Below are 56424 nucleotides of genomic sequence, written 5' to 3' on the forward strand. Positions count from 1 at the left end.
AATTGGTAGAGCAACTGACTTGTAATCAGTAGGTTGGGGGTTCAAGTCCTCTTGCCGGCACCACTTTTATATGATATAATACTCAAGTCTCTTGTAGAAGAGCCATTAGCTCAGTTGGTAGAGCATCTGACTTTTAATCAGAGGGTCGAAGGTTCGAGTCCTTCATGGCTCACCATTTTACGCGGGTGTGGCGGAATTGGCAGACGCGCTAGACTTAGGATCTAGTGTCTTTATGACGTGGGGGTTCAAGTCCCTTCACCCGCATTATATAGGATAACAGTTAGAAAAACTGGACATCCTGTCTGCGGAAGTAGTTCAGTGGTAGAACACCACCTTGCCAAGGTGGGGGTCGCGGGTTCGAATCCCGTCTTCCGCTCCAACTATACCATCCACGCCGGGGTGGTGGAATTGGCAGACACACAGGACTTAAAATCCTGCGGTAGGTGACTACCGTGCCGGTTCAAGTCCGGCCCTCGGCATTATGTTTTGCGCCCGTAGCTCAATTGGATAGAGCGTTTGACTACGGATCAAAAGGTTAGGGGTTCGACTCCTCTCGGGCGCGCCATATCTTTTAATAGAATAGATGGGAAATCGGGAAGTAGCTCAGCTTGGTAGAGCACATGGTTTGGGACCATGGGGTCGCAGGTTCGAATCCTGTCTTCCCGACCATTTTTTATGGGGCCTTAGCTCAGCTGGGAGAGCGCCTGCTTTGCACGCAGGAGGTCAGCGGTTCGATCCCGCTAGGCTCCACCAAAAGTTTTTAAAAAAGTTGTTGACTTTGAAGAAGTGACATTGTATACTAATAAAGTTGCTTTAACAAAGCGGACAAACAAAATGATCTTTGAAAACTAAACAAGACAAAACGTACCTGTTAATTCAGTTTTTAAAAATCGCACAGCAATGTGCGTAGTCAGTCAAACTACTTTATCGGAGAGTTTGATCCTGGCTCAGGACGAACGCTGGCGGCGTGCCTAATACATGCAAGTCGAGCGGACAGATGGGAGCTTGCTCCCTGATGTTAGCGGCGGACGGGTGAGTAACACGTGGGTAACCTGCCTGTAAGACTGGGATAACTCCGGGAAACCGGGGCTAATACCGGATGGTTGTTTGAACCGCATGGTTCAAACATAAAAGGTGGCTTCGGCTACCACTTACAGATGGACCCGCGGCGCATTAGCTAGTTGGTGAGGTAATGGCTCACCAAGGCGACGATGCGTAGCCGACCTGAGAGGGTGATCGGCCACACTGGGACTGAGACACGGCCCAGACTCCTACGGGAGGCAGCAGTAGGGAATCTTCCGCAATGGACGAAAGTCTGACGGAGCAACGCCGCGTGAGTGATGAAGGTTTTCGGATCGTAAAGCTCTGTTGTTAGGGAAGAACAAGTACCGTTCGAATAGGGCGGTACCTTGACGGTACCTAACCAGAAAGCCACGGCTAACTACGTGCCAGCAGCCGCGGTAATACGTAGGTGGCAAGCGTTGTCCGGAATTATTGGGCGTAAAGGGCTCGCAGGCGGTTTCTTAAGTCTGATGTGAAAGCCCCCGGCTCAACCGGGGAGGGTCATTGGAAACTGGGGAACTTGAGTGCAGAAGAGGAGAGTGGAATTCCACGTGTAGCGGTGAAATGCGTAGAGATGTGGAGGAACACCAGTGGCGAAGGCGACTCTCTGGTCTGTAACTGACGCTGAGGAGCGAAAGCGTGGGGAGCGAACAGGATTAGATACCCTGGTAGTCCACGCCGTAAACGATGAGTGCTAAGTGTTAGGGGGTTTCCGCCCCTTAGTGCTGCAGCTAACGCATTAAGCACTCCGCCTGGGGAGTACGGTCGCAAGACTGAAACTCAAAGGAATTGACGGGGGCCCGCACAAGCGGTGGAGCATGTGGTTTAATTCGAAGCAACGCGAAGAACCTTACCAGGTCTTGACATCCTCTGACAATCCTAGAGATAGGACGTCCCCTTCGGGGGCAGAGTGACAGGTGGTGCATGGTTGTCGTCAGCTCGTGTCGTGAGATGTTGGGTTAAGTCCCGCAACGAGCGCAACCCTTGATCTTAGTTGCCAGCATTCAGTTGGGCACTCTAAGGTGACTGCCGGTGACAAACCGGAGGAAGGTGGGGATGACGTCAAATCATCATGCCCCTTATGACCTGGGCTACACACGTGCTACAATGGACAGAACAAAGGGCAGCGAAACCGCGAGGTTAAGCCAATCCCACAAATCTGTTCTCAGTTCGGATCGCAGTCTGCAACTCGACTGCGTGAAGCTGGAATCGCTAGTAATCGCGGATCAGCATGCCGCGGTGAATACGTTCCCGGGCCTTGTACACACCGCCCGTCACACCACGAGAGTTTGTAACACCCGAAGTCGGTGAGGTAACCTTTTAGGAGCCAGCCGCCGAAGGTGGGACAGATGATTGGGGTGAAGTCGTAACAAGGTAGCCGTATCGGAAGGTGCGGCTGGATCACCTCCTTTCTAAGGATATTATACGGAATATAAGACCTTGGGTCTTATAAACAGAACGTTCCCTGTCTTGTTTAGTTTTGAAGGATCATTCCTTCGAAACGTGTTCTTTGAAAACTAGATAACAGTAGACATCACATTCAATTAGTAATACAAGATATCACATAGTGATTCTTTTTAACGGTTAAGTTAGAAAGGGCGCACGGTGGATGCCTTGGCACTAGGAGCCGATGAAGGACGGGACGAACACCGATATGCTTCGGGGAGCTGTAAGCAAGCTTTGATCCGGAGATTTCCGAATGGGGAAACCCACCACTCGTAATGGAGTGGTATCCATATCTGAATTCATAGGATATGAGAAGGCAGACCCGGGGAACTGAAACATCTAAGTACCCGGAGGAAGAGAAAGCAAATGCGATTCCCTGAGTAGCGGCGAGCGAAACGGGATCAGCCCAAACCAAGAGGCTTGCCTCTTGGGGTTGTAGGACACTCTGTACGGAGTTACAAAGGAACGAGGTAGATGAAGAGGTCTGGAAAGGCCCGCCATAGGAGGTAACAGCCCTGTAGTCAAAACTTCGTTCTCTCCTGAGTGGATCCTGAGTACGGCGGAACACGTGAAATTCCGTCGGAATCCGGGAGGACCATCTCCCAAGGCTAAATACTCCCTAGTGACCGATAGTGAACCAGTACCGTGAGGGAAAGGTGAAAAGCACCCCGGAAGGGGAGTGAAAGAGATCCTGAAACCGTGTGCCTACAAGTAGTCAGAGCCCGTTAACGGGTGATGGCGTGCCTTTTGTAGAATGAACCGGCGAGTTACGATCCCGTGCAAGGTTAAGCAGAAGATGCGGAGCCGCAGCGAAAGCGAGTCTGAATAGGGCGCATGAGTACGTGGTCGTAGACCCGAAACCAGGTGATCTACCCATGTCCAGGGTGAAGTTCAGGTAACACTGAATGGAGGCCCGAACCCACGCACGTTGAAAAGTGCGGGGATGAGGTGTGGGTAGGGGTGAAATGCCAATCGAACCTGGAGATAGCTGGTTCTCTCCGAAATAGCTTTAGGGCTAGCCTCAAGGTAAGAGTCTTGGAGGTAGAGCACTGATTGGACTAGGGGCCCCTACCGGGTTACCGAATTCAGTCAAACTCCGAATGCCAATGACTTATCCTTGGGAGTCAGACTGCGAGTGATAAGATCCGTAGTCGAAAGGGAAACAGCCCAGACCGCCAGCTAAGGTCCCAAAGTATACGTTAAGTGGAAAAGGATGTGGAGTTGCTTAGACAACCAGGATGTTGGCTTAGAAGCAGCCACCATTTAAAGAGTGCGTAATAGCTCACTGGTCGAGTGACTCTGCGCCGAAAATGTACCGGGGCTAAACGTATCACCGAAGCTGCGGACTGTTCTTCGAACAGTGGTAGGAGAGCGTTCTAAGGGCTGTGAAGCCAGACCGGAAGGACTGGTGGAGCGCTTAGAAGTGAGAATGCCGGTATGAGTAGCGAAAGAGGGGTGAGAATCCCCTCCACCGAATGCCTAAGGTTTCCTGAGGAAGGCTCGTCCGCTCAGGGTTAGTCGGGACCTAAGCCGAGGCCGAAAGGCGTAGGCGATGGACAACAGGTTGATATTCCTGTACCACCTCCTCACCATTTGAGCAATGGGGGGACGCAGGAGGATAGGGTAAGCGCGGTATTGGATATCCGCGTCCAAGCAGTTAGGCTGGGAAATAGGCAAATCCGTTTCCCATAAGGCTGAGCTGTGATGGCGAGCGAAATATAGTAGCGAAGTTCCTGATTCCACACTGCCAAGAAAAGCCTCTAGCGAGGTGAGAGGTGCCCGTACCGCAAACCGACACAGGTAGGCGAGGAGAGAATCCTAAGGTGATCGAGAGAACTCTCGTTAAGGAACTCGGCAAAATGACCCCGTAACTTCGGGAGAAGGGGTGCTCTGTTAGGGTGCAAGCCCGAGAGAGCCGCAGTGAATAGGCCCAGGCGACTGTTTAGCAAAAACACAGGTCTCTGCGAAGCCGTAAGGCGAAGTATAGGGGCTGACGCCTGCCCGGTGCTGGAAGGTTAAGAGGAGCGCTTAGCGTAAGCGAAGGTGCGAATTGAAGCCCCAGTAAACGGCGGCCGTAACTATAACGGTCCTAAGGTAGCGAAATTCCTTGTCGGGTAAGTTCCGACCCGCACGAAAGGCGCAACGATCTGGGCACTGTCTCAACGAGAGACTCGGTGAAATTATAGTACCTGTGAAGATGCAGGTTACCCGCGACAGGACGGAAAGACCCCGTGGAGCTTTACTGCAGCCTGATATTGAATGTTGGTACAGCTTGTACAGGATAGGTAGGAGCCTTGGAAACCGGAGCGCCAGCTTCGGTGGAGGCATCGGTGGGATACTACCCTGGCTGTATTGACCTTCTAACCCGCCGCCCTTATCGGGCGGGGAGACAGTGTCAGGTGGGCAGTTTGACTGGGGCGGTCGCCTCCTAAAAGGTAACGGAGGCGCCCAAAGGTTCCCTCAGAATGGTTGGAAATCATTCGCAGAGTGTAAAGGCACAAGGGAGCTTGACTGCGAGACCTACAAGTCGAGCAGGGACGAAAGTCGGGCTTAGTGATCCGGTGGTTCCGCATGGAAGGGCCATCGCTCAACGGATAAAAGCTACCCCGGGGATAACAGGCTTATCTCCCCCAAGAGTCCACATCGACGGGGAGGTTTGGCACCTCGATGTCGGCTCATCGCATCCTGGGGCTGTAGTCGGTCCCAAGGGTTGGGCTGTTCGCCCATTAAAGCGGTACGCGAGCTGGGTTCAGAACGTCGTGAGACAGTTCGGTCCCTATCCGTCGCGGGCGCAGGAAATTTGAGAGGAGCTGTCCTTAGTACGAGAGGACCGGGATGGACGCACCGCTGGTGTACCAGTTGTTCTGCCAAGGGCATCGCTGGGTAGCTATGTGCGGACGGGATAAGTGCTGAAAGCATCTAAGCATGAAGCCCCCCTCAAGATGAGATTTCCCATTCCGCAAGGAAGTAAGATCCCTGAAAGATGATCAGGTTGATAGGTCTGAGGTGGAAGTGTGGCGACACATGGAGCTGACAGATACTAATCGATCGAGGACTTAACCATATTTTTGAATGATGTCACATCTGTTATCTAGTTTTGAGAGAACACTCTCAATTTGTTTGGTGGCGATAGCGAAGAGGTCACACCCGTTCCCATACCGAACACGGAAGTTAAGCTCTTCAGCGCCGATGGTAGTCGGGGGTTTCCCCCTGTGAGAGTAGGACGCCGCCAAGCAAGCTTAAACCCAGCTCATTGAGCTGGGTTTTTTGTATTTTGGTTTATTGGTATCATAAAATTCCACTTAACTGTATAATATAATAACTTTATACCGAATTTTAAATCAGCAATCAGGTTTTGTGGACCGGGAAAATGGAAATAATAAAGGATAGAGCGAGAAAGTTGAAAATTCTCGAGAAACGGCTTATAGTAAGATTAAAGTCAAATATAGTCAAAGTCAGTAAAGGAGGGGGTTGAGTGGGACATAATATTTCTGACATCATTGAACAATATTTAAAACGAGTGTTAGATCAAAATGGCAAGGAAATTTTAGAGATTAAACGAAGTGAAATTGCAGATAAATTTCAATGCGTTCCTTCCCAAATAAATTATGTCATCAACACCAGATTTACAAGCGAAAGAGGATATATTGTTGAGAGCAAACGCGGGGGCGGCGGTTACATCAGAATCATTAAAATTAAAATGAACAATGAAGTTGTCCTAATCAATAATATTATTTCTCAAATTAATACCCATTTGTCTCAAGCAGCCTCTGATGACATTATTTTAAGGCTATTAGAAGACAAGGTAATTTCAGAAAGAGAAGCAAAAATGATGGTCAGCGTAATGGACCGCTCAGTTTTACACATTGACTTGCCTGAACGTGATGAATTAAGAGCGAGAATGATGAAGGCAATGCTGACTTCTTTAAAATTAAAATAAGCGGGTGAAAAGATTGATTTGTCAAGAGTGCCACGAGAGACCAGCCACTTTTCACTTTACAAAGGTTGTTAACGGAGAAAAAATAGAAGTTCATATTTGTGAACAATGTGCCAAAGAAAATAGTGATTCATATGGTATAAGTGCAAATCAGGGTTTCTCTATTCATAATTTACTTTCGGGTTTACTGAACATGGATTCTTCATTTCAAAATGCAGGAACTCAAATGTTCAGTCACTCGGAGCAAATATCTGCTTGTCCGAAATGCGGAATGACTTTTCAGCAATTCAGAAAAATTGGCCGTTTTGGATGTTCTGAATGTTACAAAACATTTCATAGCAACATTACACCAATCCTACGTAAAGTGCACAGCGGAAACACTGTGCATGCAGGTAAGATACCGAAACGAATAGGCGGCAATCTTCATGTCAGACGGCAGATTGATATGCTAAAAAAGGAATTAGAATCCTTAATCCATCAAGAAGAATTTGAAAATGCAGCTCATGTAAGAGATCAAATTCGTTCATTAGAACAATCACTCAAAAGTACAGATAGTGAGGAGGAACAGGAGTAATGTCGCTAAAGCATTTTATTCAGGATGCACTAAGCAGTTGGATGAAGCAGAAAGGACCTGAAAGTGACATTGTACTCAGCAGCCGCATACGTTTAGCAAGGAACTTTGAGCATATTCGGTTCCCTACGCGGTATTCCAATGAAGAAGCCTCATCCATCATACAGCAATTTGAAGATCAGTTTTCAGAGCAAGAAATTCCCGGAATCGGCAAATTTGTTTTGATTAGAATGAATGATGCACAGCCTTTAGAGAAGCGTGTACTTGTTGAAAAACATCTAATCAGTCCGAATCTGACAGAGTCTCCTTTTGGCGGCTGTTTGCTTTCTCAAAATGAGGAAGTAAGCGTCATGCTAAATGAAGAGGACCATATTAGAATTCAGTGTCTTTTCCCTGGATTTCAGCTTTTAGAAGCAATGAAAGCCGCAAACCAGGTCGACGACTGGATTGAAGAAAAAGTTGATTATGCATTCAATGAGCAAAGAGGTTACTTAACCAGCTGTCCTACAAACGTAGGTACAGGTTTAAGGGCTTCGGTCATGATGCATCTGCCGGCACTGGTTTTAACTAGGCAAATAAATCGAATTATACCGGCAATTAATCAATTAGGCTTAGTTGTTAGAGGAATTTATGGGGAAGGCAGCGAAGCAGTAGGGAATATCTTTCAAATTTCAAATCAGATCACGCTTGGTAAGTCAGAGCAGGATATTGTAGAGGATCTTAACAGTGTTGCTGCTCAGTTGATTGAACAAGAACGATCTGCCCGAGAAGCGATTTATCAAACTTCTAAAATCGAACTTGAGGATCGGGTATATCGGTCTTATGGGGTCTTGTCTAATTGCCGGATGATAGAATCGAAAGAAACTGCAAAGTGCCTTTCAGATGTTCGGTTAGGCATAGACCTAGGCATTATAAAAGGACTTTCAAGCAACATACTTAACGAACTTATGATTTTGACGCAGCCAGGGTTTTTACAGCAATACTCGGGAGGCGCTTTGCGTCCGAACGAAAGGGACATTCGAAGAGCGGCTCTCATCAGAGAACGGCTTCACTTAGAAATGAATGGGAAAAGACAGGAGGATGAATCGATATGATGTTTGGAAGATTTACAGAACGAGCTCAAAAAGTACTGGCGCTAGCACAGGAAGAAGCACTTCGGTTAGGTCATAATAACATTGGCACTGAGCATATTTTATTAGGACTGGTAAGAGAAGGAGAGGGCATTGCTGCTAAAGCTCTTCAAGCGCTTGGACTCGGTTCAGATAAAATTCAGAAAGAAGTAGAAAGTTTGATCGGGCGCGGGCAGGAAATGTCTCAAACGATTCATTATACTCCTAGAGCTAAAAAAGTCATTGAGCTTTCAATGGATGAGGCAAGAAAACTCGGTCATTCTTATGTTGGAACAGAACATATTCTTCTTGGTCTGATTCGTGAAGGAGAAGGTGTTGCTGCGAGAGTTCTGAATAATCTCGGTGTCAGCTTAAATAAAGCAAGACAGCAGGTGCTCCAGCTTCTAGGAAGTAATGAAACAGGATCATCAGCGGCAGGAACAAACAGCAATGCGAATACGCCTACGCTTGACAGCTTGGCAAGAGACTTAACTGCTATTGCGAAGGAAGACAGCCTTGACCCTGTAATCGGCAGAAGCAAGGAGATCCAGCGTGTCATTGAAGTGTTAAGCCGCAGAACGAAAAACAACCCTGTTCTCATTGGGGAACCAGGTGTAGGTAAAACGGCAATCGCAGAAGGTTTGGCACAGCAAATTATCAATAATGAAGTACCCGAAATTTTGCGTGATAAACGTGTGATGACATTAGACATGGGAACAGTTGTTGCCGGCACAAAATACCGCGGAGAATTTGAGGATCGCCTGAAGAAGGTCATGGATGAAATTCGCCAGGCAGGAAATATCATTCTATTCATCGATGAACTCCATACATTAATCGGGGCAGGCGGAGCAGAAGGTGCTATTGATGCATCTAATATTTTAAAACCTTCACTTGCTCGCGGCGAACTCCAATGTATTGGTGCAACGACTCTTGATGAGTACCGTAAATATATTGAAAAAGATGCAGCACTGGAACGCCGTTTTCAGCCGATTCAGGTTGATCAGCCATCTGTAGATGAAAGTATTCAAATTTTACAAGGTCTGCGTGACAGATACGAAGCCCACCACCGCGTTTCTATCACTGATGATGCCATTGAAGCTGCGGTTAAGCTTTCTGACAGATATATTTCTGACCGCTTCCTTCCGGATAAAGCAATTGACTTGATCGATGAAGCAGGTTCAAAGGTGAGACTGCGCTCATTTACAACACCTCCTAACTTAAAAGAGCTTGAGCAGAAGCTTGATGAGGTTCGTAAAGAGAAGGATGCAGCAGTGCAAAGCCAAGAGTTTGAAAAAGCTGCTTCCTTGCGTGATACTGAACAACGCCTGCGCGAGCAAGTAGAGGATACGAAGAAATCATGGAAAGAGAAGCAAGGGCAGGAAAACTCAGAGGTTACTGTAGATGATATTGCGATGGTTGTATCCAGCTGGACCGGTGTGCCTGTATCTAAAATCGCCCAAACTGAAACTGATAAGCTTCTCAATATGGAAAACATTCTTCATTCCCGGGTCATCGGCCAGGATGAAGCAGTTGTAGCTGTTGCAAAAGCCGTCAGACGTGCGAGAGCAGGATTGAAAGATCCTAAACGCCCAATTGGCTCATTCATTTTCTTAGGCCCTACAGGTGTAGGTAAAACAGAGCTTGCACGAGCACTCGCTGAATCCATTTTTGGTGATGAAGAATCCATGATCAGAATTGATATGTCTGAATACATGGAAAAACACTCAACTTCAAGACTTGTTGGTTCACCTCCGGGATATGTGGGATATGATGAAGGCGGTCAATTGACAGAGAAAGTCAGAAGAAAACCTTACTCTGTCGTGCTTCTTGATGAGATCGAGAAAGCGCACCCTGATGTCTTCAATATCCTTCTGCAAGTTCTTGAAGACGGACGATTGACTGATTCTAAAGGACGCACAGTCGATTTCCGCAATACCATTCTGATCATGACATCAAACGTCGGAGCAAGTGAGCTGAAACGCAATAAATATGTCGGCTTTAACGTTCAGGATGAAACTCAAAATCATAAAGACATGAAAGATAAAGTGATGGGTGAATTGAAACGAGCGTTCAGACCTGAGTTCATCAACCGTATTGATGAAATCATTGTCTTCCATTCACTTGAGAAAAAACATCTTACTGAAATTGTGTCATTAATGTCTGATCAATTAACGAAACGCCTGAAAGAACAAGATCTTTCTATCGAATTGACAGATGCAGCAAAAGCGAAAGTCGCGGAAGAGGGCGTTGACCTGGAATACGGTGCCCGTCCGTTAAGAAGAGCGATCCAAAAACATGTCGAGGATCGTTTATCTGAAGAACTCCTCAGAGGAAATATTCATAAAGGACAGCATATTGTTCTTGATGTAGAAGATGGCGAATTTGTCGTAAAAACGACTGCTAAAACGAATTAATATAGAAGACGGAAATGAGGCATACAGCATGTAAGTGTATGCCTCACTTTCATATCAAGAAATAGAACAAGGGAGAGGTCTTACACTATATATGGCTAAAACAAAATCGAAATTCATCTGCCAATCCTGCGGCTACGAGTCTCCAAAATGGATGGGGAAATGTCCGGGCTGCGGTGCTTGGAATACAATGGTGGAAGAAATGATTAAAAAAGCACCGGCCAATCGGAGAGCGGCTTTTTCTCATTCTGTTCAAACTGTACAGAAACCTTCACCTATTACATCAATCGAAACATCAGAAGAACCCCGCGTCAAAACCCAGCTTGGCGAGTTTAACAGAGTACTCGGCGGAGGTGTCGTTAAAGGCTCCCTCGTTTTAATTGGCGGTGATCCTGGTATCGGAAAGTCAACGCTATTACTGCAGGTTTCCGCTCAATTATCAGGCTCATCAAACAGTGTCCTGTATATTTCGGGAGAAGAATCTGTAAAGCAAACGAAGCTGCGGGCAGACCGTCTCGGCATTAATAATCCGTCACTGCATGTTTTATCTGAAACCGATATGGAGTATATTTCGTCTGCTATACAAGAGATGAATCCAGCGTTTGTCGTTGTTGACTCTATTCAAACGGTTTACCAAAGCGATATTACATCGGCTCCAGGCAGTGTGTCACAGGTCAGAGAATGTACCGCTGAGCTGATGAAAATTGCAAAAACAAAAGGTATTCCGATTTTTATCGTAGGGCACGTGACGAAAGAAGGGTCTATTGCAGGTCCGAGACTGTTGGAGCATATGGTTGACACTGTTTTATATTTTGAAGGAGAACGCCACCATACTTTCCGTATTTTGCGGGCTGTAAAAAACCGTTTCGGATCTACAAACGAAATGGGCATTTTCGAAATGCGGGAAGAGGGGCTCACTGAGGTTTTGAATCCTTCGGAAATTTTCTTAGAAGAACGCTCTGCTGGTTCCGCAGGCTCGAGTATCACTGCCTCTATGGAGGGCACTAGACCGATTCTCGTTGAAATTCAGGCGCTCATCTCGCCAACAAGCTTTGGCAACCCAAGGCGTATGGCAACGGGAATAGACCATAACAGGGTTTCTCTGTTAATGGCTGTGTTAGAAAAAAGAGTAGGGCTGCTGCTGCAAAATCAGGATGCTTATTTGAAAGTGGCTGGCGGCGTTAAGCTTGATGAACCGGCAATTGATCTTGCGATTGTGATTAGTATCGCATCAAGCTTTAGAGACACACCTCCAAATCCTGCAGATTGTTTTATTGGAGAAGTGGGATTAACCGGAGAAGTCCGGCGGGTTTCAAGAATTGAACAGCGTGTGAAAGAAGCGGCAAAGCTTGGTTTTAAACGCATGATCATACCCGCGGCAAATCTGGACGGATGGACAAAACCAAAAGGGATTGAGGTTATCGGAGTAGCAAATGTTGCAGAAGCGCTTCGTACTTCATTAGGAGGATAATAGATGGAAAAAGAGAAAAAAGGGGCGAAACACGAGTTAGACCTGTCATCTATATTGCAGTTTGTTGCTCCGGGTACACCGCTCAGAGCGGGGATGGAAAACGTCTTGAGAGCAAATACAGGCGGTCTGATTGTTGTTGGATATAATGATAAAGTAAAAGAAGTGGTGGACGGCGGCTTTCACATAAACACGGCTTTTTCTCCGGCGCATTTATATGAGTTGGCTAAAATGGATGGAGCGATCATTTTAAGTGATTCGGGTCAAAAGATCCTCTACGCGAATACTCAGCTGATGCCGGATGCCACAATTTCTTCATCAGAAACAGGAATGCGGCACAGAACTGCCGAAAGAGTAGCTAAGCAAACTGGCTGTCTTGTGATCGCTATTTCTGAAAGAAGAAATGTCATAACGTTATATCAGGAAAACATGAAGTATACACTAAAAGACATAGGATTTATTTTAACCAAGGCGAACCAAGCCATTCAAACACTTGAAAAATATAAGACAATCCTCGATAAAACGATTAATGCACTGAACGCGTTAGAGTTTGAGGAACTTGTCACCTTCAGTGATGTCTTGTCTGTCATGCATCGTTATGAAATGGTACTGAGAATCAAAAACGAAATTAATATGTACATCAAAGAGCTGGGGACAGAAGGGCATCTGATCAAACTGCAAGTCATTGAACTGATTACGGATATGGAAGAAGAGGCCGCTTTATTTATTAAGGACTATGTAAAAGAAAAGATTAAAGATCCGTTTGTTCTCTTGAAGGAGCTGCAGGATATGTCCAGTTATGATCTGCTGGATGATTCCATTGTGTATAAGCTTCTCGGTTACCCTGCTTCTACTAATCTTGATGATTATGTATTGCCGAGAGGATACAGGCTGTTAAATAAGATACCGCGTCTTCCGATGCCGATTGTTGAAAATGTTGTAGAAGCATTTGGAGTCCTACCAAGGATTATTGAGGCGAGTGCAGAAGAATTAGATGAAGTAGAGGGAATCGGTGAAGTACGAGCCCAAAAAATCAAAAAAGGATTAAAACGCCTGCAAGAGAAGCATTATTTAGACAGACAACTGTGATTTCGGTTAAAACCTTATGAATACGGGTATATTAATGTTGGTTTTTGTTTATTCTGATATTCGTAGGATGCATAAGACTTTGTGAAATTAAAATGTTAAAAAAGGAGGTGGGGGTATGTTAAAACGAATAGTTCAGGCGTTCTTCATTATTTTTGGCGGCGTTGTTGGTATATTTTTGATACCTGAATTGTTTGTACTGTTAAATATACAGGACATACCTTTAATAACAAACGCATATACGTCTGCGGCAATAGGAGCAATTATCTTTTTTCTCATCAGTATATGGGGTACAGAATACGTTGTGAACTGGGTGAAGTGGATAGAGGATTCATTGTTAAAAGCGCCGGTTCCAGATTTGTTATTTGGAAGTCTTGGCTTAGTTTTTGGACTTATAATTGCTTATCTTATCGTAAATGTTATTCCTTTAGACAATATACCTTACCGCATATTCAGCACAATAATTCCTGTATTTTTGGCTTTCTTCCTCGGTTATCTGGGCTTCCAGGTGGGCTTTAAGAAAAAGGATGAATTGATCAGCCTGTTTTCCATTTCCGCCAGAATGCAAAAGAAAAAAGGAACAGCTGATGAAGAACATGAGGTTCAAGACAAGAAGCTGAAAATTTTGGACACTAGTGTTATTATTGATGGGAGAATAGCAGATATTTGTCAGACTGGTTTTTTAGAGGGAGTTATCGTGATTCCGCAGTTTGTCCTTGAGGAATTGCAGCATATTGCAGACTCTTCAGATGTTTTAAAACGAAACAGAGGACGCCGCGGTCTTGATATCCTGAACCGCATTCAGAAAGAATTAGACATTGAAGTTGAAATTTACGAAGGCGACTTTGAAGATATTCAGGAGGTTGACAGCAAGCTCGTCAAACTTGCTAAGCTGACATCCGGGGTCGTTGTGACGAATGATTTTAATTTAAATAAAGTGTGCGAGCTTCAGAAGGTAGCAGTATTAAACATTAATGACCTTGCCAATGCGGTCAAGCCTGTTGTGCTTCCTGGCGAGGAAATGAATGTTCAGGTCATTAAGGACGGGAAAGAGCATAATCAGGGAGTTGCCTACTTGGATGACGGTACGATGATTGTCGTTGAAGAAGGACGAAATTATATCGGCAAGCATATTGATGTACTCGTCACAAGTGTGCTGCAGACAGCAGCGGGACGAATGATTTTTGCGAAGCCTAAGCTGTTGGAGAAGGCGCTCTAAAGGGAGAAGAAACAATGAGTTATGATGTGGTGATTCCTGCAGCCGGACAGGGAAAGCGGATGAAGGCAGGGAGAAATAAACTGTTCATTGAGCTGAAAGGAGACCCGGTGATCATACACACGTTAAGAGTGTTTGACAGCCACCGGCAGTGCGATAAAATCATTTTGGTGATTAACGAGCAGGAGCGGGAGCACTTTCAGCAATTGCTGTGCGATTACCCGTTTCAAACTTCGATTGAGCTTGTTGCAGGCGGAGATGAGCGTCAGCACAGTGTGTATAAGGGGCTGAAAGCCGTAAAGCAGGAAAAAATTGTCCTTGTACATGACGGTGCCCGCCCATTTATAAAACATGAACAAATTGACGAACTGATCGCAGAGGCGGAACAGACAGGAGCGGCCATCCTTGCTGTTCCGGTAAAAGATACGATTAAACGCGTTCAAGATTTACAAGTCAGTGAGACGATTGAACGTTCAAGCTTGTGGGCTGTCCAAACGCCACAAGCTTTTCGTCTTTCTTTATTGATGAAGGCTCACGCTGAGGCCGAGCGCAAGGGATTTTTAGGGACGGATGACGCCAGCCTCGTTGAACAGATGGAGGGCGGTTCGGTCCGTGTTGTAGAAGGCAGCTATACAAATATTAAGCTGACGACGCCAGACGATTTGACGTCAGCTGAAGCTATCATGGAATCAGAAAGTGGGAATAAACATGTTTAGAATAGGACAAGGATTTGATGTGCATCAATTAGTGGAGGACCGTCCTCTCATTATTGGCGGAATTGAAATCCCGTACGAAAAAGGGCTGCTTGGCCATTCTGATGCAGACGTATTGCTGCATACTGTCGCTGACGCCTGCCTGGGAGCTGTGGGTGAAGGAGACATCGGCAAGCATTTTCCTGACACAGATCCCGAGTTCAAGGACGCAGATTCTTTCAAATTACTTCAGCATGTCTGGGGAATCGTGAAACAGAAAGGGTATGTCCTTGGGAACATTGATTGCACCATCATAGCGCAAAAGCCGAAGATGCTGCCGTACATAGAAGATATGAGAAAAAGAATTGCTGAAGGCCTTGAGGCAGATGTTTCTCAAGTAAATGTAAAAGCAACAACGACAGAAAAGCTTGGATTTACAGGCCGGGCGGAAGGAATAGCGGCTCAGGCGACAGTACTGATACAAAAAGGCTAACTTGTTTTGATGCCGGGTCTATTTGGTGGTAGAATAGATTCATACATTTTTGCCTGAGGCCATACATGACATGAAAGGAAGTATTTGAAAATGGGAAACGAAGTACGCGTCCGTTATGCACCGAGTCCAACCGGACATTTGCATATTGGAAATGCCAGAACGGCGCTTTTTAATTATTTATTTGCCCGCAATCAAGGCGGTAAGTTTATCATTCGAGTTGAGGATACAGATAAAAAGCGCAATATTGAGGGCGGAGAACAAAGCCAGCTGAATTATCTGAAGTGGCTAGGTATTGACTGGGATGAGAGTGTGGATGTCGGAGGAGAGTACGGCCCATACCGTCAGTCAGAGCGTAACGATATCTATAAAGTGTACTATGAAGAGCTTCTTGAAAAAGGGCTTGCTTATAAATGTTACTGTACGGAAGAAGAGCTTGAAAAAGAGCGTGAAGAACAGATTGCCCGCGGAGAAATGCCTCGTTATTCCGGAAAACACAGAGACCTGACTCAGGAAGAACAGGAGAAATTTATCGCTGAAGGCAGAAAACCGAGTATTCGTTTCCGCGTGCCGGAAGGAAAAATCATCGCCTTCAATGATATCGTAAAAGGCGAAATTTCTTTTGAATCAGATGGCATCGGCGACTTTGTTATTGTGAAAAAGGACGGAACGCCGACTTACAACTTCGCGGTAGCGATTGATGATTACTTAATGAAAATGACACACGTGCTGCGCGGTGAGGATCATATTTCTAACACACCGAAACAGATTATGATTTATCAAGCATTCGGATGGGATATTCCTCAGTTCGGACACATGACGCTGATCGTAAACGAAAGCCGTAAAAAGCTCAGTAAACGTGATGAATCCATTATTCAATTCATCGAGCAGTACAAAGAGCTTGGCTACCTGCCAGAAGCACTGTTCAACTTTATCGGCCTGTTAGGCTGGTCACCGGTTGGAGAAGAAGAGCTTTTCACAAAAGAGCAGTTTATTGAAATTTTTGATGTAAATCGTTTATCTAAATCACCAGCTTTGTTTGATATGCATAAGCTAAAATGGGTTAACAACCAATATGTGAAGAAGCTGGATCTTGATCAGGTTGTTGAATTGACGCTTCCGCATTTGCAAAAAGCCGGCAAAGTTGGCACTGAGCTTTCTGCTGAAGAACAAGAATGGGTTCGTAAACTGATTTCCCTGTATCATGAGCAATTAAGCTACGGTGCGGAAATTGTTGAGCTGACTGATTTGTTCTTTACGGATGAGATCGAGTATAATCAAGAAGCGAAAGCTGTTCTGGAAGAAGAACAGGTTCCTGAAGTGCTCAGCACATTCGCAGCGAAGCTTGAAGAGCTTGAGGAGTTCACTCCGGATAACATCAAAGCATCGATCAAAGCAGTGCAGAAAGAAACTGGCCATAAAGGGAAAAAACTGTTTATGCCGATTCGTGTTGCTGTAACAGGGCAAACTCACGGTCCGGAACTGCCGCAATCAATTGAATTGATCGGTAAAGAGACTGCAATTCAGCGTTTGAAAAATATCTAAATAAATGATTGTTGATAGGGAAGAGTATAAAGCTTTAGGCCATTACAGAAAGGATCTCCATTGGCTGAGAGAGATCCATGAGCCGGGTTTTAGAAGTGCGCCCTTAAGACCTTTGAAGAACGTTTTTTGAAACCAGTATTCAAAGGCGGCCGCCGCCGTTACAGGCTGAAGTTGGGAGAGCAGAAGTCTGCTTTTCAAACAGAGTGGAACCGCGCGGTTAAAGCGTCTCTGTCATGTTTACATGCAGAGACGCTTTTTTTATTGGGTAGTAGAGGAAATCAGATAGAGAAACGGGGGGGAAGCATGTGTTTTTTAGAATGCTCAAAGAAGACATTGATACTGTGTTCGATCAAGATCCCGCAGCAAGAAGCTATTTTGAAGTGATTTTAACTTATTCCGGTTTACATGCTATATGGGCGCATCGGATTGCACATGCTTTATATAAACGAAAATTTTATTTCCTTGCACGCCTTATATCTCAAGTAAGCCGATTTTTTACCGGGATAGAAATCCACCCCGGCGCTACAATCGGGAGAAGATTTTTCATAGACCACGGCATGGGGGTTGTCATTGGGGAGACATGTGAAATCGGCAATAACGTAACCGTTTTTCAGGGGGTTACCCTCGGGGGAACGGGGAAAGAAAAGGGAAAAAGGCACCCAACGATTAAAGATGACGCATTGATAGCCACAGGTGCTAAAGTGCTCGGTTCTATTACGGTCGGTGAAGGCTCAAAGATTGGGGCTGGTTCAGTAGTGCTGCATGATGTTCCTGATTTTTCAACAGTTGTCGGTATCCCTGGACGGGTCGTTGTACAAAATGGCAAGAAAGTAAGACGCGATTTAAACCATCAGGATTTGCCCGATCCAGTTGCTGACCGCTTTAAGTCTTTGGAACAGCAGATTTTAGAGCTGAAGGCAGAACTTGAAGACAGAAAAGAAAGGATCAATCAAAAATGACAATCACACTTTATAATACATTGACTAGACAGAAGGAAACATTTGTTCCTCTTGAAGAGGGAAAAGTGAAAATGTATGTATGCGGACCCACGGTTTACAATTACATTCATATCGGGAACGCGCGTCCGGCAATCGTTTACGATACGGTTCGAAACTATTTAGAGTATAAAGGCTATGATGTGCAGTATGTCTCTAACTTCACAGACGTAGACGATAAATTAATTAAAGCGGCAAATGAACTCGGTGAGGATGTACCCACCATTTCAGAGCGTTTTATTAAAGCATATTTTGAAGATGTAGGTGCACTCGGATGCCGAAAAGCCGACCTTCATCCGCGAGTGATGGAAAACATGGATGCCATTATCGAATTCGTAGATCAGCTCGTGAAAAAGGGCTACGCTTATGAATCAGAAGGTGACGTTTATTTCAAAACAAGAGCGTTTGAAGGATACGGAAAGCTTTCTCAGCAATCAATCGATGAGCTAAGATCAGGTGCACGCATCCGGGTCGGCGAGAAAAAAGAAGATGCTCTTGATTTCGCACTGTGGAAAGCGGCAAAAGAAGGAGAAATCTCTTGGGATAGCCCTTGGGGGAAAGGACGTCCGGGCTGGCACATTGAATGCTCAGCAATGGTGAAAAAGTATCTCGGTGACCAGATTGATATCCATGCGGGCGGACAGGATTTAACATTCCCTCACCATGAAAACGAAATTGCGCAATCTGAGGCGCTAACAGGCAAAACGTTTGCGAAGTACTGGCTTCATAATGGTTATATCAATATTGATAATGAAAAAATGTCAAAATCACTAGGCAACTTTGTGCTTGTGCATGACATCATTAAACAGCATGATCCGCAGCTTTTGAGATTCTTTATGCTATCTGTTCATTATCGCCATCCGATTAACTATTCAGAAGAGCTTCTGGAGAATACGAAAAGCGCGTTCAACCGTTTAAAAACAGCGTACAGCAATCTTCAGCACCGTCTGAACAGCAGTACGAATTTAACCGAAGATGACGATCAATGGCTTGAAAAAGTTGAAGAACACCGCAAAGCATTCGAAGAAGCGATGGACGATGATTTTAATACGGCGAATGCCATTTCAGTCTTGTTTGACTTAGCGAAACACGCCAATTATTATCTTCAGAAAGATCATACGGCTGATCATGTGATTACGGCGTTTATTGAGATGTTTGACCGCATTGTTTCTGTCCTCGGTTTTTCGTTGGGTGAGCAGGAACTTCTCGATCAAGAGATTGAAGACTTAATCGAAAAGCGAAATGAAGCGCGCCGGAATCGCGATTTTGCATTGTCAGACCAGATCCGCGACCAGCTGAAAAGCATGAATATCATTCTTGAAGATACGGCTCAAGGCACTCGCTGGAAACGGGGAGAATAACAGATGCTTGAATTTGATACGATAAAAGATTCTAAGCAGCTTAACGGTCTTGCGCTTGCTTATATAGGTGATGCCATTTTTGAAGTGTATGTCAGGCATCACCTGCTTAAGCAGGGCTTTACCAAACCAAATGATCTTCATAAGAAATCAAGCCGGATTGTTTCAGCAAAGTCACAGGCTGAGATCCTATTTTTTCTGCAGAATCAATCATTTTTTACGGAAGAAGAGGAAGCGGTGCTGAAAAGAGGCAGAAATGCCAAGTCAGGGACAACACCTAAAAATACAGATGTTCAGACGTACCGCTACAGTACAGCATTTGAAGCGCTTCTGGGCTACCTTTTTCTAGAGAAAAAAGAGGAACGACTTAGTCAGCTCGTAGCCGAAGCTATACAATTCGGGACGTCAGGGAGGAAAACAAATGAGTCAGCAACATGATTACGTCATAGGGAAAAATGCAGTGATCGAGACGTTAAAATCTGATCGGAAGCTGTATAAGCTGTGGATGGCGGAAAACACCGTAAAGGGACAAGCGCAGCAAGTGATTGAGCTTGCCAAAAAGCAGGGAATCACGATTCAATACGTCCCGAGAAAAAAACTCGATCAAATGGTGACAGGACAGCATCAGGGCGTAGTGGCACAGGTTGCAGCGTATGAATATGCAGAACTGGACGATTTATATAAAGCAGCCGAAGAAAAAAATGAACAGCCTTTCTTCCTCATTCTGGACGAGCTTGAAGACCCTCATAATCTTGGTTCCATTATGAGGACAGCAGATGCGGTCGGCGCTCATGGCATCGTTATTCCAAAACGGAGAGCTGTCGGGCTGACAACAACAGTGGCAAAAGCTTCAACAGGAGCAATTGAGCACATTCCTGTAGCAAGAGTCACCAATTTGGCACGGACGTTAGAGGAGATGAAAGAGCGGGGAATCTGGGTTGTCGGAACGGATGCGTCCGCGCGTGAGGATTACCGCAATATGGACGGCAATATGCCTTTGGCTCTAGTCATCGGAAGTGAAGGAAAAGGGATGGGCCGCCTTGTGAAGGAAAAGTGCGATTTTCTCATTAAACTCCCGATGGCCGGAAAGGTAACTTCACTAAATGCATCTGTCGCGGCTGGTCTTTTGATGTATGAAGTCTACCGGAAACGAAACCCTCTGGGAGAATAAAGACCCATGGATATCCTGTTAGTAGACGGGTACAACATGATTGGAGCCTGGCCGCAGCTGAAGGATTTAAAAGCGAACAGTTTTGAAGAGGCGAGAGACGTACTGATTCAGAAAATGGCGGAATATCAATCGTATACAGGAAACAGGGTTATTGTTGTTTTTGACGCGCATCTCGTAAAAGGGCTTGAGAAAAAACAGACCAACCATAGAGTTGAAGTAATTTTTACAAAAGAAAATGAGACGGCTGATGAGCGGATAGAAAAGCTCGCTCAGGCTTTGAATAATATTGCGACTCAAATTCACGTTGCGACCTCTGACTATACTGAGCAGTGGGCGATTTTCGGACAGGGGGCATTGCGGAAATCGGCCCGGGAGCTTTTGAGAGAGGTAGAAACAATTGAAAGGCGAATAGAGAGACGGGTAAGAAAAATCACTTCCGAAAAGCCGGCGGGTAAAATTGCTTTATCGGAAGAGGTTTTGAAAACGTTTGAAAAGTGGAGGCGGGGAGACTTAGATTAAGTTGACGCTTTTTTGCCCAATACTGTATAATATTTCTATCTACGTGCGCCGGGGGGATCGGAGTGAATCTACAGAACAACAAGGGAAAATTCAACAAAGAGCAGTTTTGCCAGTTGGAGGACGAGCAGGTCATTGAAAAGGTTCATGTTGGGGACAGTGATGCGTTAGATTACTTGATTACGAAGTACCGAAACTTTGTTCGGGCAAAAGCAAGATCCTATTTCTTAATAGGGGCGGACAGAGAGGATATTGTTCAGGAAGGCATGATAGGCCTCTATAAGTCTATTCGTGACTTCAAAGAGGACAAGCTTACCTCATTCAAAGCTTTCGCAGAATTATGTATTACCCGCCAAATTATTACCGCAATAAAGACAGCTACTCGCCAGAAACACATTCCTTTGAATTCCTACGTCTCATTAGATAAACCGATTTTTGATGAAGAATCAGACCGAACGCTGCTGGATGTCATTTCAGGAGCGAAAACCTTAAATCCTGAGGAAATGATCATTAATCAGGAAGAATTTGATGATATTGAAATGAAAATGGGAGAACTATTAAGTGATTTAGAGAGAAAAGTACTCGTCTTATATCTCGACGGGAGAAGTTACCAAGAGATTTCTGATGAACTGAACCGACATGTGAAATCGATCGACAATGCCCTTCAGCGTGTGAAACGCAAGCTGGAGAAGTACTTGGAAATTCGTGAAATCAGTTTGTAATAGGAATTTATGCTATATTGACAGTATTTTTCTGACTATGATATGTTACTAAAGATAAGAACTAATGTCTATTTAGAAAAAGGTGTAATGACATGAGAAAAAAGATTACGTTAGCATGCAAGACATGCGGAAACCGTAATTATACGACAATGAAGAGCTCTGCATCAGCGGCTGAGCGATTAGAAGTAAAGAAATACTGCAGTACTTGCAATTCACATACAGCTCATCTTGAAACAAAATAGTTTTTGCGCTTTTAAATTGTGGAGGTCTTTTACATGCGTATTATGAAATTCTTTAAAGATGTTGGGAAAGAAATGAAAAAGGTAAGCTGGCCTAAAGGAAAAGAGTTAACGCGTTATACCATTACGGTAATTTCAACAGTTATCTTTTTTGTTATCTTTTTTGCCCTCCTTGACACAGGAATTTCTCAATTAATTCGTTTAATAGTTGAATAATGATCAGCAATACGTGCTATAATAGATCATAATATTACTTGCCAAAACCCGTTCAGCGGGTTTTTTATTGTGGCTTAAAATGAAAGTTATCATAGGCTTGCCGCCTATTTTTTGAAGCGTTATGGTAATTCACTAAAACCAAATGCGGGGAGGGAAGGACTGGACAGTCCTGAATAGAATGGAAAAGAATTGGTATGTTGTTCACACGTACTCTGGTTATGAGAATAAAGTAAAAGCCAACTTGGAAAAACGTGTTGAATCAATGGGGATGCAGGATAAAATTTTCCGTGTAGTCGTACCCGAAGAAGAAGAAACAGATATCAAAAACGGCAAGAAAAAAGTCGTGAAAAAGAAAGTATTCCCTGGTTATGTGCTTGTTGAAATTGTAATGACAGACGACTCTTGGTATGTTGTCCGCAACACGCCGGGCGTTACTGGATTCGTAGGATCTGCCGGGTCAGGTTCAAAACCGACGCCGCTTCTTCCGGGCGAAGCAGAAACCATTCTGAAGAGAATGGGCATGGATGAACGAAAAACTGATATTGACTTTGAACTGAAAGAGACAGTGAAAGTAATAGACGGACCTTTTGCTAACTTTACAGGATCAATTGAAGAGATTGATTATGATAAAAGCAAGGTCAAAGTTTTCGTTAATATGTTTGGCCGTGAAACGCCGGTTGAGCTGGAATTTACCCAAATCGATAAATTGTAATGTGAAAAAACTTGAAATTGCTATATATAAATGATAATATAGCAAAGGTACGTCTTGGACTTATCCAAGGCAACTAGCATGATATTTCGTCATTCATATAAAGAATGAAACCTTGAGTGGGAGGGTTTACCCTATTACCACATCACGGACTTAAGGAGGTGTGTCTCGTGGCTAAAAAAGTAGTTAAAGTTGTAAAATTGCAAATTCCTGCTGGAAAAGCTAACCCAGCACCACCAGTTGGACCTGCACTTGGTCAAGCCGGTGTTAACATCATGGGATTCTGTAAGGAGTTTAACGCTCGTACAGCTGACCAAGCTGGTTTAATCATTCCTGTTGAAATTTCGGTTTACGAAGACCGTTCATTTACATTTATTACAAAAACTCCACCTGCTGCAGTATTGCTTAAAAAAGCAGCTGGAATTGAGTCTGGTTCTGGTGAACCAAACCGTAATAAAGTGGCAACCGTTAAGCGCGATAAAGTACGCGAAATCGCTGAAACGAAAATGCCTGACTTAAACGCAGCAGACGTTGAAGCGGCAATGCGCATGGTTGAAGGTACTGCCCGCAGTATGGGTATTGTAATCGAGGATTAATTTGTTTCTTGTCGGGTTGCGAGTTTTAACAAGTTCGCAACCCTTATTCGTGGGAGGTTATTCCGCTATAACCACATAAGGAGGAAATTTTAAAATGGCTAAAAAAGGTAAAAAGTACGTTGAAGCTGCTAAGCTTGTAGACCGTTCTAAAGCTTACGACGTCTCTGAAGCAGTAGCTCTCGTTAAAAAAACAAACACAGCTAAATTCGACGCTACAGTTGAAGTGGCTTTCCGTTTAGGGGTTGACCCTCGTAAAAACGACCAGCAAATCCGTGGAGCAGTTGTGCTTCCAAACGGAACTGGTAAAACTCAGCGCGTTCTCGTTTTCGCAAAAGGCGAAAAAGCGAAAGAAGCTGAAGCTGCTGGTGCAGATTTCGTAGGCGACACTGACTACATCAACAAAATTCAACAAGGCTGGTTCGATTTCGATGTTATCGTAGCTACACCTGACATGATGGGTGAAGTTGGTAAAATCGGTCGTGTACTTGGACCAAAAGGTTTAATGCCAAACCCTAAAACTGGTACAGTTACTTTCGAAGTTGAAAAAGCGATCGGCGAAATCAAAGCTGGTAAAGTTGAATACCGCGTTGATAAAGCTGGAAACATTCATGTTCCTATCGGTAAAGTTTCTTTCGAGGATGAAAAACTTGTTGAGAACTTCACAACAATGTACGATACAATCCTTAAAGCTAAACCTGCTGCAGCTAAAGGCGTTTACGTGAAAAACGTTGCTGTTACTTCTACTATGGGACCTGGTGTCAAAGTAGACTCTTCAACTTTTAACGTAAAATAATATTGACATGACATCAACATTCTGATATTATTCAAAATGTTGTAAAATAGAATATCATTTATACCGTAGACAGTAGGGGCCTAACCGCTTAATTATCCTACCGAGGTGTATATTATCACAGCTATTACGTTACGTATGCTTGTATATACAGCCTCCATGTCTCATGGAGGCTTTTTATATGGAATCCGTCGTCTCAGTCGTGATCACCTAACGGTATAAGTGTTACACAAGAATCTACAGGAGGTGTAACCATGAGCAGCGCAATTGAAACAAAAAAAGTTGTTGTTGAAGAAATTGCTTCTAAACTGAAAGAAAGTAAATCAACGATCATCGTTGACTATCGCGGACTTAACGTTTCTGAAGTAACTGAACTTCGTAAACAGCTTCGCGAAGCTAACGTTGAGTTCAAAGTTTACAAAAATACGATGACTCGCCGTGCGGTTGAACAAGCTGAGCTTAATGGTTTGAATGATTTCTTAACTGGACCGAACGCGATCGCATTCAGCACTGAAGATGTTGTCGCTCCGGCTAAAGTTCTTAATGACTTCGCTAAAAATCACGAAGCTCTTGAAATCAAAGCTGGCGTTATCGAAGGTAAAGTTTCTACTGTTGAAGAAGTGAAAGCTCTTGCTGAACTTCCATCACGCGAAGGCTTGCTTTCTATGTTGCTTAGCGTACTTCAAGCTCCAGTTCGCAACCTTGCTCTTGCTGCAAAAGCTGTGGCAGAACAAAAGGAAGAACAAGGCGCTTAATCTAATCAGTTTTTCATAAATTAAAACAAAATGGAGGAATTACAAATGGCTTTAAATATCGAAGAAATCATTGCTTCCGTTAAAGAAGCAACTGTACTTGAATTGAACGACCTAGTAAAAGCAATCGAAGAAGAATTTGGCGTAACTGCTGCTGCTCCTGTAGCTGTAGCTGGCGGAGCTGCTGCAGGCGGAGCTGCTGAAGAGCAAAGCGAATTCGATCTTATCCTTGCTGGTGCAGGATCTCAAAAAATCAAAGTTATCAAAGTTGTACGTGAAATCACTGGTCTTGGCTTGAAAGAAGCTAAAGAACTTGTTGACAACACTCCAAAACCACTTAAAGAAGGTATTGCTAAAGAAGAAGCTGAAGAGCTTAAAGCTAAACTTGAAGAAGTTGGCGCTTCTGTAGAAGTTAAGTAATCTTCACTTACCTGTAGGGGAAGCTCGCTTTTATGAGGCGAGCTTTTTCTTTGCCATTCTTTAAGCCATGAAAAAAGGAGGTTCTAATAATGAGTGAGCACTATTATTCAGAAAAACCTTCAGTGAAAAGCAACAAGCAAACCTGGTCTTTTAGGCTTCGGAATAAAGATTTCACGTTTACCAGCGACAGCGGGGTTTTTTCTAAAAAAGAAGTTGATTTCGGCTCCCGCCTGCTGATTGATTCTTTTGAAGAGCCTGAGGTTGAGGGCGGCATTTTGGATGTAGGCTGCGGGTACGGCCCGATTGGTTTATCGCTGGCCAGCGACTTTAAAGACCGGACTATCCACATGATTGACGTTAATGAGAGAGCCGTAGAACTATCAAATGAAAATGCGGAACATAACGGAATAACAAACGTTAAGATTTATCAAAGTGATTTGTTTTCAAACGTTGATTCTGCTCAAACATTTGCTTCTATTCTTACAAATCCCCCAATCCGAGCCGGAAAAAAAGTTGTCCATGCTATCTTTGAGAAAAGCGCTGAACACTTAAAAGCTTCAGGTGAGTTGTGGATCGTCATACAGAAAAAGCAGGGCGCGCCTTCTGCCATTGAAAAGCTCGAGGAACTGTTCGATGAAGTTTCCGTCGTTCAAAAAAAGAAAGGCTATTATATCATAAAAGCAAAAAAAGTTTGACTCGGTATTTTAACTATGTTAATATTGTAAAATGCCAATGTATATATTTTGCTTGATATGATGAATTGTCAATATCTATGTATAAATTATACAAGTATGGAAATGCTAATAAAATCGGTATTTGTTTTTGGATGTGGTTTTCTTAATTAGAAACCCTTTTTTCTTTTGTCTTGTAAAAGTATTTTCTTTCTTTGGAAGAAATGCTTATTACACATATAATACGCATGATTTGAGGGGTGAATCAGTTGACAGGTCAACTAGTTCAGTATGGACGACACCGCCAGCGCAGAAGCTATGCTCGCATTAGCGAAGTGTTAGAATTACCAAATCTCATTGAAATTCAAACCTCTTCTTATCAGTGGTTTCTTGATGAGGGTCTTAGAGAGATGTTTCAAGACATATCACCAATTGAGGATTTCACTGGTAACCTCTCTCTTGAGTTCATTGATTATAGTTTAGGTGAGCCTAAATATCCTGTAGAGGAATCAAAAGAACGTGATGTGACTTACTCAGCTCCGCTAAGAGTGAAGGTTCGTTTAATTAACAAAGAAACTGGAGAGGTAAAAGACCAAGATGTCTTCATGGGTGATTTCCCTATTATGACAGATACAGGTACTTTTATCATTAACGGTGCGGAACGTGTTATCGTTTCCCAGCTTGTTCGGTCTCCAAGTGTATATTTCAGTGGTAAAGTAGACAAAAACGGTAAAAAAGGTTTTACCGCAACTGTCATTCCAAACCGTGGCGCATGGTTAGAATACGAAACTGATGCGAAAGATGTTGTTTATGTCCGCATTGATCGCACACGTAAGTTGCCGGTTACGGTTCTTTTGCGTGCTCTCGGCTTCGGCTCCGATCAAGAGATTCTTGATCTCATAGGAGAAAACGAATACCTGCGAAATACGCTTGATAAAGATAACACAGAAAACAGTGACAAAGCGTTGCTGGAAATTTACGAGCGTCTCCGTCCTGGAGAGCCGCCTACAGTAGAAAATGCGAAAAGCTTGCTTGATTCTCGTTTCTTTGATCCGAAACGATACGATCTTGCCAATGTAGGACGCTATAAAATTAATAAAAAACTTCATATTAAGAATCGCCTCTTCAATCAGAGACTTGCTGAAACGCTTGTTGATCCTGAAACAGGAGAAATCCTTGCTGAAAAAGGCCAGATTCTTGATAGAAGAACACTTGATAAAGTACTGCCATACTTAGAAAACGGAATCGGTTTTAGAAAGCTGTATCCGAATGGCGGCGTTGTTGAAGATGAAGTGACTCTTCAATCAATTAAAATCTTTGCTCCGACTGATCAAGAAGGAGAACAGTTTATTAATGTAATCGGCAATGCTTACATCGAAGAAGAGATTAAAAACATCACGCCTGCTGATATTATTTCTTCAATCAGCTACTTCTTCAACTTGCTGCACGGAGTAGGCGACACAGATGATATCGATCATCTTGGAAACCGCCGTTTACGTTCTGTAGGCGAGCTTCTCCAGAACCAATTCCGTATCGGTTTAAGCCGTATGGAGCGTGTGGTTCGTGAGAGAATGTCAATTCAAGATACGAATACAATTACGCCTCAGCAGCTGATCAATATTCGTCCTGTTATTGCGTCCATTAAAGAGTTCTTTGGAAGCTCACAGCTTTCTCAATTCATGGATCAGACAAACCCGCTTGCTGAATTAACGCACAAGCGTCGTCTGTCAGCATTAGGACCGGGCGGATTGACACGTGAGCGTGCCGGAATGGAAGTGCGTGACGTTCACTACTCCCACTATGGCCGTATGTGTCCGATTGAAACGCCTGAGGGCCCGAACATCGGTTTGATCAACTCACTATCATCTTATGCAAAAGTAAACCGTTTTGGCTTTATTGAAACGCCATATCGCCGCGTTGACCCTGAAACAGGGAAGGTAACGGGCAGAATCGATTACTTAACTGCTGATGAAGAGGATAACTATGTTGTCGCTCAAGCGAATGCTCGTCTTGATGACGAAGGCGCCTTTATTGATGACAGCATCGTAGCTCGTTTCCGCGGGGAGAACACTGTTGTTTCCAGAAACCGTGTAGACTACATGGATGTATCGCCTAAGCAGGTTGTATCTGCTGCGACAGCATGTATTCCGTTCTTAGAAAACGATGACTCCAACCGTGCCCTCATGGGAGCGAACATGCAGCGTCAGGCTGTGCCTTTGATGCAGCCGGAAGCTCCATTTGTTGGAACTGGTATGGAATACGTATCAGGAAAAGACTCTGGTGCCGCTGTTATTTGTAAACACCCTGGTATCGTTGAACGCGTAGAAGCGAAAAACGTTTGGGTTCGCCGTTATGAAGAAGTAGACGGTCAAAAAGTAAAAGGAAACCTGGATAAATACAGCCTGCTGAAATTTGTCCGCTCTAACCAAGGTACGTGCTACAACCAGCGTCCGATCGTAAGTGTCGGCGATGAAGTGGTAAAAGGAGAAATCCTTGCTGACGGTCCTTCTATGGAGCTTGGTGAACTTGCACTTGGCCGTAACGTAATGGTCGGCTTCATGACATGGGATGGCTACAACTATGAGGATGCCATCATTATGAGTGAACGCCTAGTGAAGGATGATGTTTATACATCTATCCACATTGAAGAATACGAATCAGAAGCACGTGATACGAAACTTGGACCTGAAGAAATCACTCGCGATATTCCAAACGTCGGTGAAGATGCGCTTCGCAATCTTGATGACCGTGGAATCATCCGTATTGGGGCAGAAGTAAAAGACGGAGATCTTCTTGTTGGTAAAGTAACGCCTAAAGGCGTAACTGAACTGACTGCAGAAGAACGCCTTCTTCACGCCATTTTTGGCGAGAAAGCCCGCGAGGTTCGTGATACTTCTCTTCGTGTGCCTCACGGCGGCGGCGGAATTATCCATGACGTTAAAGTCTTCAACCGTGAAGACGGAGACGAACTTCCTCCAGGTGTTAACCAGTTAGTACGCGTATATATCGTTCAGAAACGTAAGATTTCTGAAGGGGATAAAATGGCCGGTCGTCACGGTAACAAAGGTGTTATCTCTAAGATTCTTCCTGAAGAAGATATGCCTTACCTTCCTGACGGCACACCAATTGATATCATGCTTAACCCGCTGGGCGTACCATCACGTATGAACATCGGGCAGGTATTGGAACTTCACATGGGTATGGCCGCTCGTTACCTTGGCATTCACATTGCATCTCCTGTATTTGACGGAGCGCGAGAAGAGGATGTCTGGGAAACACTTGAAGAAGCCGGCATGTCTCGTGACGCCAAAACAGTGCTTTACGACGGACGTACTGGAGAGCCGTTTGATAACCGTGTATCTGTCGGTATCATGTACATGATCAAACTAGCTCACATGGTTGACGATAAACTTCATGCACGCTCTACAGGCCCTTACTCACTTGTTACGCAGCAGCCTCTTGGCGGTAAAGCGCAATTTGGCGGACAGCGTTTTGGTGAGATGGAGGTTTGGGCACTTGAAGCTTACGGTGCGGCTTACACTCTTCAAGAAATTCTGACTGTTAAGTCTGATGACGTGGTTGGACGTGTGAAAACATACGAAGCCATCGTTAAAGGCGACAATGTTCCTGAACCAGGTGTTCCGGAATCATTCAAAGTATTAATCAAAGAACTTCAAAGCTTAGGTATGGATGTCAAAATCCTTTCTGGTGATGAAGAAGAAATAGAAATGAGAGATTTAGAAGACGAAGAAGATGCGAAACAAGCTGACGGCCTGGCATTATCAGGTGATGAAGAGCCGGAAGAAACAGCATCTGCAGACGTTGAACGCGATGTAGTAACAAAAGAATAATCTCTAGTTATAAAGGCAAGTGACATCGGTTAATCCGAAGATAAAAAGGGAGGTAGGCCCCTTGCTAGATGTGAACAATTTTGAGTATATGAACATCGGTCTTGCTTCACCAGATAAAATCCGTTCATGGTCTTTTGGTGAAGTGAAAAAGCCTGAAACGATAAACTATCGTACGTTAAAACCTGAAAAGGACGGTCTATTCTGCGAACGCATTTTCGGACCGACTAAGGACTGGGAATGTCATTGCGGGAAGTACAAGCGAGTTCGTTATAAAGGCGTAGTTTGTGACCGCTGCGGAGTCGAAGTAACACGGGCTAAAGTCCGTCGTGAGAGAATGGGGCACATTGAACTGGCTGCCCCAGTTTCCCACATTTGGTATTTCAAAGGTATTCCAAGCCGTATGGGTCTTGTGCTGGATATGTCACCTCGTGCTTTAGAAGAAGTCATTTACTTTGCTTCTTACGTTGTAACTGATCCGGCGAATACACCGCTTGAAAAGAAACAGCTTCTGTCTGAGAAAGAATATCGTGCTTATCTTGATAAATACGGTAATAAATTCCAAGCATCTATGGGTGCTGAAGCAATTCATAAACTTCTTCAAGATATCGATCTTGTAAAAGAAGTTGATATGTTAAAAGAAGAGCTGAAAACTTCACAAGGACAACGCCGTACTCGTGCGATCAAACGTCTTGAAGTTTTAGAAGCCTTCCGTAACTCAGGAAACAAGCCTTCTTGGATGATCCTTGATGTGCTTCCTGTTATTCCTCCGGAGCTTAGACCGATGGTTCAGCTAGATGGCGGACGTTTTGCGACTTCTGATTTGAATGACCTTTATCGTCGTGTCATCAACCGTAACAATCGTTTGAAACGCCTTTTGGACCTTGGTGCGCCTAGCATCATCGTTCAAAACGAAAAGCGTATGCTTCAAGAGGCTGTCGATGCCTTAATTGACAACGGCCGCCGCGGACGCCCTGTAACAGGCCCTGGTAACAGACCGTTAAAATCTCTTTCTCACATGCTGAAAGGGAAGCAAGGCCGTTTCCGTCAAAACCTTCTTGGTAAACGTGTCGATTACTCCGGACGTTCTGTAATCGTTGTTGGTCCTCATTTGAAAATGTACCAATGCGGATTACCGAAGGAAATGGCGCTTGAACTTTTCAAACCTTTCGTTATGAAAGAACTTGTTGAAAAAGGTCTTGCTCACAACATTAAGAGTGCGAAACGCAAAATTGAGCGCGTACAGCCTGAAGTTTGGGATGTACTAGAATCAGTTATTAAGGAGCATCCGGTACTGCTGAACCGTGCCCCTACACTTCACAGATTAGGTATCCAGGCGTTTGAACCAACGCTTGTTGAAGGACGCGCAATCCGTCTTCACCCGCTCGTATGTACAGCTTACAACGCTGACTTTGACGGTGACCAAATGGCGGTTCACGTACCATTATCTGCTGAAGCACAAGCTGAAGCACGCATCTTGATGCTTGCTGCTCAAAACATCTTGAACCCTAAAGATGGTAAACCGGTTGTAACACCGTCTCAGGATATGGTACTAGGTAACTATTACCTGACACTTGAGCGTGCCGGTGCTGTCGGTGAAGGTATGGTCTTCAAGAATACAGACGAAGCGCTTCTTGCTTATCAAAACGGATATGTTCACCTTCATACGAGAGTAGCTGTTGCAGCTAACTCACTTAAGAATGTGACATTTACCGAAGAACAGCGCTCAAAATTGTTAATTACAACTGTCGGTAAGCTTGTCTTCAATGAAATTCTTCCGGAATCATTCCCTTACATGAATGAACCAACGAAGAGCAACATTGAAGAGAAAACACCTGACCGTTTCTTCTTAGAAAAAGGTGCTGACGTTAAAGCTGTTATCGCACAGCAGCCAATCAATGCGCCGTTTAAAAAAGGCATTCTGGGTAAAATCATCGCGGAAATCTTTAAACGTTTCCATATTACAGAAACGTCTAAAATGCTTGACCGCATGAAAAACCTAGGTTTCAAATATTCAACAAAAGCTGGTATTACAGTTGGGGTTTCTGACATCGTCGTACTCGATGATAAACAAGAAATTCTTGAAGAAGCGCAAAGCAAAGTTGACAACGTTATGAAGCAGTTCCGCCGCGGTCTTATCACTGAAGAAGAACGCTATGAGAGAGTCATCTCTATCTGGAGTGCTGCAAAAGACGTTATCCAAGGCAAACTGATGAAATCACTTGATGAACTCAACCCGATCTACATGATGAGTGACTCTGGTGCCCGTGGTAACGCATCTAACTTTACGCAGCTTGCCGGAATGCGCGGCCTGATGGCCAACCCGGCTGGACGTATCATTGAGTTGCCGATCAAATCAAGTTTCCGTGAAGGTCTGACAGTATTGGAGTACTTTATCTCCACACACGGTGCGCGTAAAGGTCTTGCCGATACCGCTCTTAAAACTGCTGACTCAGGTTACCTTACACGCCGTCTCGTTGACGTTGCGCAGGATGTTATCATTCGTGAAACTGATTGCGGAACTGACCGAGGCATTCTTGCTAAGCCTCTTAAAGAAGGAACTGAAACAATTGAGCGCTTAGAAGAACGCTTAATCGGACGTTTTGCAAGAAAACAAGTGAAGCACCCTGAAACAGGTGAAGTGCTTGTGAATGAAAACGAACTGATCGATGAAGATAAAGCACTGGAGATTGTCGAAGCCGGCATTGAAGAAGTGTGGATCCGTTCTGCCTTCACATGTAATACGCCTCATGGTGTATGTAAACGATGCTATGGCCGAAATCTTGCAACTGGCTCCGATGTTGAAGTCGGTGAAGCTGTCGGAATCATTGCTGCCCAATCAATCGGTGAGCCTGGTACACAGTTAACAATGCGTACATTCCATACAGGCGGGGTTGCCGGAGACGACATCACACAGGGTCTTCCGCGTATCCAAGAGCTTTTCGAAGCGCGTAATCCGAAAGGTCAGGCAACAATTACAGAAATCGACGGTACAGTCGTTGAGATCAATGAAGTTCGTGATAAGCAACAGGAAATTGTGGTTCAAGGCGCAGTGGAAACACGTTCTTATACGGCACCTTACAACTCCCGCCTGAAAGTAGCGGAAGGAGATAAAATTACTCGAGGCCAAGTACTGACAGAAGGTTCAATCGATCCGAAAGAACTTCTTAAAGTGACTGACCTGACAACTGTTCAAGAGTATCTTCTCCATGAGGTTCAAAAGGTTTACCGTATGCAGGGTGTTGAAATCGGTGATAAACACGTAGAAGTAATGGTTCGCCAGATGCTTCGCAAAGTACGCGTAATTGATGCCGGTGACACTGATGTGCTTCCAGGTACATTGCTTGATATTCACCAATTTACTGAAGCGAACAAAAAGGTATTGCTTGAAGGCAATCGACCTGCTACAGGCCGTCCTGTCTTACTCGGTATTACAAAAGCATCTCTTGAAACTGATTCATTCTTATCTGCTGCTTCCTTCCAGGAAACAACACGTGTCCTTACAGATGCAGCGATCAAAGGTAAGCGTGACGAGCTTCTCGGCTTGAAAGAGAATGTTATCATCGGTAAGCTTGTTCCAGCTGGTACAGGAATGATGAAATACCGTAAAGTAAAACCAGTATCAAATGTTCAGCCGACTGACGATATGGTCCCGGTTGAATAACTGATTTAATGCTGCTGAAAGACTGCAAAAACAGTCTTTCAGCAGATATATTTATGAAAAAGTCACTCTATGAGAAGAACGAAACTAAAAAATGTCATACCTTGTTGACATTCGTCTCCTAGAATGATAATATAACCAAGGTGCTCGAAATAAACCTGTTACTTTGGAGGATATGTTTATGTCTTATGATAAAGTATCACAGGCCAAATCAATTATTATTGGTACGAAGCAAACAGTGAAAGCTCTAAAGCGAGGTTCAGTAAAGGAAGTAGTCGTTGCAAAAGACGCAGATCCGATACTCACGTCAAGTGTTGTTTCACTTGCTGAAGATCAAGGTATCTCTGTCTCAATGGTTGAATCCATGAAAAAGCTCGGCAAAGCCTGCGGAATTGAGGTAGGAGCAGCCGCTGTTGCCATTATTTTATAACGTACTTTTGTTTTTGCGTAAGATTCCATCTTGTGTAAAGACATTGTTTTTTGCCTTTTGATGAACCACCTGGGTATGTGGGTTATAAAACGTAATGAAGGGAGGAAAAATTCATGCCTACAATTAATCAGCTAATTCGCAAAGGACGCGTGAGTAAAGTAGAAAACTCAAAGTCTCCTGCACTTAACAAAGGATACAACAGCTTTAAAAAAGAGCACACTAACGTATCTTCTCCACAAAAACGCGGGGTATGTACTCGTGTTGGTACAATGACACCGAAAAAACCGAACTCAGCACTTCGTAAATATGCTCGTGTTCGTTTGACTAACGGAATCGAGGTTACTGCTTACATTCCTGGTATCGGTCACAACCTGCAAGAGCACAGTGTTGTACTTATCCGCGGCGGACGTGTAAAAGACTTACCAGGGGTACGTTACCACATCGTTCGTGGTGCGCTTGATACTGCTGGGGTTGAAAACCGTGCACAAGGCCGTTCTAAATACGGTACGAAAAAACCTAAAGCAAAATAATATACGAAAATACGCATAATTGATGAAGGGAGGATATTCAGATGCCACGTAAAGGTCCTGTAGCAAAAAGAGATGTTTTACCTGATCCGATTTACAACTCTAAGCTTGTATCTCGTTTAATCAACAAAATGATGATCGATGGTAAAAAAGGTAAGTCTCAAACAATCCTATACAAGTCATTCGATATCATTAAAGAACGTACTGGCAATGATGCAATGGAGGTTTTCGAACAAGCATTGAAAAACATCATGCCTGTACTTGAAGTAAAAGCACGCCGTGTAGGTGGTGCGAACTACCAAGTTCCTGTAGAAGTTCGTCCTGAACGTCGTACGACTCTTGGACTTCGCTGGTTAGTTAACTACGCTCGTCTTCGCGGAGAAAAAACGATGGAAGAGCGTTTAGCTAACGAAATCCTTGACGCAGCTAACAACACTGGTGCTGCTGTTAAGAAACGTGAAGACACTCATAAGATGGCTGAAGCAAACAAAGCATTTGCTCACTATCGCTGGTAGGATTTATAGATTAACAAAACACAATTTCCTAATAAGGAAGGAGAAATTACCCAATGGCAAGAGAGTTCTCCTTAGAAAAAACTCGTAATATCGGTATCATGGCTCACATCGATGCCGGTAAAACGACAACTACAGAACGTATCTTGTTCTATACTGGTCGTATCCACAAAATTGGTGAAACTCATGAAGGAGCTTCACAAATGGACTGGATGGAGCAGGAACAAGAACGTGGTATCACAATCACTTCCGCTGCGACAACTGCACAGTGGAAAGGATACCGCGTAAACATCATCGATACTCCAGGACACGTAGACTTCACAGTTGAAGTTGAACGTTCTCTTCGTGTACTTGATGGTGCTGTTGCTGTACTTGACGCGCAATCAGGCGTTGAGCCTCAAACAGAAACTGTTTGGCGTCAGGCAACAACTTATGGAGTACCGCGTATCGTTTTTGTTAACAAAATGGACAAAATCGGTGCAGACTTCCTTTACTCTGTAGGAACTTTAAGAGACCGTCTTCAAGCAAACGCTCATGCAATTCAATTGCCGATCGGTGCTGAAGATAACTTCGAAGGTATCATTGACCTTGTAGAAAACGTTGCGTATTTCTACGAAGATGACCTCGGAACTCGTTCTGATGCAAAAGAAATCCCTGAAGAGTACAAAGAGCAAGCTGAAGAGCTTCGCAACAGCCTTATTGAAGCTGTATGTGAGCTTGATGAAGAGCTTATGGATAAGTACCTTGAGGGTGAAGAAATCACAATTGACGAGTTAAAAGCAGGAATTCGTAAAGGTACATTAAATGTTGAATTCTACCCTGTTCTTGTTGGTTCTGCTTTCAAAAACAAAGGTGTTCAACTAGTACTTGATGCTGTTCTTGACTACCTTCCTGCACCAACTGACGTTGCTGCAATCAAAGGTACACGTCCTGATACAAATGAAGAGATTGAGCGTCATTCTTCTGACGAAGAGCCATTCTCTGCATTAGCATTTAAAGTTATGACTGACCCTTACGTTGGTAAGTTGACGTTCTTCCGTGTGTACTCTGGAACACTTGATTCTGGTTCATACGTGAAAAACTCTACTAAAGGCAAACGTGAGCGTGTTGGACGTATTCTTCAAATGCACGCTAACAGCCGTGAAGAAATCTCTACTGTATACGCAGGGGATATCGCAGCTGCTGTAGGTCTAAAAGATACAACTACTGGAGATACTCTATGTGATGAGAAGGATCTTGTTATCCTTGAGTCAATGGAATTCCCAGAACCAGTTATCGACGTTGCTATTGAGCCTAAATCAAAAGCCGACCAAGATAAAATGGGTATCGCTTTAGCGAAACTTGCTGAAGAAGATCCTACATTCCGTACTCAAACAAACCCAGAAACTGGCCAAACGATCATCTCTGGTATGGGTGAACTTCACCTTGATATCATTGTTGACCGTATGAAACGCGAATTTAAAGTAGAAGCCAATGTTGGTGCTCCTCAAGTTGCGTACCGTGAAACATTCCGTACCGGTGCAAAAGTTGAAGGTAAATTCGTACGTCAGTCTGGTGGACGCGGTCAGTTCGGACACGTTTGGATCGAATTCGAACCAAACGAAGAAGGCGCTGGCTTTGAATTTGAAAATGCGATTGTCGGTGGGGTTGTTCCTCGTGAATACATCCCAGCTGTTCAAGCAGGTCTGGAAGATGCACTTGAAAATGGTGTACTAGCAGGCTTCCCGCTTATCGACATTAAAGCTAAACTTTTCGACGGTTCTTACCATGATGTTGACTCAAACGAAATGGCATTTAAAGTTGCTGCTTCTATGGCATTGAAAAATGCAGTCAGCAAATGTAACCCAGTTCTTCTTGAACCAATCATGAAAGTAGAAGTGGTTATTCCAGAAGAATACATGGGAGATATCATGGGTGATATCACTTCACGTCGCGGACGCGTAGAAGGTATGGAAGCACGCGGTAACGCTCAAGTTGTTCGCGCTATGGTTCCTCTTGCTGAAATGTTCGGTTACGCTACTGCACTTCGTTCTAATACGCAAGGTCGCGGTACGTTCACTATGCACATGGATCACTACGAAGAAGTGCCGAAGAGCGTCGCAGAAGAAATTATCAAAAAAAATAAAGGCGAATAATTGATTTTGCCGCTTAACTCAAGTATAACTACTATTGTAAGATGAGGAAGTGAAAGCTTTCTTTCACTTCCTATCACTCTATACATTACTAATTAAAAGCTCTTAAGGAGGATTTTAGAATGGCTAAAGAAAAATTCGACCGTTCCAAATCACATGCCAATATTGGTACAATTGGACACGTTGACCATGGTAAAACAACTTTAACTGCTGCTATCACAACAGTACTTCATAAGAAATCTGGTAAAGGTACAGCTATGGCGTACGATCAAATTGATGGTGCTCCAGAAGAACGCGAGCGCGGTATCACAATCTCTACTGCACACGTTGAGTACGAAACTGAAACTCGTCACTATGCACACGTTGACTGCCCAGGACACGCTGACTATGTTAAAAACATGATCACTGGTGCTGCGCAAATGGACGGAGCTATCCTTGTAGTATCTGCTGCTGATGGCCCAATGCCACAAACTCGTGAGCACATCCTTCTTTCTAAAAACGTTGGTGTACCATACATCGTTGTATTCTTAAACAAATGCGACATGGTAGACGACGAAGAGCTTCTTGAACTAGTTGAAATGGAAGTTCGCGATCTTCTTAGCGAATACGACTTCCCTGGTGATGATGTACCAGTTGTTAAAGGTTCTGCTCTTAAAGCTCTTGAAGGAGACGCTGAGTGGGAAGCTAAAATCTTCGAACTTATGGATGCGGTTGATGAGTACATCCCAACTCCAGAACGCGACACTGAAAAACCATTCATGATGCCAGTTGAGGACGTATTCTCAATCACTGGTCGTGGTACAGTTGCTACTGGCCGTGTAGAACGCGGACAAGTTAAAGTCGGTGACGAAGTTGAAATCATCGGTCTTCAAGAAGAGAACAAGAAAACAACTGTTACAGGTGTTGAAATGTTCCGTAAGCTTCTTGATTACGCTGAAGCTGGTGACAACATTGGTGCCCTTCTTCGCGGTGTATCTCGTGAAGAAATCCAACGTGGTCAAGTACTTGCTAAACCAGGTACAATCACTCCACACAGCAAATTCAAAGCTGAAGTTTACGTTCTTTCTAAAGAAGAGGGTGGACGTCATACTCCATTCTTCTCTAACTACCGTCCTCAGTTCTACTTCCGTACAACTGACGTAACTGGTATCATCCATCTTCCAGAAGGCGTAGAAATGGTTATGCCTGGAGATAACACTGAAATGAACGTTGAACTTATTTCTACAATCGCTATCGAAGAAGGAACTCGTTTCTCTATTCGTGAAGGCGGACGTACTGTTGGTTCAGGCGTTGTTTCTACAATCACTGAGTAATAGTATGAATTTAAACGAGACCCCTGCGGGTCTCGTTTTTTGTTTGCTTATCTTTTTCTTGTATAATAGGATCTATCATATTCGAGGGGCTAATATTTATGATTCCTGAAAAGAAATCAATCGCAATCATGAAAGAACTAAGCATTGGGAATACAAAGCAAATGCTAATGATTAATGGAGTTGATGTGAAAAATCCATTGCTGCTTTTTTTACATGGCGGGCCGGGAACGCCGCAAATCGGATATGTTAGACATTATCAAAAAGAGCTGGAACAGTATTTTACAGTAGTTCATTGGGATCAGAGAGGATCGGGGCTTTCTTATTCTAAGCGAATTTCGCATCACTCTATGACAATAAATCACTTCATTAAAGATACAATCCAAGTCACTCAATGGCTTTTAGCTCATTTTTCAAAATCAAAACTTTACCTAGCCGGTCATTCGTGGGGGTCAATACTGGCGCTTCATGTGCTGCAGCAGTGTCCTGATTTATTTTACGCGTATTATGGAATCAGCCAGGTTGTTAACCCCCACGATGAAGAATCAACTGCTTATCAACATATTCGTGAAATTTCTGAATCAAAAAAAGCCAGCTTATTATCTTTCCTCACACGTTTCATTGGTGCTCCGCCTTGGAAGCAGGATATCCAGCACCTTATCTATCGGTTTTGTGTTGAGCTAAGCAGGGGAGGATTCACTCGCCGTCATCGTCAATCTCTAGCTGTATTATTTCAAATGCTTACTGGCAATGAGTATGGAGTGCGGAACATGCACAGCTTCCTCAATGGATTGCGCTTCAGTAAAAAACATTTAACTGATGAGTTGTACCGGTTTAATGCTTTTACATCAGTTCCTTCTATTAAAGTACCGTGTGTTTTCATTTCAGGGAAACATGACTTAATTGTTCCTGCTGAAATATCGAAACAGTATTATCAAGAACTTGAGGCACCCGAAAAGCTCTGGTTTCAATTTGAGAACTCAGCCCACACCCCGCATATTGAGGAGCCGTTATTATTCGCGAACACATTAAGTCGACATGCACGACACCATTTATGATAGATCCTTGATAATTAAGAAAAACCCCTGTATAATGATAAAAGTGTGCAAACCATGCATATTTTAAATAAGTCTTGCAACATGCGCCTATTTTCTGTATAATGGTGTATGTTGGTCTTTGACTGCGATGAAGTGAGAGGTTGCTGACACACCCGGCCGCTTTGCCATGGCAAGGTGTTCAGGTTTTTCTCACGGAGAACTGTCTAACGTGATGTAGGCGAAAAGGAGGGAAAATAATGGCAAAACAAAAAATTCGTATTCGTTTGAAAGCATATGATCATAGAATCCTTGATCAATCTGCAGAGAAGATTGTTGAAACGGCAAAACGTTCTGGTGCCAGTGTATCTGGTCCGATTCCGTTGCCAACTGAAAAATCAGTTTACACAATCCTTCGTGCGGTGCACAAATACAAAGATTCTCGTGAGCAATTTGAAATGCGTACACATAAACGTTTAATCGACATTGTGAACCCAACACCACAAACTGTTGATGCTCTTATGCGATTAGACTTACCATCTGGTGTCGATATCGAAATTAAACTTTAATTCTAAAATATAGAATGATCTTAATAGGAGGTGTGACGAATGACCAAAGGAATCTTAGGAAGAAAAATTGGTATGACGCAAGTATTCGCTGAGAATGGTGATCTTATTCCGGTAACTGTTATCGAGGCTGCTCCAAACGTTGTTCTTCAAAAGAAAACAGCTGAAAACGACGGTTACGAAGCAATCCAGCTTGGTTTTGACGACAAGCGTGAAAAGCTTTCTAACAAACCTGAAAAAGGGCACGTTGCAAAAGCGGAAACTGCTCCTAAGCGCTTCGTTAAAGAATTACGCGGAGTGGAAATGGATGCGTATGAAGTTGGTCAGGAAGTCAAGGTTGAAATTTTCTCTGCTGGAGAAATCGTAGATGTAACAGGAGTATCTAAAGGTAAAGGTTTCCAAGGTGCGATCAAGCGCCACGGACAATCTCGCGGACCTATGTCTCACGGTTCACGCTACCACCGTCGTCCTGGTTCAATGGGACCTGTAGATCCTAACCGTGTATTCAAAGGTAAATTATTACCTGGACGTATGGGCGGAGAGCAAATCACTGTTCAAAACCTTGAAATCGTAAAAGTTGATGCAGAACGCAATCTTCTTTTGATCAAAGGTAACGTACCTGGTGCGAAGAAATCTTTAATCACTGTTAAAAGTGCTGTTAAATCTAAATAATTCTCTTAGGAAAGGAGGAAATTGATTATGCCAAAAGTAGCATTATACAACCAAAACGGTTCTACTGCTGGTGACATCGAATTAAACGCTTCTGTATTTGGTATCGAACCAAATGAGAGTGTTGTATTCGACGCTATTCTTATGCAAAGAGCTTCCTTACGTCAAGGAACTCACAAAGTAAAAAATCGTTCTGAAGTACGCGGCGGAGGTCGTAAACCATGGCGTCAAAAAGGTACTGGACGTGCCCGTCAAGGTTCAATCCGTTCACCGCAATGGCGCGGAGGTGGTGTCGTATTCGGCCCAACACCACGCAGCTATTCTTATAAATTACCTAAAAAAGTTCGCCGCTTGGCAATCAAATCAGTATTGTCTTCTAAAGTGATCGACAACAACATCATCGTTCTTGAAGATCTTACTCTTGATACGGCTAAAACAAAAGAAATGGCAGCTATCCTTAAAGGATTATCTGTTGAGAAAAAAGCTTTAATCGTAACTGCGGATGCAAACGAAGCAGTAGCATTATCTGCTCGTAACATTCCTGGAGTTACTGTTGTTGAAGCTAACGGAATCAACGTTTTAGACGTTGTCAACCACGAGAAGCTTCTGATTACAAAAGCAGCGGTTGAAAAAGTAGGGGAGGTGCTTGCATAATGAAAGATCCTCGTGATGTTCTAAAGCGCCCCGTCATTACTGAACGTTCTGCCGATTTAATGACTGAAAAAAAATATACTTTTGAAGTTGATGTAAGAGCTAACAAAACAGAAGTGAAAGACGCGGTTGAAAGCATCTTTGGAGTGAAAGTTGACAAAGTCAACATCATGAACTACAAAGGCAAATCAAAACGTGTTGGACGCTACACTGGTATGACTAGCCGTCGCAGAAAAGCGATCGTAAAACTTACTGCAGACAGCAAAGAAATCGAAATTTTTGAAGCTTAATTATCTGTAAAAAGAAGGAGGGAAATTCAAAATGGCGATTAAAAAGTATAAACCGACCTCTAATGGACGTCGTGGCATGACAACTTCAGATTTTGCTGAAATCACGACTGACAAGCCGGAAAAATCCTTGCTTGCTCCCCTTCACAAAAAAGGCGGACGTAACAACCAAGGTAAATTGACTGTACGTCACCAAGGTGGCGGACATAAACGCCAATACCGTGTTATCGACTTCAAACGCGATAAAGATGGTATACCTGGACGCGTTGCTACAGTTGAATACGATCCAAACCGTTCAGCTAACATCGCTCTAATCAACTATGCAGACGGAGAAAAACGTTACATTCTTGCTCCTAAAGGAATTCAAGTAGGTACTGAAATCATGTCAGGTCCTGAAGCTGACATTAAAGTAGGTAATGCACTTCCACTTATCAACATCCCTGTTGGTACAGTTGTGCATAACATTGAATTAAAACCTGGTAAAGGCGGACAGCTTGTACGTTCAGCTGGTACATCTGCTCAGGTTCTTGGTAAAGAAGGTAAATACGTTCTTGTACGTCTTAACTCTGGTGAAGTTCGCATGATCCTTTCTGCTTGCCGTGCTTCTATCGGTCAAGTAGGCAACGAACAGCACGAACTTATCAACATTGGTAAAGCTGGACGTTCTCGCTGGAAAGGCATCCGTCCTACTGTTCGTGGTTCTGTAATGAACCCTAACGATCACCCACACGGTGGTGGTGAAGGACGTGCGCCAATCGGACGTAAATCACCAATGTCTCCATGGGGCAAACCAACTCTTGGATTCAAGACTCGTAAGAAAAAGAACAAATCCGATAAATTTATCGTACGTCGTCGTAAAAATAAATAACGGGGTTGTCTACGGTTCTTTTCGGACCGTAGTGCAATCACGAAGGGAGGTTCCAAAATGGCTCGCAGCTTAAAAAAAGGACCATTTGTCGATGGACACTTGATGACTAAAATCGAGAAATTAAATGAAACAGACAAGAAACAAGTCGTAAAAACTTGGTCTCGTCGTTCTACTATTTTCCCACAGTTTATTGGTCACACAATCGCAGTCTATGACGGACGTAAACACGTGCCTGTATTCATCTCTGAAGATATGGTAGGGCACAAGTTGGGTGAATTCGCTCCAACTCGTACGTACAAAGGTCATGCTAGTGATGACAAAAAAACAAGACGCTAAGAGAGGAGGCTTTTAAATGCAAGCTAAAGCTGTTGCAAGAACAGTCCGTATTGCTCCTCGTAAAGCACGTCTAGTAATGGACCTGATTCGAGGCAAGCAAGTAGGTGAGGCAGTATCAATCTTGAACCTTACACCAAGAGCTGCTTCTCCAATTATCGAGAAAGTATTAAAATCCGCTATTGCAAATGCTGAGCATAACTATGAAATGGACGCTAACAACCTGGTTATTTCTCAAGCATTCGTTGACGAAGGCCCTACGTTAAAAAGATTCCGCCCACGTGCTATGGGACGTGCGAGCCAAATCAACAAACGTACGAGCCACATTACAATCGTTGTATCAGAAAAGAAGGAGGGATAAGTAGTGGGTCAAAAGGTAAATCCAGTCGGTCTTCGTATCGGAGTCATTCGTGATTGGGAATCTAAGTGGTACGCTGGTAAAGATTACGCTGACTTCCTGCACGAAGATTTAAAAATTCGTGAATACATTAGCAAACGCCTTTCTGACGCTTCTGTTTCTAAAGTAGAAATCGAGCGTGCAGCAAACCGCGTTAACATTACGATCCACACAGCTAAGCCTGGTATGGTTATCGGTAAAGGCGGTTCTGAAGTCGAAGCACTTCGCAAAGCCCTTAACAGCCTTACTGGCAAGCGTGTACACATTAACATTCTTGAAATCAAAAGAGCAGATCTTGATGCACAGCTAGTTGCTGACAACATCGCTCGTCAATTAGAAAACCGTGTTTCTTTCCGCCGTGCGCAGAAACAACAAATCCAACGTACTATGCGTGCTGGAGCACAAGGTGTGAAAACAATGGTTTCTGGTCGTCTTGGCGGTGCAGATATCGCTCGTTCTGAATACTACAGTGAAGGAACTGTTCCATTGCACACATTACGTGCGGACATTGACTATGCAACATCTGAAGCTGATACTACTTACGGTAAGCTTGGTGTAAAAGTCTGGATCTATCGTGGAGAGGTTCTTCCTACTAAGAAGAAAAATGAGGAAGGAGGAAAATAATATGTTATTACCAAAACGCGTTAAATATCGCAGAGAGCATCGCGGAAAAATGCGTGGCCGTGCGAAAGGCGGTACTGAAGTACATTTCGGAGAATTCGGTATCCAAGCTCTTGAAGCTTCTTGGATTACTAACCGTCAAATCGAAGCTGCACGTATTGCGATGACTCGTTACATGAAACGTGGCGGTAAAGTTTGGATCAAAATTTTCCCTTCTAAACCTTACACTGCTAAACCACTTGAGGTACGTATGGGATCCGGTAAAGGGGCTCCAGAAGGTTGGGTAGCTGTTGTAAAACCGGGCAAAGTTTTATTTGAAATTTCTGGTGTGTCTGAAGAGGTTGCTCGTGAAGCGCTTCGCCTTGCATCTCACAAATTGCCAATTAAAACGAAGTTCGTAAAACGTGAAGAAATTGGTGGTGAATCAAATGAAAGCTAATGAAATTCGTGACCTTACCACTGCTGAAATTGAACAAAAAGTAAAGTCTCTTAAAGAAGAACTTTTCAATCTTCGCTTTCAATTAGCGACAGGACAACTTGAAAATACTGCTCGCATTCGTGAAGTGCGCAAAGCTATCGCGCGCATGAAAACTGTGATTCGTGAAAGAGAAATTGCTGCTAATAAATAATCACTGAGGGGAGGTCGTGAGCATGAGCGAACGTAACCAACGCAAAGTTTACCAAGGCCGTGTTGTTTCTGACAAAATGGATAAAACCATTACTGTTGTTGTTGAGACATACAAAAAACATACACTTTACGGTAAACGCGTAAAATACTCAAAAAAATTCAAAGCACATGATGAAAATAATCAAGCTAAAATCGGTGACATCGTTAAGATTATGGAAACTCGTCCATTGTCTGCAACTAAGCGTTTCCGTCTAGTTGAAGTTGTCGAAGAAGCTGTTATTATCTAATAAAGTTCGGAATTCTTTTTCCGAAGGGAGGTAACAAATAATGATTCAACAAGAGACTCGTTTAAAAGTAGCTGACAACTCTGGCGCACGTGAAGTACTTACTATTAAAGTTCTTGGTGGTTCTGGACGTAAAACAGCTAACATTGGTGATGTAATTGTTTGCACGGTTAAACAAGCAACACCAGGAGGCGTTGTCAAAAAAGGTGAAGTCGTAAAAGCTGTTATCGTTCGCACTAAAAGCGGAGCGCGCAGAAGTGACGGTTCATACATCAGCTTCGATGAGAATGCATGTGTTATCATCCGTGACGACAAGAGCCCACGCGGAACTCGTATCTTCGGACCAGTTGCTCGTGAATTGCGTGAAAACAACTTTATGAAAATTGTTTCTCTAGCTCCAGAAGTTATCTAATGAAATAAATGCCTTACTCAAGGAGGTGCGATCAGGATGCATGTAAAAAAAGGCGATAAAGTTATGGTTATCTCTGGTAAAGATAAAGGCAAACAAGGAACAATCCTTGCTGCTTTCCCTAAAAAGGACCGCGTTTTAGTTGAAGGTGTTAACATGGTAAAGAAACACTCTAAACCAACTCAAGCTAACCCTCAAGGCGGTATTTCTAATCAAGAGGCGCCAATTCATGTATCAAACGTTATGCCGCTCGATCCTAAAACAGGTGAAGTGACTCGCGTAGGATACAAAGTGGAAGATGGCAAAAAAGTTCGTGTAGCAAAAAAATCTGGGCAAGTTCTAGATAAATAGTATTAAAAGGAAGGGAGGTCTATCTCATGAACCGCCTTAAAGAAAAGTACAATAAAGAAATTGCACCTGCTTTAATGACTAAGTTCAACTATGATTCAGTCATGCAAGTGCCTAAAATCGAAAAAATCGTAATCAACATGGGTGTTGGTGACGCTGTTCAAAACGCCAAAGCAATCGACAGTGCTGTTGAAGAATTAACGTTTATCGCAGGTCAAAAACCTGTCGTTACTCGTGCGAAGAAATCAATTGCTGGATTCCGTCTTCGTGAGGGAATGCCTATCGGTGCGAAAGTAACTCTTCGCGGAGAGCGCATGTATGATTTCCTTGATAAACTTATTTCTGTATCTTTACCGCGTGTACGTGACTTCCGCGGGGTTTCTAAAAAATCTTTCGACGGTCGCGGCAACTACACACTTGGTATCAAAGAACAGTTAATCTTCCCTGAAATTGACTACGATAAAGTAACAAAGGTTCGCGGAATGGACATCGTTATCGTAACAACAGCTAATACTGACGAAGAAGCTCGTGAGCTATTAACTCAAGTAGGTATGCCGTTCCAGAAATAATCAATGAAAGGGAGGCGAAATCGTGGCTAAAAAGTCTATGATTGCGAAACAACAACGTACACCAAAGTTTAAAGTACAAGAGTACACACGCTGTGAACGCTGCGGACGTCCGCATTCAGTCATTCGTAAATTTAAACTTTGCCGTATTTGTTTCCGTGAGCTTGCATATAAAGGACAAATTCCTGGCGTGAAAAAAGCCAGCTGGTAATCCCCAAGAAAGGGAAGGAGGTAATTATATAATGGTTATGACAGATCCAATTGCAGATATGCTAACTCGTATTCGCAATGCAAACATGGTACGTCATGAGAAGCTTGAAATTCCTGCTTCTAAATTGAAAAGAGAAATTGCTGAAATTTTAAAGCGTGAAGGTTTCATTCGTGACGTTGAGTTCGTAGAAGACAGCAAACAAGGTATCATCCGCGTTTTCTTGAAATACGGACAAAACAACGAGCGCGTTATCACTGGTCTTAAAAGAATCAGCAAGCCTGGTTTGCGTGTTTATGCTAAATCTAATGAAGTACCCCGCGTACTTAACGGTCTTGGAATCGCGATTATTTCTACATCACAAGGTGTTTTAACGGACAAAGAAGCCCGTGCAAAACAAGCTGGTGGAGAAGTTCTAGCATACGTTTGGTAAGAAGTTTAACATGAATGGAGGTGTTTGGTATGTCTCGTGTAGGTAAGAAGCTACTTGAGATTCCTTCTGATGTTACAGTAACGTTAAATGATAACAACACTGTAGCTGTGAAAGGACCAAAAGGAGAATTAACTCGTACGTTTCACCCTGATATGGAGATTAAAGTAGAGGACAATGTGCTTACAGTCGCTCGTCCTTCTGATCAAAAAGAGCACCGTGCCCTGCATGGTACGACTCGCAGTCTGCTTGGCAACATGGTTGAAGGTGTATCTAAAGGATTTGAAAGAGGTTTGGAATTAGTCGGTGTCGGTTACCGTGCTTCTAAATCCGGAAATAAACTTGTTTTAAACGTTGGATACTCTCATCCTGTTGAGATCGTTCCTGAAGAAGGCATCGAAATCGAAGTTCCTTCTCAAACAAAAGTAGTTGTAAAAGGTACAGACAAAGAACGCGTAGGAGCTATTGCTGCTAACATCCGCGCTGTACGTTCTCCAGAGCCTTACAAAGGTAAAGGAATCCGCTACGAAGGTGAAGTTGTTCGCCGTAAAGAAGGTAAATCTGCTAAGTAAGATCGCTTAAAGTGAAGAAAGGAGTGACCTAGATGATTACGAAAACTAGCAAAAATGCTGCTCGTCTTAAAAGACACGCTCGTGTTCGCGCTAAACTTTCCGGTACTGCTGAAAGACCGCGCCTGAACGTTTTCCGTTCTAACAAGCACATTTACGCTCAAATCATCGATGATGTAAATGGTGTAACACTTGCTAGTGCATCTACTCTCGATAAAGACTTGAACGTTGAAAGCACTGGAGATACTTCTGCTGCTACTAAAGTTGGAGAACTAGTTGCAAAACGCGCTGCTGAAAAAGGCATTTCTGACGTAGTATTTGACCGTGGCGGATACTTATACCATGGACGTGTAAAAGCTTTGGCTGATGCCGCTCGTGAAGCTGGACTTAAATTTTAATAAAAGAAGGAGGGACACATGATTATGCGTCGTATTGACCCAAGCAAATTAGAGTTAGAAGAACGCTTAGTTACGGTTAACCGCGTAGCGAAAGTTGTTAAAGGTGGTCGTCGTTTCCGCTTCGCAGCTCTAGTCGTTGTCGGTGACAAAAACGGACACGTAGGATTCGGTACTGGTAAAGCACAAGAAGTACCAGAAGCGATCCGCAAAGCTGTTGAAGATGCGAAAAAGAATTTGATTGAAGTACCAATGGTTGGAACTACAATTCCACACGAAATCATCGGACGTTTCGGTGCAGGTAACATCTTGTTAAAACCTGCTTCTGAAGGTACTGGAGTTATCGCTGGAGGCCCTGTACGTGCGGTACTTGAGCTAGCTGGTGTAGCTGATATCCTTTCTAAGTCTTTAGGTTCTAACACACCGATCAACATGATTCGTGCAACACTTCAAGGTTTAAGTGAACTTAAACGTGCTGAAGACGTTGCGAAGCTTCGTGGAAAATCTGTAGAAGAACTGTTAGGATAAGGAGGGAACATTAATGGCTAAATTAGAAATTACCCTCAAACGAAGTGTAATCGGTCGCCCGGAAGACCAACGCGTTACTGTAAGAACACTTGGTTTAAAGAAAACAAACCAAACTGTTGTTCATGAAGACAACGCTGCGATCCGTGGTATGATTAATAAAGTATCTCATTTAGTTTCTGTTAAAGAACAATAAAAATATTTGATCGGATAAGGAGGTGTCCTAATGAAACTTCATGAATTAAAACCTTCAGAAGGTTCACGCAAAACGCGTAATCGCGTAGGTCGTGGTATTGGTTCTGGCAACGGTAAAACAGCTGGTAAAGGTCACAAAGGTCAAAACGCTCGTTCTGGCGGCGGTGTACGCCCTGGATTCGAGGGGGGACAAATGCCTTTATTCCAACGTCTTCCTAAACGCGGTTTCACTAACATCAACCGCAAGGAATACGCTGTAGTCAACCTAGACAAATTGAACGGTTTTGCAGAAGGAACGGAAGTCACTCCTGAACTTCTTCTAGAGACTGGTGTTATTAGCAAACTTAATGCAGGAGTAAAGATTCTTGGCAACGGTAAATTAGAGAAAAAATTAACTGTAAAAGCCAATAAATTCTCTGCTTCTGCGAAAGAAGCTGTTGAAGCTGCTGGCGGTACAGCTGAGGTGATCTAACTTGTTTAAAACAATCTCCAACTTTATGCGTGTGAGTGATATCAGGAATAAAATCATATTCACTTTACTCATGCTTATCGTCTTTCGCATAGGTGCGTTTATTCCTGTGCCTTACGTTAACGCTGAAGCGTTACAGGCGCAGTCTCAAATGGGTGTTTTTGATCTCCTTAATACATTTGGCGGCGGTGCGCTTTACCAATTTTCCATTTTCGCAATGGGAATTACTCCTTATATCACGGCTTCGATCATCATTCAGCTGCTTCAGATGGATGTTGTACCGAAGTTTACCGAGTGGTCTAAGCAAGGTGAAGTTGGCCGCCGTAAATTAGCTCAGTTCACAAGGTACTTTACGATTGTGCTTGGTTTCATCCAAGCATTAGGTATGTCATATGGATTTAACAATCTGGCAAACGGTATGCTGATCGAAAAATCCGGTGTATCGACATATCTTATCATTGCTTTAGTGCTCACTGGCGGAACTGCCTTTTTAATGTGGCTTGGGGAACAAATTACGTCTCATGGAGTAGGCAACGGAATATCGATCATTATCTTCGCGGGGATTGTGTCTAGTATTCCAAAAACAATTGGGCAAATATATGAGACTCAATTTGTCGGTAGCAACGATCAGTTGTTTATTCATATTGTGAAAGTCGCACTTCTTGTGATTGCGATTTTAGCAGTTATTGTTGGAGTTATTTTCATTCAGCAAGCCGTACGGAAAATTGCGATTCAATATGCTAAAGGCACAGGTCGTTCACCTGCTGGCGGAGGTCAGTCTACACACCTTCCATTGAAAGTGAATCCTGCAGGGGTTATTCCGGTAATCTTTGCGGTTGCGTTTTTGATAACGCCGCGGACGATCGCGTCATTCTTTGGAACAAACGATGTGACAAAGTGGATTCAAAACAACTTTGATAATACGCATCCGGTGGGTATGGCGATATATGTTGCGTTGATTATTGCCTTTACGTACTTTTATGCTTTTGTACAGGTAAACCCTGAACAAATGGCTGATAACCTTAAAAAACAGGGTGGCTATATCCCGGGGGTTCGTCCAGGGAAAATGACTCAAGATAGAATTACGAGCATTTTGTATCGACTTACGTTTGTGGGTTCTATATTCTTAGCCGTGATTTCCATTCTTCCTATCTTTTTCATTCAATTCGCTGGATTGCCTCAAAGTGCACAAATTGGCGGAACATCTTTGTTAATTGTTGTCGGGGTAGCCTTGGAGACAATGAAACAACTAGAAAGCCAGTTGGTGAAACGAAACTACCGTGGATTTATGAAAAACTAGAGGAAATGGATTTATCCATTCCCTCTTAATAAAGAGAGGACGGGGGAAATCCGAATGAACTTAGTCTTAATGGGGCTTCCTGGTGCCGGTAAAGGCACACAGGGCGAACGAATTGTTGAGGATTATGGGATTCCTCATATCTCAACAGGAGATATGTTCCGTGCTGCTATGAAAGAAGAAACACCACTCGGACTCGAAGCAAAATCTTATATTGATAAGGGAGAGCTCGTACCTGACGAAGTCACAATCGGAATTGTAAAAGAGAGACTTGGCAAAGATGATTGTGAAAGAGGTTTTCTTCTGGACGGATTTCCGCGAACAGTCGCTCAAGCCGAAGCTCTTGAAGAAATTCTTGAGGAATACGGCAAGCCGATTGATTATGTCATTAACATTGAAGTCGACAAAGACGCTCTTATGGAACGTCTGACTGGACGCAGAATTTGCAGTGTTTGCGGCACAACCTATCATTTAGTCTTTAATCCGCCGAAAATGCCGGGTATTTGTGATAAAGACGGAGGCGAACTCTATCAACGGGCAGATGATAATGAGGAAACAGTCTCTAAACGGCTTGAGGTAAACATGAAGCAAACTCAGCCTTTACTCGATTTCTATTCAGAGAAAGGTTATCTTGCAAACGTGAATGGCCAGCAGGACATTCAAGACGTTTATGCAGATGTGAAGGATCTTCTTGGAGGATTAAAAAAATGATTATCTGTAAAACCCCACGTGAACTTGGTATCATGCGGGAAGCAGGGCGAATCGTGGCTTTAACTCATGAAGAGTTAAAAAAGCACATTAAACCAGGAATCTCGACAAAAGAATTGGATCAAATTGCCGAACGTTTTATTAAGAAGCAGGGTGCAATCCCATCTTTTAAGGGGTATAATGGGTTTCGCGGGAGCATTTGCGTATCAGTTAATGAAGAACTCGTTCACGGCATACCTGGCAGCAGGGTGCTGAAGGACGGTGACATCATCAGTATTGATATCGGTGCTAAATTAAATGGTTATCATGGTGACTCTGCATGGACATATCCGGTAGGAAACATCAGCGATGATGACAAAAAACTTCTGGAAGTGACAGAGGAGTCTTTATATAAAGGCTTGCAGGAAGCAAAACCAGGTGAACGTTTGTCGAATATTTCCCACGCAATACAAACGTATGTCGAAAATGAGCAGTTTTCAGTTGTTAGGGAGTATGTCGGACATGGTGTTGGTCAAGACTTGCATGAGGACCCGCAAATTCCTCATTACGGTCCGCCCAACAAAGGACCACGGCTTAAACCTGGCATGGTTCTCGCTATTGAACCTATGGTGAACGCTGGCAGCCGCTACGTGAAAACATTGGCTGATAACTGGACGGTTGTAACGGTAGATGGGAAAAAGTGTGCTCATTTTGAACATACGATTGCGATTACGGAAACGGGTTTTGATATACTGACGAGAGTCTAGATGATGAAAATAATTCCGAAGACAGATGTTTTTCAAGCTTGATAGGGCAGAAAGCTTGGGTGAACATTGGCAAGACCGAATTCATCTTGCTGCTTGTCGTTGGAATTTTAACCATCATCAATGTACTAACAGCAGACGGAGAAAAGCGTACATTTCATTCTCCTAAGAAAAAGAATATCAATCATTTAACCCTTTATGATTGCGTATCTCCGGAAGTTCAGAACAGTATAAACGAAACAGGGCGTGTGACAAACTTCTTTTGAAATTTGTCAGAAAGCAAGTTACTGATTTGAAGAAGGGAGAACACTTGAATGGCGAAAGACGATGTAATTGAAGTGGAAGGTACTATAGTCGAAACACTGCCAAACGCGATGTTCAAAGTTGAACTTGAAAATGGCCACACTGTTTTGGCTCATGTATCTGGTAAAATCCGCATGCACTTCATTCGCATTTTACCTGGAGACAAAGTTACGGTAGAATTATCTCCATATGACTTAACTCGTGGCAGGATTACGTACCGTTACAAATAAAGCACTCCGGAAACTGAAGGAGGTTGGAAACACATGAAAGTGAGACCATCAGTTAAACCAATCTGCGAAAAATGTAAAGTTATTCGCAGAAAAGGAAAAGTAATGGTGATCTGTGAAAATCCAAAGCATAAACAAAAACAAGGATAATTTATAAGGAGGTGCCCAGAGAATGGCTCGTATTGCTGGTGTAGATATCCCACGTGACAAACGTGTTGTTATTTCTTTAACATACATCTTCGGAATTGGCCGCACAACGGCTCAGCAAGTTTTAAAAGAAGCTGGAGTTTCAGAAGATACTCGTGTGCGCGATCTTACTGAAGAAGAACTTGGTAAAATCCGTGATATTATTGACAAACTGAAAGTAGAAGGTGACCTTCGCCGTGAAGTTTCTCTTAATATCAAACGTCTGATCGAAATCGGAAGCTACCGCGGAATCCGTCATCGCAGAGGATTACCTGTTCGCGGACAAAACTCTAAAAACAACGCGCGTACTCGTAAAGGTCCGCGTCGTACTGTAGCTAACAAGAAAAAATAAGTAAGGGAGGTTCTTAAACAATGGCTGCTGCTCGTAAATCTAACACGCGTAAACGTCGCGTGAAAAAGAATATTGAGTCTGGAATTGCTCATATTCGTTCAACTTTCAATAACACGATCGTTACGATCACTGACACTCATGGTAATGCTATTTCTTGGTCTAGTGCCGGAGCTTTAGGATTCAGAGGTTCTCGTAAATCTACTCCTTTTGCTGCGCAAATGGCTGCAGAAACAGCTGCTAAAGGTTCAATCGAACATGGTCTTAAAACTCTAGAGGTTACTGTTAAAGGACCTGGTTCAGGCCGTGAAGCTGCAATCCGTGCACTTCAAGCTGCTGGACTAGAAGTCACTGCTATCAGAGACGTAACTCCTGTTCCTCATAACGGATGCCGTCCACCAAAACGTCGCCGCGTGTAATTTGTTTGTATAGATTTTGTGTCCCTGTCAATAATGGGTTATGATACAGTTATTTATGAAACGAATGCACCGACTCGTTGCCTGAGCACATACGGGACTAAACAATGGGGAATTTCGGATGGAATCTCATATGATTCTATTCGAGGTTTCGACGTTTTGAAGGAGGGTTTTAAGTAATGATCGAGATTGAAAAACCAAAAATCGAAACGGTTGAAATCAGCGACGATGCCAAATTTGGTAAGTTTGTCGTAGAGCCACTTGAGCGTGGATATGGTACAACTCTGGGTAACTCCTTACGTCGTATCCTCTTATCCTCACTCCCTGGTGCCGCTGTAACATCAATCCAGATAGATGGTGTACTGCACGAATTCTCGACAATTGAAGGCGTTGTGGAAGATGTTACAACGATTATCTTACACATTAAAAAGCTTGCATTGAAAATCTACTCTGATGAAGAGAAGACGCTAGAAATTGATGTACAGGGTGAAGGAACTGTAACGGCAGCTGATATTACACACGATAGTGATGTAGAGATCTTAAATCCTGATCTTCATATCGCGACTCTTGGTGAGAATGCGAGTTTCCGAGTTCGCCTTACTGCTCAAAGAGGACGTGGGTATACGCCTGCTGACGCAAACAAGAGAGACGATCAGCCAATCGGCGTGATTCCGATCGATTCTATCTATACGCCAGTTTCTCGTGTATCTTATCAGGTAGAGAACACTCGTGTAGGCCAAGTTGCAAACTATGATAAACTTACACTTGATGTTTGGACTGATGGAAGCACTGGACCGAAAGAAGCAATTGCGCTTGGTTCAAAGATTTTAACTGAACACCTTAATATATTCGTTGGTTTAACTGACGAAGCTCAACATGCTGAAATCATGGTTGAAAAAGAAGAAGATCAAAAAGAGAAAGTTCTTGAAATGACGATTGAAGAATTGGATCTTTCTGTTCGTTCTTACAACTGCTTAAAGCGTGCGGGTATTAACACGGTTCAAGAGCTTGCGAACAAGACGGAAGAAGATATGATGAAAGTTCGAAATCTAGGACGCAAATCACTTGAAGAAGTGAAAGCGAAACTAGAAGAACTTGGACTCGGACTTCGCAAAGACGATTGACTAGTTTCCCTTGTGAACTAGGATTTTCGTGTGTTTTTTATTCAGAAACAGCATTCCAATAAAGGAGGGGACATCACATGTCATACAGAAAACTAGGACGTACGAGTGCACAGCGTAAAGCTATGCTTCGTGATCTTACAACTGATTTGATCATCAACGAAAGAATCGAAACAACTGAAACACGTGCGAAAGAACTTCGCTCTGTAGTTGAAAAAATGATCACGCTTGGCAAACGCGGTGATCTTCACGCTCGCCGTCAAGCTGCTGCATACATCCGCAACGAGGTTGCAAACGAAGAAAATAACCAAGATGCACTTCAAAAATTATTCTCTGACATTGCAACTCGTTACGAGGAGCGCCAAGGCGGATACACACGTATTATGAAGCTTGGTCCTCGCCGTGGTGACGGAGCACCAATGGCAATTATCGAATTGGTTTAATCACATATTTTTGTGTATCTAAAGAAGGGCGGGACAGTTTCTAACTGGATCTATGCCCTTTTTTTAGATACTGCAACTTTTAATAGAGAGAAAAGCAGAGCATTAGCTGAGAGGAGGCCGGTTTTCCATGAATCAAAATCAGTTGATATCGGTAGAGGATATCGTATTTCGATATCGGAAGGACGCAGAAAGACGAGCACTAGACGGCGTCTCCCTGCAGGTGTATGAGGGTGAATGGCTTGCAATCGTAGGTCATAACGGTTCAGGGAAATCAACACTGGCCCGGGCATTGAATGGTTTAATTCTTCCTGAATCAGGCGACATTGAGGTTGCCGGGATTCAATTGACAGAGGAATCTGTTTGGGAAGTGCGTAAGAAGATAGGTATGGTCTTTCAAAATCCGGATAACCAATTTGTCGGAACGACTGTTCGCGATGATGTGGCTTTTGGTTTAGAAAACAATGGTGTACCGCGGGAAGAAATGATTGAGAGAGTAGACTGGGCAGTAAAACAGGTGAATATGCAAGATTTTCTCGATCAAGAGCCGCACCATCTCTCCGGAGGCCAAAAGCAGAGAGTTGCGATTGCGGGGGTTATTGCCGCACGTCCTGATATTATTATCTTAGATGAAGCAACATCCATGCTTGATCCGATCGGGCGAGAAGAAGTGCTTGAAACGGTAAGACATTTAAAAGAGCAGGGCATGGCGACTGTCATATCCATTACACATGATCTGAATGAGGCAGCAAAAGCAGACAGGATCATTGTCATGAATGGCGGTAAAAAATATGCTGAAGGGCCGCCTGAAGAGATTTTTAAATTGAATAAAGAACTTGTTCGAATTGGGCTTGATTTACCCTTCTCATTCCAGCTTAGCCAGCTTTTAAGAGAAAATGGACTGGCTTTGGAAGAAAACCATTTGACTCAGGAAGGGCTGGTGAAAGAGCTGTGGACATTACAATCAAAGATGTAGAGCATCGTTATCAGATGAAGACGCCGTTTGAGCGCCTAGCACTGTATGATATCAATGCATCGATTAAAGGAGGAAGCTACGTAGCCGTTATCGGGCATACAGGCTCTGGCAAGTCCACTCTTCTTCAGCACCTAAATGGTCTCCTGAAGCCGACGAAGGGACAGATATCACTAGGCAGCACTGTCATTCAGGCAGGGAAAAAGAATAAAGATCTGAAAAAACTTCGTAAAAAAGTCGGAATCGTTTTCCAATTTCCTGAGCATCAATTATTCGAAGAAACAGTTCTTAAAGATATTTCATTCGGACCGATGAACTTTGGTGTTAAAAAAGAAGATGCTGAACAAAAAGCGAGAGAGATGCTGCAGCTTGTAGGTTTATCAGAAGAGCTTTTGGACAGGTCACCCTTTGAATTAAGCGGGGGACAAATGCGCAGAGTTGCAATTGCCGGCGTACTTGCAATGGACCCTGAAGTGCTTGTTCTGGATGAACCGACTGCAGGATTGGACCCAAGAGGTCGAAAAGAGATTATGGACATGTTTTATGAGCTTCATCAACGTGGGAACCTGACGACGATCCTTGTGACACACAGCATGGAGGA

The 56424-nt window shown here is 43.5% G+C and carries 64 protein-coding genes, 8 tRNA genes, 3 rRNA genes, 1 pseudogene and 2 other annotated features (2 of these 78 running past the window's edge); all 76 genes and pseudogenes read left to right on the top strand.

Annotated elements, in window-relative coordinates; genetic code table 11:
* Positions 1 to 63: transfer RNA gene (locus NYE53_RS00505), tRNA-Thr, on the top strand; it begins 13 nt to the left of the window's first position.
* Between the two features lie 36 nt (positions 64 to 99).
* Positions 100 to 175, top strand: a tRNA-Lys gene (locus NYE53_RS00510).
* Positions 176 to 181: 6 nt separating this feature from the next.
* A tRNA-Leu gene (locus NYE53_RS00515) sits at positions 182 to 264 on the top strand.
* A gap of 40 nt (positions 265 to 304) precedes the next feature.
* Positions 305 to 379: transfer RNA gene (locus tag NYE53_RS00520), tRNA-Gly, on the top strand.
* Positions 380 to 393: 14 nt separating this feature from the next.
* Positions 394 to 479 (top strand) — tRNA-Leu (locus NYE53_RS00525).
* Between the two features lie 9 nt (positions 480 to 488).
* Positions 489 to 565 (top strand) — tRNA-Arg (locus tag NYE53_RS00530).
* Positions 566 to 592: 27 nt separating this feature from the next.
* Positions 593 to 669, top strand: a tRNA-Pro gene (locus NYE53_RS00535).
* Positions 670 to 677: 8 nt separating this feature from the next.
* A tRNA-Ala gene (locus NYE53_RS00540) sits at positions 678 to 753 on the top strand.
* A 171-nt stretch (positions 754 to 924) separates the two neighbouring features.
* Positions 925 to 2474, top strand: a 16S ribosomal RNA gene (locus tag NYE53_RS00545).
* A 170-nt stretch (positions 2475 to 2644) separates the two neighbouring features.
* A 23S ribosomal RNA gene (locus NYE53_RS00550) occupies positions 2645 to 5572 on the top strand.
* A gap of 55 nt (positions 5573 to 5627) precedes the next feature.
* Positions 5628 to 5743, top strand: a 5S ribosomal RNA gene (gene rrf / locus NYE53_RS00555).
* The 16S, 23S and 5S rRNA genes sit together here with 8 tRNA genes alongside, the layout of an rRNA operon.
* Before the next feature lie 240 nt (positions 5744 to 5983).
* A complete protein-coding gene (gene ctsR, locus NYE53_RS00560; protein WP_003225724.1) occupies positions 5984 to 6448 on the top strand; it encodes a transcriptional regulator CtsR in 465 nt (154 codons plus the stop codon).
* A 13-nt stretch (positions 6449 to 6461) separates the two neighbouring features.
* Positions 6462 to 7019: a protein-arginine kinase activator protein McsA gene (mcsA, locus tag NYE53_RS00565; protein ID WP_015252993.1), complete on the top strand. Its 558-nt coding sequence runs from the start codon at positions 6462 to 6464 to the stop codon at positions 7017 to 7019.
* Positions 7019 to 8110: a protein arginine kinase gene (locus NYE53_RS00570; RefSeq protein ID WP_339246720.1), complete on the top strand. Its 1092-nt coding sequence runs from the start codon at positions 7019 to 7021 to the stop codon at positions 8108 to 8110. Before mcsA ends, NYE53_RS00570 begins: the two co-directional genes overlap by 1 nt.
* Positions 8107 to 10539: an ATP-dependent protease ATP-binding subunit ClpC gene (gene clpC / locus NYE53_RS00575; RefSeq protein ID WP_014475592.1), complete on the top strand. Its 2433-nt coding sequence runs from the start codon at positions 8107 to 8109 to the stop codon at positions 10537 to 10539. The genes NYE53_RS00570 and clpC overlap by 4 nt, the downstream gene beginning before the upstream one ends.
* A 91-nt stretch (positions 10540 to 10630) precedes the next feature.
* A complete protein-coding gene (radA, locus tag NYE53_RS00580; protein WP_014475593.1) occupies positions 10631 to 12007 on the top strand; it encodes a DNA repair protein RadA in 1377 nt (458 codons plus the stop codon).
* Positions 12008 to 12010: 3 nt separating this feature from the next.
* Positions 12011 to 13093: a DNA integrity scanning diadenylate cyclase DisA gene (gene disA, locus NYE53_RS00585; RefSeq protein ID WP_003225736.1), complete on the top strand. Its 1083-nt coding sequence runs from the start codon at positions 12011 to 12013 to the stop codon at positions 13091 to 13093.
* Positions 13094 to 13208: 115 nt separating this feature from the next.
* Positions 13209 to 14309, top strand: coding sequence for a PIN/TRAM domain-containing protein (locus NYE53_RS00590; protein WP_003235014.1), 1101 nt, complete (start codon positions 13209 to 13211; stop codon positions 14307 to 14309).
* A gap of 14 nt (positions 14310 to 14323) precedes the next feature.
* Positions 14324 to 15022 (top strand): 2-C-methyl-D-erythritol 4-phosphate cytidylyltransferase, encoded by a 699-nt coding sequence (gene ispD / locus NYE53_RS00595; RefSeq protein WP_339246723.1) that lies wholly within the window; start codon positions 14324 to 14326, stop codon positions 15020 to 15022.
* Entirely contained in the window at positions 15015 to 15491 is a 477-nt protein-coding gene (gene ispF, locus NYE53_RS00600; RefSeq protein WP_339246725.1) for a 2-C-methyl-D-erythritol 2,4-cyclodiphosphate synthase, read from the top strand. The genes ispD and ispF overlap by 8 nt, the downstream gene beginning before the upstream one ends.
* Positions 15492 to 15581: 90 nt before the next feature.
* Complete coding sequence (gene gltX, locus NYE53_RS00605; RefSeq protein WP_014478617.1) at positions 15582 to 17033, top strand: glutamate--tRNA ligase; 1452 nt, start codon at positions 15582 to 15584, stop codon at positions 17031 to 17033.
* 2 nt (positions 17034 to 17035) lie between these two features.
* Positions 17036 to 17266: a binding site (T-box leader), on the top strand.
* A 72-nt stretch (positions 17267 to 17338) separates the two neighbouring features.
* Positions 17339 to 17992: a serine O-acetyltransferase gene (gene cysE / locus NYE53_RS00610; RefSeq protein ID WP_003225749.1), complete on the top strand. Its 654-nt coding sequence runs from the start codon at positions 17339 to 17341 to the stop codon at positions 17990 to 17992.
* Positions 17989 to 19389 carry a cysteine--tRNA ligase gene (gene cysS / locus NYE53_RS00615; RefSeq protein ID WP_014478619.1) on the top strand — a complete coding sequence of 467 codons (1401 nt, stop codon included), beginning with the start codon at positions 17989 to 17991 and terminating at the stop codon, positions 19387 to 19389. The genes cysE and cysS overlap by 4 nt, the downstream gene beginning before the upstream one ends.
* Before the next feature lie 3 nt (positions 19390 to 19392).
* Positions 19393 to 19824 (top strand): mini-ribonuclease 3, encoded by a 432-nt coding sequence (locus NYE53_RS00620; RefSeq protein ID WP_004399685.1) that lies wholly within the window; start codon positions 19393 to 19395, stop codon positions 19822 to 19824.
* Positions 19808 to 20557 carry a 23S rRNA (guanosine(2251)-2'-O)-methyltransferase RlmB gene (gene rlmB / locus NYE53_RS00625; protein ID WP_014475598.1) on the top strand — a complete coding sequence of 250 codons (750 nt, stop codon included), beginning with the start codon at positions 19808 to 19810 and terminating at the stop codon, positions 20555 to 20557. Before NYE53_RS00620 ends, rlmB begins: the two co-directional genes overlap by 17 nt.
* Before the next feature lie 6 nt (positions 20558 to 20563).
* A complete protein-coding gene (gene rae1 / locus NYE53_RS00630; protein WP_003235032.1) occupies positions 20564 to 21076 on the top strand; it encodes a ribosome-dependent mRNA decay endonuclease Rae1/YacP in 513 nt (170 codons plus the stop codon).
* 62 nt (positions 21077 to 21138) lie between these two features.
* Positions 21139 to 21795, top strand: coding sequence for an RNA polymerase sporulation sigma factor SigH (gene sigH, locus NYE53_RS00635; RefSeq protein ID WP_003225758.1), 657 nt, complete (start codon positions 21139 to 21141; stop codon positions 21793 to 21795).
* Between the two features lie 92 nt (positions 21796 to 21887).
* A complete protein-coding gene (gene rpmG, locus NYE53_RS00640) occupies positions 21888 to 22037 on the top strand; it encodes a 50S ribosomal protein L33 (RefSeq protein ID WP_003156421.1) in 150 nt (49 codons plus the stop codon).
* Between the two features lie 33 nt (positions 22038 to 22070).
* Complete coding sequence (secE, locus tag NYE53_RS00645; RefSeq protein ID WP_004399676.1) at positions 22071 to 22250, top strand: preprotein translocase subunit SecE; 180 nt, start codon at positions 22071 to 22073, stop codon at positions 22248 to 22250.
* A 178-nt stretch (positions 22251 to 22428) separates the two neighbouring features.
* On the top strand, positions 22429 to 22962 hold the full coding sequence (nusG, locus tag NYE53_RS00650) for a transcription termination/antitermination protein NusG (protein WP_003225764.1): 534 nt from the start codon (positions 22429 to 22431) through the stop codon (positions 22960 to 22962).
* Between the two features lie 167 nt (positions 22963 to 23129).
* Complete coding sequence (gene rplK / locus NYE53_RS00655; RefSeq protein ID WP_003156430.1) at positions 23130 to 23555, top strand: 50S ribosomal protein L11; 426 nt, start codon at positions 23130 to 23132, stop codon at positions 23553 to 23555.
* A 94-nt stretch (positions 23556 to 23649) separates the two neighbouring features.
* Entirely contained in the window at positions 23650 to 24348 is a 699-nt protein-coding gene (gene rplA, locus NYE53_RS00660; RefSeq protein WP_003235040.1) for a 50S ribosomal protein L1, read from the top strand.
* Positions 24349 to 24393: 45 nt separating this feature from the next.
* Positions 24394 to 24534: a sequence feature (ribosomal protein L10 leader region), on the top strand.
* A 65-nt stretch (positions 24535 to 24599) separates the two neighbouring features.
* Positions 24600 to 25100, top strand: a complete 501-nt coding sequence (gene rplJ, locus NYE53_RS00665; protein ID WP_003235042.1) for a 50S ribosomal protein L10 — start codon at positions 24600 to 24602, stop codon at positions 25098 to 25100.
* Positions 25101 to 25145: 45 nt separating this feature from the next.
* On the top strand, positions 25146 to 25517 hold the full coding sequence (gene rplL, locus NYE53_RS00670; RefSeq protein WP_003156436.1) for a 50S ribosomal protein L7/L12: 372 nt from the start codon (positions 25146 to 25148) through the stop codon (positions 25515 to 25517).
* Between the two features lie 89 nt (positions 25518 to 25606).
* On the top strand, positions 25607 to 26212 hold the full coding sequence (locus NYE53_RS00675; protein ID WP_015252989.1) for a class I SAM-dependent methyltransferase: 606 nt from the start codon (positions 25607 to 25609) through the stop codon (positions 26210 to 26212).
* Between the two features lie 245 nt (positions 26213 to 26457).
* Positions 26458 to 30039 (top strand): DNA-directed RNA polymerase subunit beta, encoded by a 3582-nt coding sequence (gene rpoB / locus NYE53_RS00680; protein WP_339246728.1) that lies wholly within the window; start codon positions 26458 to 26460, stop codon positions 30037 to 30039.
* Between the two features lie 61 nt (positions 30040 to 30100).
* Positions 30101 to 33700 carry a DNA-directed RNA polymerase subunit beta' gene (rpoC, locus tag NYE53_RS00685; RefSeq protein ID WP_004399688.1) on the top strand — a complete coding sequence of 1200 codons (3600 nt, stop codon included), beginning with the start codon at positions 30101 to 30103 and terminating at the stop codon, positions 33698 to 33700.
* 178 nt (positions 33701 to 33878) lie between these two features.
* Positions 33879 to 34127, top strand: coding sequence for a 50S ribosomal protein L7ae-like protein (locus NYE53_RS00690; RefSeq protein ID WP_003225778.1), 249 nt, complete (start codon positions 33879 to 33881; stop codon positions 34125 to 34127).
* A 113-nt stretch (positions 34128 to 34240) separates the two neighbouring features.
* Complete coding sequence (gene rpsL, locus NYE53_RS00695; protein ID WP_003225781.1) at positions 34241 to 34657, top strand: 30S ribosomal protein S12; 417 nt, start codon at positions 34241 to 34243, stop codon at positions 34655 to 34657.
* A 41-nt stretch (positions 34658 to 34698) separates the two neighbouring features.
* On the top strand, positions 34699 to 35169 hold the full coding sequence (gene rpsG / locus NYE53_RS00700; protein WP_003225784.1) for a 30S ribosomal protein S7: 471 nt from the start codon (positions 34699 to 34701) through the stop codon (positions 35167 to 35169).
* 53 nt (positions 35170 to 35222) lie between these two features.
* Positions 35223 to 37301 carry an elongation factor G gene (fusA, locus tag NYE53_RS00705; RefSeq protein WP_003235056.1) on the top strand — a complete coding sequence of 693 codons (2079 nt, stop codon included), beginning with the start codon at positions 35223 to 35225 and terminating at the stop codon, positions 37299 to 37301.
* Positions 37302 to 37420: 119 nt separating this feature from the next.
* A complete protein-coding gene (gene tuf, locus NYE53_RS00710; RefSeq protein WP_003235058.1) occupies positions 37421 to 38611 on the top strand; it encodes an elongation factor Tu in 1191 nt (396 codons plus the stop codon).
* A 98-nt stretch (positions 38612 to 38709) separates the two neighbouring features.
* Positions 38710 to 39666, top strand: a complete 957-nt coding sequence (locus NYE53_RS00715; RefSeq protein WP_339246731.1) for an alpha/beta hydrolase — start codon at positions 38710 to 38712, stop codon at positions 39664 to 39666.
* Between the two features lie 236 nt (positions 39667 to 39902).
* Entirely contained in the window at positions 39903 to 40211 is a 309-nt protein-coding gene (gene rpsJ, locus NYE53_RS00720; protein ID WP_003156464.1) for a 30S ribosomal protein S10, read from the top strand.
* Between the two features lie 39 nt (positions 40212 to 40250).
* Positions 40251 to 40880: a 50S ribosomal protein L3 gene (gene rplC / locus NYE53_RS00725; protein WP_004399671.1), complete on the top strand. Its 630-nt coding sequence runs from the start codon at positions 40251 to 40253 to the stop codon at positions 40878 to 40880.
* Between the two features lie 27 nt (positions 40881 to 40907).
* Positions 40908 to 41531 carry a 50S ribosomal protein L4 gene (gene rplD / locus NYE53_RS00730; protein ID WP_339246732.1) on the top strand — a complete coding sequence of 208 codons (624 nt, stop codon included), beginning with the start codon at positions 40908 to 40910 and terminating at the stop codon, positions 41529 to 41531.
* A complete protein-coding gene (rplW, locus tag NYE53_RS00735) occupies positions 41531 to 41818 on the top strand; it encodes a 50S ribosomal protein L23 (protein ID WP_003156467.1) in 288 nt (95 codons plus the stop codon). The genes rplD and rplW overlap by 1 nt, the downstream gene beginning before the upstream one ends.
* Before the next feature lie 31 nt (positions 41819 to 41849).
* Positions 41850 to 42683, top strand: a complete 834-nt coding sequence (gene rplB, locus NYE53_RS00740) for a 50S ribosomal protein L2 (protein WP_003225795.1) — start codon at positions 41850 to 41852, stop codon at positions 42681 to 42683.
* Between the two features lie 57 nt (positions 42684 to 42740).
* Positions 42741 to 43019 carry a 30S ribosomal protein S19 gene (gene rpsS, locus NYE53_RS00745; RefSeq protein WP_003156472.1) on the top strand — a complete coding sequence of 93 codons (279 nt, stop codon included), beginning with the start codon at positions 42741 to 42743 and terminating at the stop codon, positions 43017 to 43019.
* A gap of 16 nt (positions 43020 to 43035) precedes the next feature.
* Positions 43036 to 43377: a 50S ribosomal protein L22 gene (gene rplV, locus NYE53_RS00750; protein WP_003156475.1), complete on the top strand. Its 342-nt coding sequence runs from the start codon at positions 43036 to 43038 to the stop codon at positions 43375 to 43377.
* 3 nt (positions 43378 to 43380) lie between these two features.
* Positions 43381 to 44037 carry a 30S ribosomal protein S3 gene (gene rpsC, locus NYE53_RS00755; RefSeq protein ID WP_003235068.1) on the top strand — a complete coding sequence of 219 codons (657 nt, stop codon included), beginning with the start codon at positions 43381 to 43383 and terminating at the stop codon, positions 44035 to 44037.
* A gap of 1 nt (position 44038) precedes the next feature.
* Complete coding sequence (rplP, locus tag NYE53_RS00760) at positions 44039 to 44473, top strand: 50S ribosomal protein L16 (RefSeq protein WP_003225801.1); 435 nt, start codon at positions 44039 to 44041, stop codon at positions 44471 to 44473.
* A complete protein-coding gene (rpmC, locus tag NYE53_RS00765; protein ID WP_003156482.1) occupies positions 44463 to 44663 on the top strand; it encodes a 50S ribosomal protein L29 in 201 nt (66 codons plus the stop codon). The genes rplP and rpmC overlap by 11 nt, the downstream gene beginning before the upstream one ends.
* Before the next feature lie 22 nt (positions 44664 to 44685).
* Positions 44686 to 44949 carry a 30S ribosomal protein S17 gene (gene rpsQ, locus NYE53_RS00770; RefSeq protein ID WP_003225804.1) on the top strand — a complete coding sequence of 88 codons (264 nt, stop codon included), beginning with the start codon at positions 44686 to 44688 and terminating at the stop codon, positions 44947 to 44949.
* A gap of 40 nt (positions 44950 to 44989) precedes the next feature.
* A complete protein-coding gene (rplN, locus tag NYE53_RS00775) occupies positions 44990 to 45358 on the top strand; it encodes a 50S ribosomal protein L14 (RefSeq protein ID WP_003225805.1) in 369 nt (122 codons plus the stop codon).
* 36 nt (positions 45359 to 45394) lie between these two features.
* Positions 45395 to 45706, top strand: a complete 312-nt coding sequence (rplX, locus tag NYE53_RS00780) for a 50S ribosomal protein L24 (RefSeq protein WP_003156486.1) — start codon at positions 45395 to 45397, stop codon at positions 45704 to 45706.
* A 26-nt stretch (positions 45707 to 45732) separates the two neighbouring features.
* On the top strand, positions 45733 to 46272 hold the full coding sequence (gene rplE / locus NYE53_RS00785) for a 50S ribosomal protein L5 (protein WP_003225809.1): 540 nt from the start codon (positions 45733 to 45735) through the stop codon (positions 46270 to 46272).
* 22 nt (positions 46273 to 46294) lie between these two features.
* Positions 46295 to 46480, top strand: a complete 186-nt coding sequence (gene rpsN / locus NYE53_RS00790) for a 30S ribosomal protein S14 (protein ID WP_003156488.1) — start codon at positions 46295 to 46297, stop codon at positions 46478 to 46480.
* A 31-nt stretch (positions 46481 to 46511) separates the two neighbouring features.
* On the top strand, positions 46512 to 46910 hold the full coding sequence (rpsH, locus tag NYE53_RS00795; protein ID WP_003241998.1) for a 30S ribosomal protein S8: 399 nt from the start codon (positions 46512 to 46514) through the stop codon (positions 46908 to 46910).
* Positions 46911 to 46939: 29 nt separating this feature from the next.
* A complete protein-coding gene (gene rplF / locus NYE53_RS00800; RefSeq protein ID WP_004399690.1) occupies positions 46940 to 47479 on the top strand; it encodes a 50S ribosomal protein L6 in 540 nt (179 codons plus the stop codon).
* A 32-nt stretch (positions 47480 to 47511) separates the two neighbouring features.
* Positions 47512 to 47874, top strand: coding sequence for a 50S ribosomal protein L18 (rplR, locus tag NYE53_RS00805; protein WP_003225816.1), 363 nt, complete (start codon positions 47512 to 47514; stop codon positions 47872 to 47874).
* Positions 47875 to 47898: 24 nt separating this feature from the next.
* On the top strand, positions 47899 to 48399 hold the full coding sequence (rpsE, locus tag NYE53_RS00810; RefSeq protein WP_003328273.1) for a 30S ribosomal protein S5: 501 nt from the start codon (positions 47899 to 47901) through the stop codon (positions 48397 to 48399).
* Positions 48400 to 48412: 13 nt separating this feature from the next.
* Positions 48413 to 48592, top strand: coding sequence for a 50S ribosomal protein L30 (gene rpmD, locus NYE53_RS00815; RefSeq protein ID WP_003156497.1), 180 nt, complete (start codon positions 48413 to 48415; stop codon positions 48590 to 48592).
* A 30-nt stretch (positions 48593 to 48622) separates the two neighbouring features.
* Positions 48623 to 49063 carry a 50S ribosomal protein L15 gene (gene rplO / locus NYE53_RS00820; RefSeq protein WP_003225819.1) on the top strand — a complete coding sequence of 147 codons (441 nt, stop codon included), beginning with the start codon at positions 48623 to 48625 and terminating at the stop codon, positions 49061 to 49063.
* A gap of 1 nt (position 49064) precedes the next feature.
* Complete coding sequence (secY, locus tag NYE53_RS00825) at positions 49065 to 50360, top strand: preprotein translocase subunit SecY (protein ID WP_004399662.1); 1296 nt, start codon at positions 49065 to 49067, stop codon at positions 50358 to 50360.
* Between the two features lie 54 nt (positions 50361 to 50414).
* Positions 50415 to 51068 (top strand): adenylate kinase, encoded by a 654-nt coding sequence (locus NYE53_RS00830; protein ID WP_029727021.1) that lies wholly within the window; start codon positions 50415 to 50417, stop codon positions 51066 to 51068.
* Positions 51065 to 51811 (top strand): type I methionyl aminopeptidase, encoded by a 747-nt coding sequence (gene map, locus NYE53_RS00835; protein ID WP_003225828.1) that lies wholly within the window; start codon positions 51065 to 51067, stop codon positions 51809 to 51811. The genes NYE53_RS00830 and map overlap by 4 nt, the downstream gene beginning before the upstream one ends.
* A 65-nt stretch (positions 51812 to 51876) precedes the next feature.
* Positions 51877 to 52145 (top strand): annotated as a pseudogene (locus tag NYE53_RS00840) (ribosome-binding protein ybzG).
* Positions 52123 to 52341, top strand: coding sequence for a translation initiation factor IF-1 (infA, locus tag NYE53_RS00845; protein WP_003156508.1), 219 nt, complete (start codon positions 52123 to 52125; stop codon positions 52339 to 52341). Before NYE53_RS00840 ends, infA begins: the two are co-directional and overlap by 23 nt.
* A gap of 33 nt (positions 52342 to 52374) precedes the next feature.
* Positions 52375 to 52488, top strand: coding sequence for a 50S ribosomal protein L36 (gene rpmJ / locus NYE53_RS00850; protein ID WP_003156543.1), 114 nt, complete (start codon positions 52375 to 52377; stop codon positions 52486 to 52488).
* A gap of 22 nt (positions 52489 to 52510) precedes the next feature.
* Positions 52511 to 52876: a 30S ribosomal protein S13 gene (gene rpsM / locus NYE53_RS00855; protein ID WP_003235095.1), complete on the top strand. Its 366-nt coding sequence runs from the start codon at positions 52511 to 52513 to the stop codon at positions 52874 to 52876.
* 20 nt (positions 52877 to 52896) lie between these two features.
* On the top strand, positions 52897 to 53292 hold the full coding sequence (gene rpsK, locus NYE53_RS00860) for a 30S ribosomal protein S11 (RefSeq protein ID WP_009966385.1): 396 nt from the start codon (positions 52897 to 52899) through the stop codon (positions 53290 to 53292).
* Between the two features lie 176 nt (positions 53293 to 53468).
* Positions 53469 to 54413, top strand: coding sequence for a DNA-directed RNA polymerase subunit alpha (locus NYE53_RS00865; protein ID WP_003225835.1), 945 nt, complete (start codon positions 53469 to 53471; stop codon positions 54411 to 54413).
* Positions 54414 to 54490: 77 nt separating this feature from the next.
* On the top strand, positions 54491 to 54853 hold the full coding sequence (rplQ, locus tag NYE53_RS00870) for a 50S ribosomal protein L17 (RefSeq protein ID WP_003225836.1): 363 nt from the start codon (positions 54491 to 54493) through the stop codon (positions 54851 to 54853).
* A 127-nt stretch (positions 54854 to 54980) separates the two neighbouring features.
* Entirely contained in the window at positions 54981 to 55826 is an 846-nt protein-coding gene (locus NYE53_RS00875) for an energy-coupling factor ABC transporter ATP-binding protein (protein ID WP_004399689.1), read from the top strand.
* Positions 55802 to 56424 carry the 5' portion of an energy-coupling factor ABC transporter ATP-binding protein gene (locus NYE53_RS00880; protein ID WP_339246735.1) on the top strand. It continues 247 nt past the right edge of the window, so 623 of the gene's 870 nt are visible here — the first part of the coding sequence; it begins with the start codon at positions 55802 to 55804; its stop codon lies beyond the right edge, outside the window. The genes NYE53_RS00875 and NYE53_RS00880 overlap by 25 nt, the downstream gene beginning before the upstream one ends.

Origin of the sequence: Bacillus sp. FSL R5-0523 (genome assembly GCF_037975295.1) — a bacterium.
Classification (GTDB): Bacteria; Bacillota; Bacilli; order Bacillales; family Bacillaceae; genus Bacillus; species Bacillus subtilis.

Bases quoted from the DNA above. Each gene is read 5' to 3' on its own strand.
- rpsL (WP_003225781.1), top strand. From the start codon at position 34,241: ATGCCTACAATTAATCAGCTAATTCGCAAAGGACGCGTGAGTAAAGTA.
- rplV (WP_003156475.1), top strand. From the start codon at position 43,036: ATGCAAGCTAAAGCTGTTGCAAGAACAGTCCGTATTGCTCCTCGTAAA.
- NYE53_RS00570 (WP_339246720.1), top strand. From the start codon at position 7,019: ATGTCGCTAAAGCATTTTATTCAGGATGCACTAAGCAGTTGGATGAAG.
- rplF (WP_004399690.1), top strand. From the start codon at position 46,940: ATGTCTCGTGTAGGTAAGAAGCTACTTGAGATTCCTTCTGATGTTACA.
- rplD (WP_339246732.1), top strand. From the start codon at position 40,908: ATGCCAAAAGTAGCATTATACAACCAAAACGGTTCTACTGCTGGTGAC.
- rpmD (WP_003156497.1), top strand. From the start codon at position 48,413: ATGGCTAAATTAGAAATTACCCTCAAACGAAGTGTAATCGGTCGCCCG.
- rpsS (WP_003156472.1), top strand. From the start codon at position 42,741: ATGGCTCGCAGCTTAAAAAAAGGACCATTTGTCGATGGACACTTGATG.
- rplJ (WP_003235042.1), top strand. From the start codon at position 24,600: ATGAGCAGCGCAATTGAAACAAAAAAAGTTGTTGTTGAAGAAATTGCT.
- rplC (WP_004399671.1), top strand. From the start codon at position 40,251: ATGACCAAAGGAATCTTAGGAAGAAAAATTGGTATGACGCAAGTATTC.
- rplL (WP_003156436.1), top strand. From the start codon at position 25,146: ATGGCTTTAAATATCGAAGAAATCATTGCTTCCGTTAAAGAAGCAACT.
- disA (WP_003225736.1), top strand. From the start codon at position 12,011: ATGGAAAAAGAGAAAAAAGGGGCGAAACACGAGTTAGACCTGTCATCT.
- rpmG (WP_003156421.1), top strand. From the start codon at position 21,888: ATGAGAAAAAAGATTACGTTAGCATGCAAGACATGCGGAAACCGTAAT.
- rpmC (WP_003156482.1), top strand. From the start codon at position 44,463: ATGAAAGCTAATGAAATTCGTGACCTTACCACTGCTGAAATTGAACAA.
- NYE53_RS00620 (WP_004399685.1), top strand. From the start codon at position 19,393: ATGCTTGAATTTGATACGATAAAAGATTCTAAGCAGCTTAACGGTCTT.
- rplA (WP_003235040.1), top strand. From the start codon at position 23,650: ATGGCTAAAAAAGGTAAAAAGTACGTTGAAGCTGCTAAGCTTGTAGAC.
- ispF (WP_339246725.1), top strand. From the start codon at position 15,015: ATGTTTAGAATAGGACAAGGATTTGATGTGCATCAATTAGTGGAGGAC.
- radA (WP_014475593.1), top strand. From the start codon at position 10,631: ATGGCTAAAACAAAATCGAAATTCATCTGCCAATCCTGCGGCTACGAG.
- rplB (WP_003225795.1), top strand. From the start codon at position 41,850: ATGGCGATTAAAAAGTATAAACCGACCTCTAATGGACGTCGTGGCATG.
- cysS (WP_014478619.1), top strand. From the start codon at position 17,989: ATGACAATCACACTTTATAATACATTGACTAGACAGAAGGAAACATTT.
- rpsH (WP_003241998.1), top strand. From the start codon at position 46,512: ATGGTTATGACAGATCCAATTGCAGATATGCTAACTCGTATTCGCAAT.
- rplR (WP_003225816.1), top strand. From the start codon at position 47,512: ATGATTACGAAAACTAGCAAAAATGCTGCTCGTCTTAAAAGACACGCT.
- tuf (WP_003235058.1), top strand. From the start codon at position 37,421: ATGGCTAAAGAAAAATTCGACCGTTCCAAATCACATGCCAATATTGGT.
- rplN (WP_003225805.1), top strand. From the start codon at position 44,990: ATGATTCAACAAGAGACTCGTTTAAAAGTAGCTGACAACTCTGGCGCA.
- rpsJ (WP_003156464.1), top strand. From the start codon at position 39,903: ATGGCAAAACAAAAAATTCGTATTCGTTTGAAAGCATATGATCATAGA.
- clpC (WP_014475592.1), top strand. From the start codon at position 8,107: ATGATGTTTGGAAGATTTACAGAACGAGCTCAAAAAGTACTGGCGCTA.
- map (WP_003225828.1), top strand. From the start codon at position 51,065: ATGATTATCTGTAAAACCCCACGTGAACTTGGTATCATGCGGGAAGCA.
- rplE (WP_003225809.1), top strand. From the start codon at position 45,733: ATGAACCGCCTTAAAGAAAAGTACAATAAAGAAATTGCACCTGCTTTA.
- gltX (WP_014478617.1), top strand. From the start codon at position 15,582: ATGGGAAACGAAGTACGCGTCCGTTATGCACCGAGTCCAACCGGACAT.
- NYE53_RS00865 (WP_003225835.1), top strand. From the start codon at position 53,469: ATGATCGAGATTGAAAAACCAAAAATCGAAACGGTTGAAATCAGCGAC.
- NYE53_RS00590 (WP_003235014.1), top strand. From the start codon at position 13,209: ATGTTAAAACGAATAGTTCAGGCGTTCTTCATTATTTTTGGCGGCGTT.
- rlmB (WP_014475598.1), top strand. From the start codon at position 19,808: ATGAGTCAGCAACATGATTACGTCATAGGGAAAAATGCAGTGATCGAG.
- secE (WP_004399676.1), top strand. From the start codon at position 22,071: ATGCGTATTATGAAATTCTTTAAAGATGTTGGGAAAGAAATGAAAAAG.
- rplO (WP_003225819.1), top strand. From the start codon at position 48,623: ATGAAACTTCATGAATTAAAACCTTCAGAAGGTTCACGCAAAACGCGT.
- fusA (WP_003235056.1), top strand. From the start codon at position 35,223: ATGGCAAGAGAGTTCTCCTTAGAAAAAACTCGTAATATCGGTATCATG.
- NYE53_RS00830 (WP_029727021.1), top strand. From the start codon at position 50,415: ATGAACTTAGTCTTAATGGGGCTTCCTGGTGCCGGTAAAGGCACACAG.
- ispD (WP_339246723.1), top strand. From the start codon at position 14,324: ATGAGTTATGATGTGGTGATTCCTGCAGCCGGACAGGGAAAGCGGATG.
- rpsE (WP_003328273.1), top strand. From the start codon at position 47,899: ATGCGTCGTATTGACCCAAGCAAATTAGAGTTAGAAGAACGCTTAGTT.
- rae1 (WP_003235032.1), top strand. From the start codon at position 20,564: ATGGATATCCTGTTAGTAGACGGGTACAACATGATTGGAGCCTGGCCG.
- rpsM (WP_003235095.1), top strand. From the start codon at position 52,511: ATGGCTCGTATTGCTGGTGTAGATATCCCACGTGACAAACGTGTTGTT.
- NYE53_RS00690 (WP_003225778.1), top strand. From the start codon at position 33,879: ATGTCTTATGATAAAGTATCACAGGCCAAATCAATTATTATTGGTACG.
- rplX (WP_003156486.1), top strand. From the start codon at position 45,395: ATGCATGTAAAAAAAGGCGATAAAGTTATGGTTATCTCTGGTAAAGAT.
- rpsG (WP_003225784.1), top strand. From the start codon at position 34,699: ATGCCACGTAAAGGTCCTGTAGCAAAAAGAGATGTTTTACCTGATCCG.
- infA (WP_003156508.1), top strand. From the start codon at position 52,123: ATGGCGAAAGACGATGTAATTGAAGTGGAAGGTACTATAGTCGAAACA.
- NYE53_RS00715 (WP_339246731.1), top strand. From the start codon at position 38,710: ATGATTCCTGAAAAGAAATCAATCGCAATCATGAAAGAACTAAGCATT.
- NYE53_RS00675 (WP_015252989.1), top strand. From the start codon at position 25,607: ATGAGTGAGCACTATTATTCAGAAAAACCTTCAGTGAAAAGCAACAAG.
- rplW (WP_003156467.1), top strand. From the start codon at position 41,531: ATGAAAGATCCTCGTGATGTTCTAAAGCGCCCCGTCATTACTGAACGT.
- nusG (WP_003225764.1), top strand. From the start codon at position 22,429: ATGGAAAAGAATTGGTATGTTGTTCACACGTACTCTGGTTATGAGAAT.
- rpsQ (WP_003225804.1), top strand. From the start codon at position 44,686: ATGAGCGAACGTAACCAACGCAAAGTTTACCAAGGCCGTGTTGTTTCT.
- rplQ (WP_003225836.1), top strand. From the start codon at position 54,491: ATGTCATACAGAAAACTAGGACGTACGAGTGCACAGCGTAAAGCTATG.
- rpsK (WP_009966385.1), top strand. From the start codon at position 52,897: ATGGCTGCTGCTCGTAAATCTAACACGCGTAAACGTCGCGTGAAAAAG.
- rpmJ (WP_003156543.1), top strand. From the start codon at position 52,375: ATGAAAGTGAGACCATCAGTTAAACCAATCTGCGAAAAATGTAAAGTT.
- NYE53_RS00875 (WP_004399689.1), top strand. From the start codon at position 54,981: ATGAATCAAAATCAGTTGATATCGGTAGAGGATATCGTATTTCGATAT.
- rplP (WP_003225801.1), top strand. From the start codon at position 44,039: ATGTTATTACCAAAACGCGTTAAATATCGCAGAGAGCATCGCGGAAAA.